We start from the raw sequence: 55,135 nt of genomic DNA on the forward strand, positions 1-55,135 counted from the left end.
CTCAAACCACCCGCTGCCCTCCCCCTCCCAGGAACGGGCCAAAAGAAACCAGCAACAAACACCCCCGGGTGCGGGTCGCTTCGCAAAAACCCCTCCCCCCCCCGGCGGTCCAGCTCACCCGGAATCCGAGGATCCCGTTCGAGAGGGTGCATCCGAATTGTCATGATGCATTCACGAAACCCCCTGCCGCGGGTTCCCGGGCGAAGGGGGCAGCCGGCGGCGGCGCGTTCGGCCTGGGCCTTGGTGCGGGCGAGGCGGTAGGACTCCGTGCCGGTCTGGATGATCGCGCCGTTGAAGGTGAGGCGAACCACGGTCGTTCGCTGTCCGTCACGCCGCCCCGCCCTGCGAGCTACAGGAACTCGCTTCGGTAGGTCGAGGCCAACTCGGCCGCGCGGCGGCGGCGCTCCGCGAGCTCGTCCTCCGACAGCTGCGGCGGCGGCGCGTCCTTGCCCGCGACGACATCGCCGATGCGCATGAAGTACTCGTCCTGGCCGGCAGGGGTGCACATGCACAGCATCCGGGCGGGCGCACCCGAAGTGTTGCGGAAGTTGTGCGGCGCGTTGGCCGGGATGTTGATGGTGGATCCGGCCCGTACGGTGTGCTTCTCGCCGCGGAAGGTGAACTCGATCTCGCCCTCGAGGATCGTGAACATCTCCTCGAAGTCGTGCCGGTGCGGCGGCGGGCCGCCGCCGTCGGGGACGCGCATGTCGAGCAGGCAGTACCGGCCGTTGGTCTGCTCGCCGGTGACCAGCATGGCGTACGTGTTGCCCACCAGCGAGATGTACGTCGTGCCGGGGTCGTCGGGGTCCGCCACGGTCAGCGAGCGGGACGGATCGTCGTCGGGGATCATCGTGGTCGTCTCCTCAGGGGTCACTCAGGTGGGAGTCAGGCGCCGGGGGCGACGACGACCTTGCCGCTGGGCAGTGCGCCCGCGGCGGCGTCGGCGTGCAGGGCAGGAAGCTCGGCCAGCGGCACCCGCCGGGCGATCTCGACGCGCAGCTCGCCGCGGTCGATCAGCTCCACCAGGTGCGACAGCTGCTCCGCGTCGCTACGGACGAACAGGTTGATGCCGCGTACGCCGCGCTCCTCGTCGGTAGGCGCGGGCATCCACACCGTGGTGTTCACCAGCACACCGCCGGGGCGGATCAGGCCCAGGAGCGCGGCCAGCTGTGCCGGTTCGACCGGCGCGAGGTTGAGCACGACGTCGACCGGCCGGGTCACCGCCGCGACGACGTCGGCGGCCGTGTGGTCGATGACCTCGTTCGCGCCCGCCGCCGAGACGCGTCGGCTGCTGCGCGGGCTGGCCGTGGCGATCACGTAAGCGTCGGCCTGCTTCGCCAACTGCACGGCGAAGTCTCCGACCGCTCCGCCCGCACCGTTGATCAGTACGCGCTGCCCGGCGGTCAGCTCGGCGTGCTCGAACAGCGCCTGCCAAGCGGTCAGGCCCACCAGCGGCAGCGCGGCCGCGTCGGACAGCGCGACGCTCTTGGGCGCCGGCGTCAGGGCCTCAGCCGGTGCCAGGACGTACTCCGCGGCGGCGCCGGCCTCAGTCATCGGCAGGAAGCCGATGACCTGGTCACCGATCTGGATGCCGGTCACCTCCTCGCCGAGCGCGTCGACCGTACCGGCGACGTCGATGCCGGGTGTGTGCGGCAGCGTCACAGGGATCGGCCCCTGCATGAAACCGGCGCGGATGTTGGCGTCGACCGGGTTGAACGACGTCGCCGCGACACGGACCCGCACCTGCCCGGCGCCGGGAACCGGCTGCTCCACGTCCTCGTAGCGCAGGACGTCGGGGTCGCCGTACTGGTGGAAACGCACTGCCTTCATGGTTCTTCTCGCTTTCGCCCGAGAGGTCGCGGTCGCGTCGCTTCGCATGCGAGGGACGGCATCGCGTGGGTGGCGCCGGGCACAGCCGGCAGGCGGTAGATCGTTGTGGGGTTGAAGCGCTGCCAAGCGTAGGAACGACCGCGCGGAGAAAGGGTGTACGTTCGCGACACTGGATGGGATTCCGGCGACATCTTCATCGGGGCGGAGGACACATGATGAGCAGGCCGCGTTTCCTTGGTCCCGGCGGCAAGGTGGGCACGTTCACCGTCGACGCCGACTCCACCGGCACCGGCCGGGGAACGTGGGAGCCGTTCATCGACACCTGGAACGACCGCATGGGAGACCGCTACCCTCTGCCGGAATTCAGTGCTTCCACGGTCGACGGCTTCCAGGGAACGATGCGCTCGGTGGCCCTGGAAGACACCGCTGTCAACGAACTCTGGGCGTCCTCACCCGTGAACACCCGGGCAGTCGGGACGTATGAGCACGATCAGATCAGGTTGTACGTCGGGCTGCGCGGCGCAGTGGCCCTGCAGGACCCGCACGATCAGGGCGGTGACGCGTTGGTCTCGGCCGGCACCTACTTCATGCACCACGTCGTGACGGAGAATCACTTCCACACCACGCCCGTGATCGGCACCCGCATCTTCATCTTTCCCGGCGACGCCCTGCGGCCCCTGGTCGCCGGGAAACCGCGCACAGGCCAGGCCACCTCGCCCGCGGCGCAGATCCTCATGGCACACACCAGCATGGTGCAGCGGACCCTGAGCGGCCTCAGCCCGGCGGGCGCGCACGCGTCCCGCAACGCCCTGCTCGAACTGGCCAAAGGGCTGATCCTCGACCACTTCGACGACCGCGAGACCGCCTTCACCCCCGCGCTGGCACAAGCGGCCAAGGACCTGGCCGATGCCCGGCTCACCGACGCCGAGCTGTCGCCGGCCACGATCGCCGCGCAACTGCACGTCTCAGTCCGCACCCTGCAACGGGCCTTCACGAGTCTGGACGAGCCGTTCAGCGCCTACATCCGCCGCCGACGCCTGGAGGAAGCGGCCGAGGCGCTCACCGACCCCGGAGCACGGCTCAGCGTCTCCGAGGTCGCCGCGCGCTGGCACTTCACCGACAGCAGCCACTTCATCCGCGCTTTCAAGAAGCAATACCATGCGACACCAGCGCAATTCGCACGCCGGCTGACGTGACGACGCAGCCGGCCGCCGTACGGAGCAGCGCCGGGAGAGTCGCGAGGCAGTCCACCACGTGCTTCGGCGTGACCACGGCGGCTGCCTCCGCCAACCCATCGTGCAGGGCATGAACGAGGGCCTGGACGCCGCAAATTCTTGAGCCGTGGCGGTCTTCGTCTGCTGACCAGAAGACCCGTGGGCCACGACCAAACCCCCGATCGCGGAGCCCCGACCATGGCCACGAAGTCGAAACAGCCTCGCGAGCTGCCTCGTGGTCGCCCCATCCACGACCCCGACCACGAGCTTGCGCAGGCGGGCAAGGGCAGTGCGCTGTGGGCACTCCCGTGGCCAGTCGGGGAACCGACGAAATGCGGTGCCCGGGGTGACGGAATGCGCGGGGCGCAAGGTCGGTCCGCTGGGCGGCTGCCGCGTGTCCGTCGGCGCTCGCGGGACTCACCGTAATGCGTCGGCGCCCCGTTAGCCGAGCTTCCGCAGCACCTCGGCGATGTTGGCCCGGTATGCACGCAGCGCCTGCAGCCCGGCGGCGTAACGGTCGCGGTGCCGTGCGATGTCCACGGCCTGCTTCTGCGCCCGTACGGAGTGCCAGAGCTCGGCCGTATGGTGGCGACGCTTGCAAGTGACGTCCGCGACGGCGGTGGCCCGCTCGCGCTGCGTATGCCGGGTGTTACCGTCGCCGCCCCGGTGCCAGGTGGTGTCCGTGTACGCCGTGACGGGGTCGGGATAGCGGGTGAATCCTTGCTCTGCCACGCAGCGGGACCACACATTCCAGGCCGCGCGGAGGCGCGGGTCGCGCTTGACCGCCTTGTCGACCTCGATCGCCCGTGTGCTTGCGTAGGGCCAGTCCCGCTCGAGGTTGATGCCGCGTATCAGCCGCCGGCTCGCCTCGGCGCTGCAGGCGGGGAAGTCCGCATACTCGGCATTGGTCATCCGGCGGCCCTTCGGCCGGAGGGCCAGGGACTTTGCCGGGTCCCAGCCGTAGCCCCAGCGGCGGACGGTGGCGAGATCCAGGACGCCGTAGTCGGTGCTGACGGCGGTGGCGACGACGGGGTCGCTGGGGTAGCGGGGGTCGAGCGGGAAGTCCCGGTGGCCGCGCTCCGCCATGCACTGCCGGGTCAGCAACGCCGATGCCCGCTGTGATCGCTGGTAGTCCTGTGGCGTGTAGTCGTAGCGGTCGGCCGGGAGGGGGCCGAGGTCCGATGCTGTGCGGATGACCTCCGGGCGTTCTGGACCGGAGGCGCAGATCGCCGCCAGCACCGCCACCCCCGCCACGGCACCCAGCCGCCACCCCCGCCTCGTCATGAGAAGGGATGCTACTGAACATGCGTTCGTGATGTCGGTCTGACCCGGAGATGCGATTGCAGGTGTCTGGCCCGGAGGGGAGTCGACCGGCGGGGCGTCTGCTCACCAGACGGGGCGGGTGATGACTCAATCAGCCTCTCCCGACGATCTCCGTGCCGTCCTGTTCGACTCAGGCGGCGTGCTGATGCATCCGATCGGTGGCCGCTGGAACCCGCGAGCGGACTTCGAGCAGTCCGTCCTCGCCCACGCCCCGTCGATCACACCGGACCAGTTCGCGGCGGCCATCAGCGCGGGCGACCACTTCCTCGCCACCTCGTCATCGACGCCCGACTACGACGGTTACCACCGGCTGATGCTCCACCACCTCGGCGTGGACCCGACCTCGTAACTCCTCGCCGACTTGCGCTGCGAAGTTCCTCCGGCCATGTTTCTGGAGACGTACCCGGACGTGGAGGAGACCCTGGAGGAGCTAAGCCGGCGTGGGGTGCGCATGGCCGTGGTGTCGGATGCCTGGCCCGGTTTGCCCGACCTCCACGCCGGACTCGGGATCAGCCGGTTCTTCGAGGCGTATGCCATCTCCGCCGTCCTCGGCTGCGACAAGCCGGACCCGCGCATGTACCACCACGCCAGCGCCGCCCTGAACCTCGCTCCTGCGCAGTGTCTGTTCGTTGATGACGATCCGGACCTGGTCGCCGGGGCTGTCCGACTCGGCTATGCAGGACGTGCGCTGTGCCGGGACTCGGCCGTCTCGGACGTGCCCTCCCTCACCTCCCTGACAGAACTCCTGGACTTCTTCTGACGCATTCGGCACGGTCTCCCTGGGTGTGGTCGCAGCGCGAAAACGAGGTTGCGGGCAGCCCCGGCCCGGGTCGGTCATAGAGATCCGGACCGGTGCTGGTGAGGCAGCCGTCGATGACGTGGGGACGGTAGTGCAGCATCTTGAGCTTGCGCTTGACGGCCTGGGTGATCTGGCCCAGGTCGGGGGCGGCAAGGTTACCGAGGTCGCGCTTGACCAGGGACCACACGCCGTCCTGCGGGTTCAGGTCCGGCGCGTAGGCGGGCAGCTGGAAGACGGTGAGCCGGTCGGCGTTCGCGGCGATGAACTCACGTAGCGGTGCGGTCAGGTGGATGCGAACGTTGTCGACGACCCTCACGTCGGCGAGGGGTGAGTGCGGTCCAGCCACCCGCTCGTCCGTCGGCATCAAGGGACGGAGTTGCCGACGACCTCCGCCAACTCGCCAGCCGACTCGGAGGTCAGACGGTAGAACCCCTGGAGGCTGACCGAACGCTCGAGACGGCCATCCACGACGTGCTTCAGACCGCGGGTCTGGCCTCGGCGGTTGCGCCAGGTAAGCCTGGCCAGAAGATCGCCGGGGACCGGCATGTCGAAGCTTACGGGCGTCGCGTCCACGTGCACCGCTGCTGCGCCGCAGCCGCCGGCACCAAGCATCGCCCAGTCGCCGTGCCCGGGAAACGCCGGGTCCTGCCAGGTCACCGGGGCGGTGCCGCAGCAGTCGCCCCGCTCCCTGCCGATCACCCGCATCCGGCTCACCACGTACACGACGCACCGGTTGACGTGCAGCGCGTACACCTCGTCCCCAACACGAGCGCCCGACCAGGCGGGCAGGGAGGAATGGACGCCGCTGAAGGCGACCGGCGGCCGCTGGCCCACGCGACCCGCCGTGCGCAGAGCACGGCACGTGTCATGGGTCCACAAGACGGTGAAGGCATCGGACATGCCGAGATCCTATGAACGAGGACTGACAATCCTCCGGGAGCGGCGCTCCTGGGCACGGTGACCCCGGTGACGAATCGCGTGAGGGCTGATCTCAGGGCGGCGTCACGGTGTTACGAGTCACCTCTCCGTCAACCTTGCTCGGCGGGAAGAGCAACCGGGAAGCCCGGGATTTGGCACACCGCCCCATCCCATCAACACAGGCCGGCGAGTTTCGTCGGTAGCCCGGAGGCGTGCGAACGCAGCAGCTGCCGCCCCGCCGCGAGTGATCCCTCGCGGTGAAGGTTGATCATTTTCACCGAGGGGTGGTGACCGGTAGGTCTTCTCACCGAAGGTTGGGCGATCGTTCAGGGCTGGCTGTCCGGGATCAAAGTGCGGTCCTGATCAACTCGACATCGCGCGGTCCGCGGACGAGTTGACGTCCGCTGGCGGGATCGTGAAGAAGGCCAGTGCTGAGAGGACCGCCGTACTCGCTGCGAGTGCCAAAGCGACTGGAAGGGACCGGGTCACGACCGGTCCGGCAACCGCTGCCCCCAGGGCGAATCCGGTGATTTTCAAGCTGGCGCCGGTGGTGAAGATCTGGGCGCGGAGGTGTTCTGGGGCCTCCCGGTGGCGGATGGCGAACAGGGCGGCCAGCTGGGGCCCTTCACCGATCCCCGCGATGAGTACGGCCACGATGAGCACGACTGGCTGACGCCACGTGGCCAAGGCCAGCGCGGCAGTGTGGACGAGAGCACTGGCCCAGATGATCGTGTCGGGGGCGACTGAACGCGGAAGCCGGGCGAGCACGGCGTTGGCCGCAAGGGCGGAGATCGCCGCGCAGGAGAGCAGCACCGCGCCGCGGCCGGCTCCGCCCAGTACGCGCTCGCCCAGGAGGGGGATGCACGCCATCAGCATGCCCCGGGCGACACAGGAGACGACCGAGGTGAGGGTCGCTCGGGCCAATGACGGCCGTCCGACGATGACCCGCATTCCGGCAGCGAGGTCGCTGATCAGGGAGGTTGTCCGAGCGCCCCGCGCCCGACCGGGGCGGGCGGGCAGCATCCACGCGGCGGGCACGGCCAAGGCGATGAGCACCACGGAGACCACCATGGCCGTCGGGGCTCCCAGCGCCCCTGTCACGCCGCCGGCGAGAGCCGGACCGGCCAGACTCGCCACGCTGAACGTCATGGCATCGAGCGCGTTCGCCCGGGGCAGGTGGTCGCCCAGCACCACACGCGGAAGTTGGGCCGTCCAACCGGCCGACAGGGCCGGCCCCAACAGCCCTGTCAACACTGCGATCAAGATGATGACAGCGAACGGCAACCGGCCCAGTCCCACGAGAACCATCCCCAGCCCCGCCGCATACAGGACGAGAGCCGCAGCCAGCAGGCATCCCGGCCGTCGGGTTCTGTCGAGGAGCGTCCCGAGCACCGGCCCCCCTGCCGCGGCAGAGATCGTGATACCAGCGAGCAGCGACGACGCTTCGGTAGTCGATCCGGCCAGGGCGAATCCCGCCAGCATCAGCGCCGGACCCGACATCTCGTCCCCGGCACGAGCTGCCACTGCCCCGGCCAGATAGAAGCGGAGTGAGTAACGCCTTTTCATCGCCAAGACGTTACGGAGGTAACTCAAAACTCAGCAAGATGCGTTACATTCCACGTGTGTCCTCCAACAGCGACGACTGGTCCACCCGGCACTCTGTGCTGACCACGGCTCGGCGGACCGCCGCCCTGCTCAACGCTCTCGCTGACGACTGCCCCGACCCGGCCGAAGTCGCTGATGTGCTCCGCGCATACGGTGAGACAGACCCCATCGACCTCACCACCCGCGATGTTGCCGGGATGCGCGCAGCCGCCGCCCGCCTGCGGCAAGTCTTCGCCGCCGAGCACGCCGATGACGCCGCAGCCACCCTCAACCGCCTCCTGCACGAGCACACCGGAACCCTCCGTCTGACCTCGCACGGCGGCAGCAGCCCCTGGCATCCCCACCTCGACCACGACGACAACGCCCCCTGGGACGAGTGGCTCCTCGCCTCGTCGTGCCTGGCCCTGACTGTCCTCGTCTGGGACCGTCAACGCCCGCCCGGCAGGATCTGCGCATCACCCACCTGCCAGAACGCCTTCATCACCCAGGGCAGCGGTCCCGAACGCCGCTACTGCTCCCGCCGATGCGCCACCCGCGAACGAGTCGCAGCCCATCGACGCTCCCACTCCGCCGAGCAGTCGAGCGAAATCAAGTAGGGCGCCCAGGATCCAACGCAACATCGCTCAACCTTCGTTGAGAATCGCTCACCACTCGCTCGACCCGTAACCGGGTGCCGCGTTCAGGGGGCAAGGCCGCACGAACCGTCCTACCTCTTCTGCCTACGTCTTTCGGCCTGCTCGAGGATCCGCTTGCGCGTCCACCGCCGACGCCCGCCCTTCTCCGTGAGGGCGTCAGGTGTTTGCATCAGGGGGAGATTGCCCTGGGCGAGGCTGCTGGAGCAGGAGCCGACGCTCTTGTAGCCGAGCAGCGCCGCAGCCTGGGTCGCTCCCAGGAGCTCGTCGGGATCACCGTCGACCGGAACGGCGGGAAGTGCCTTGGCCGGCCGTTCGCTGCTGAGGTGCAGGCCGCTCCCGGGCCGGGTGGCCTTCCAATCGAGCAGGGTCTGCACCCGCCACAGCAGCTTGCGGTAGGGGTGCCCCGGGGTGCCCATCTCCTCGACGACGTCCGGATCGGGGAAGTACCCGGGGTGGTCGCGGACGTAGTTGTTGACCTGGTTGATGTTCTTGTAGCCCAGGAACTTCGAGGCAGCAAGGTTTCGAGCACGTCGTTGCGCCGCCTGAGCGGGTTACGTCGTCATCGTCACCGCACCTTCGAGCGCTGCGTCGTTGCCACCGTCGACACCACCCACTTCCGTGTGCTCCCTGGAAAACTCCCTGGCGTACGGCAGGCCACTGTGACCGTCCGCGGAGGCTGGCGGGAGGGGGCGCCCGGAGCGGAGAATGGTGCTGTTGCCCTGCTCGTCGGTTGGGCGGTGGTCGGATGGACAGGCTCGGCCGGGTGGCTCTGCGCGCGCTGGAACCGACCGACGCACCGTGCTGGGTTTCGTTGCGGCGGGGCGACGTCGTAGCCTTCGTCCGCCAGCGCGCCCGCTGGGCCGAACCGCGCGAGTTCTGCGTGTGCCGCGGCTGGCTGATGTCTGAGAGACGGGCATCAATTCTCGGAGTGCCCCGGACAGGATGTCTCGTGAGGGTTCATCTCTCGGCTCAGGCTTTCGGCCGTGAGGACTCGTGTGCGCAGGTCCGGGGCCCGGCCTCCGGCGGCGTGCCGTTGCGGGAAGGCGGTGGCGCTCCATGCCGTACGTCGCAGTGAGTGCGCTGAGCCACCCCGGGCTGCTCCGCGAGCGGAACGAGGACAGCCTCGTCGTCGGACCGTGGACACTGTGCGCCACCGTGACCGAGAACTCGCAGACCCTGGTCTTCCCGCTGGGGACGCCCCTGGTCGTCGCCGTCGCCGACGGGCTCGGCGGACATCCCGGCGGCGACGTGGCGAGCGCCCTGGCTGCCCACCGGCTCGCGTCGATCGGTCCCACTCTGGGCACCGAGGACGCCGTCCGCGACGCCTTGAACGCCTGCAACCGCGCCCTGTACCGGGCCGCCGGCGGCACCGGAAGTGAGCTGGCCACCATGGGGACGACCGTCGCCGGCGTCGTCGTACAGCCCGGCTCGCTGCTGACGTTCAACGTGGGTGACAGCCGGGTGTTCGCGGCCTCCCGCGACGGGCTGCGCCAGGTGAGCGTCGACGACAGCCCGCCGCTCGAACCCGGGCAGCGCACCACGTCCCTCGTCACCCAGTGCCTGGGCGGTACGCTCGACTACCGCCCCATCAGTCCTCACGTGACGGCCGCGTCGCTGTCGCCCGGCGACCGCTACCTCATCTGCACAGACGGCCTGACCGACCCGGTGACACCGGACGAGATCGACGCGGTGACGCGGGAGCACGACGACGGCCGGGCGGCCTTCGAACTGTGGAAGGCCGCCATCGCGGCGGGCGGACCCGACAACATCACGCTGGCGGTCGTACGCATCGGAGACGAGTAGGGCAGACGCCTGTCGCCCTTTCGCCAAGCCGTCAGACAGGGAAGGCCCCTGACGCGCCAGGACGGCGATACGCGGTGGGGCGGAAATCGGGGTCACGGTGGCTACGCCATGTTTCCCCAGTCGTACGGTCCGCCACCACGCCACTCGATCAGCTCCGGGTCGTCGATGACCCGGTCCTCGGCGGGCAGGCCGGCACGGTGCACGAAGTCCAGCACGTCGAACAGGCTGTAGGCGGTGCCCGTGCACTTGCCCTGGATCATCACGCGACGACCCCCGTCCGACTCCGGCGAAAGCACGACCACTGGGGGGCGTACGTCCATGTCACCAGCATGCGCCCGGACTGGTCGGTCCGCAGTTTCCAGCCGTCGTCGCTGAAGCTCACCGAGTCGTTGTTGCCAGGGCTGTGCTCCATGCCCAGTAGGGTGTCGCGCTCATCAGGGTGAAGCCGCCCGGGGTCTCCAGCATGCCGCGCATGATCTTGTCGGTTTCGGGGTGTCCTGCCGGCCGAACACCCCACAGGTACCTGCCGGTGGTGACAGCATCGGACGGCGTGGTCGTAGCGATGCGTGTCGCGGACCGCGTTCACCGGAACGCTCGGCGCCATCCGCAGTTCGTGGAAGGCGTGCGCGAGGTCCGTACGGAGGCGGGTGGTCGAGCCCGTCTGGACGTCGAGGCCGGCGGCCGGGCCCGGGTTTTCGAGGCCGAGATCTCCGATCGCAGGGGGGAACGCGTGATGGAGTGGCACACCACCAGCGACCCCGAACTGGTGGGCTCCTTTTCGCTGCAGCCGATCAACGAGAACCGCACCTGGGTCCAGGCACGGCTCGAGTACGACCCCGACACGGTCGGGGAGACCTTCGGCGGGCTGGGGGGATTCGCCCAGGCGAACGCGATCGAACGGCTCGTCCGCAGCGATCTGGAGCATTTCGAGGAGTGCGTGGAACAAGGAGGGGGGTGAGCGGTAGAGAAGCCGGGCGCTGAGGGCTGTCGAGGAAGGCCGCCTCTGGCTCGGAGCCGCTGCTGGCGGGCCGGGGCGCCGTAGCCGCTGCGCGCCGTTCCGTCGGAGCCCGCGGTGGGGCAGGGGATCTGACGGATGTGGAATGGCCCCGTTTGGAGTCGCTGCTCCGCACGCCGGTCAGGTCTCGATCACGGCATCGCAGTCGGAGCAGACCACGGATGCGTACTGCACGGGGTACCAGGGAGCGCCAGGGTGTTCGGAGGGCTTCCAGTAAGCCGTCTGCATGGCGAAGGTGTCCATGCCGCAGAGGGTCCGCGGTCCCGTCGCGGAGGGCTCCCCCGGGGCGGAGGGCGCGGCGTGCACCTTGCGGACGGGCCGTTCCTCACCAGCAGGTACGCCCGGGGAGGAGCGCCTGGCCATTGGGTTGTCGAGCTCGTACACGACGACGATTTCGCCCATGCCTCCACAGTAGGCGGCCGGGCGGCCGACCTGTTCGCAGCCTCGAGTCGGGAGGCTGTCCAGTCCCATCCACCGGTTCGAGCCCGGCCACCTCGAACCCTGCCATGCTCTCGTCAGCCAGCCGTAACGCACCCGAGAACGCGGTATAGGGCTTGATTCCCCAGGCGGATTGAGTGACGGTCGCCCAGCAGCGCAACAGCCTGTCGCCATTCCCCTTCCCGTGCACCGTGATCGCCTTCAGGTACGCCGACCTGTTGATCCTCCCGATCCTCAATAGTTGCCGGAAGTACTACGGCGCCCGCACGGCAGCCTTTCTCCTGGTCACCTTCTTCGCCGCGATGGTGGTCGCCTGTTGCGTCGTCGCGTTCGCCTTCGGCGGCCCGGAACTGATCCCCGACCAGGCCGACGCCAAGATCCCCGGGGAAGGGATCACCTGGGACTACACGACCCGGCTCGACATCGCGTTCCTGCTGCCGGACCTGTGGGAGCAGGCGGAGCGCCTCGCGCCGCTGACCGGGCCGACGCTGTCCCGGAGAGCAAGCGGCCCCTGTACTGATTCGAGCGCGACAAGTTCGCCGCGGCCGGGCTCACGCCGACGGCTTCCGACGTCGTACGGCCGTCTCGGGCGGCCGAATGCGCCCTCCAGATGGAAGCCAGGGCGATTGCGCTCACGCCGGGCGGGGAGGGGCGGTTCTTCAGCGTCGAGACCGAGGTGATCCGTGTACACGCCGACGAGCGCATCGTCGTGCCCGGTACGCATCACGTGGATCCGGCCGTATGGAGCCCGCTGATCTACAACTTCCGCCATGGCGGCAGCGCCCGGCCGTACGTGCAAAGCCCTGAGGTGTTCCAGCAGGGGCGGCTCGAGCGCGGCCAAGTCACCTTCCCCGACCATTGGCCACTTCGCGAGGGCCCGACGTGCGCAGTGCCTCTCGCCCTCCCTCGCACCAGGACCGACGTCAGCCGTTTCCCCGATCGCACACTGACCCGGAGCCGTTTGGCTGTCACTGCGTTCTCTTCACCCCGCGTAAAGCCGTCGGCGGCGAGCAGGCGCACCCGCTCGCGCACGGCCTGACCTTGCGAGTGAGGCCACCACCCTGCGCCGCTTCCCGAGCGCACCGAGCTGGGTGCCGACCTCATGGGCCCGTCACCACACCGCCGATCCACCAGCGCGGACCACCCCTGTGAGTGAACGCCTCTGCTGAGCTGGGGCGATAGGGTCATAACGGAAGGTCTGGGCAGTCTCGAGGGCCGGGTCTGACGCAGTTGTCCTTGTCATCCAAGGGGCGCGGCTGCGCCCGACACGTCAGGGGGCCTTTTTGCCGCCAGAGACACCACGATGCGCTCTGACGCTCCCGGGCTCCGATCGCCGAGCGACACCCGGTGCGGCCACCAGCACCGACACGGCCAGGCTGACCTTCCTGTGCGACGCCGTGCGCGGTATCGGCCAAACCCTGGATCTCAAGCGCCAGGCCGGCCAACTTGCCGGCCTGGCAGTGCCGGGGTTCGCCGACTTCGCTTCGGTTCATCTGTGCGATCAAGCCGTTGCGTCGGAAGATGACCTTGTGCCCCAGGGCCTGGAGGGTGCGGTGGTGATGCACCGCGTGGCGGCAGTCCACCATGAGGACCTGGACTGCCGGGAGGAACTCCGCCCGGGGAGGACCTTCGTCTACACGACCGGCACGGCCATGGCCCGATTCCTTGCGGAGATCGAGCCAGTCCTCATTCCCCTTGTAGGAGATGAGGTCCTGCAGCAACTTCCGGCGGAACTCGACAGCCCGGCCGCCCGGTTGGTGCTGAAGGGCTCCTCCGTCCTGCTGGTGCCGCTGGTGGCGCACGGCAGGGCCCTCGGCTTCCTGGTGTTCGGGCGCAAACCCGACCGCCCCGCTTTCGTCGCCGCGGACCTGACAGCCTGTGAGGAGGTGGCCGAGCGGGCGGCCGTGGCCCTGCACCACGCGCGGATCCACAGCGACGAAGCGACGGCATCCGCGGTGCTGCAACGCAGCCTGCTTCCCACGCCGCCCCCTCGCCTGCCAGGGGTGGAGATCGCCTACCGGTATCACCCCAGCAGTCGCACGACGCAGGTCGGAGGAGACTGGTTCGACGTGATCCCCCTGCCGGGCCACCGAGTCGGCCTCTCCATCGGAGACGTGGCAGGTCACGGCCTGCACGCAGCGGTCGTCATGGGGCAGCTGCGCACGGCGGTCAGAACTCTCGCCACTTTGGACCTGCCCCCCGGGCGGCTGCTGGCCCAGCTCGACGCCTTCGCGCAGCACCTGGGCCACACCCAACTGGCCACCTGCCTGTACTGCGTCTACGACCCGACGACCGGCCGCTCCACCCTCGCCAGCGCAGGCCACCTTCCGCCAGTCCTCGTGGGGCCTGACGGCAGCAACGAACTGCTGAAGGTCCCCGTCGGCGCACCGATCGGGGTGGGCAGCGTCACCTTCGACACCCTGGAACTGCTCACGGACCCCGGCAGCCTCCTCCTGCTGTGCACCGACGGCCTGGTGGAGACCCGTGGGCAGGACATCGAGGAGGCACTCCGCGCGCTCGGCCGCAGACTCACCGCCCAGCACTCGTCGCTGGAGGACACCTGTGAGGCACTGATGCGGAGCCGGCATCCCGAGGGTCACCACGACGACATCACCGTCCTCATGGCCCGCCTGAACGGGATTCCATGAGGTTCTCTGCGGAAGCAGCTCTGGATGCCCGGGCGGGCCGCTCAATTTCGAGCTGTTCCCAGGCGCGTATGTGCACCGTGGCTGACAGCTTCGGACTCCCGATGGGCGGCCGTATCGGTCTGCGCCAGCGGGACCGACGCCGTGCGTTGATCGATCACCTGGGCCTGCGCGACAATGCCGTGCCAGCCATGCAGCACTCGCCCTGCGTGCCCGGCGCAGTACGGGAACGGGCCATTCCGGAGACGCTTTGCCGAACTGCCCAGACTGCGCCGGCGCGATGTGCGGAGCGACCGTATTGTCCGGCTGACGGACTGGAGCGTATGGGTGCCCTCGCTGGAGAAGCCGGACCTGGGCTGGAAGCCGTGTGAGCTCTCCCCTTGGCCGCTGACCGAGGTGGAACAGCGGGAGTTGCGTCGCCCTGACCTGAGCGGACTGCCCACCCGCACACGAGGGTCCTCCGGACGTCCCCCTCCCGCTATCGCGGTGCAACGGCTTGAGCCACTCCTCGGCTGCGACGACATCCGCCCATTGCGGGCATGCGGTGCAGTGTGAGTCAACGCCGGGATCACGCGCCTGATCAGCACCCAAGACGCGCGGGATGTACTACTCGGAGCGAAAGGCCGACCGGTCGCGACCATGGTTCGTCCGAACCGGGCGCCTGGCATAAATCCGGATACATGGACGAGGCGCCCAGGTGTATCGATCCCACGACGGACCGAGTGTCCACCGCGCTCATGCTGGGCTGCTCCCCCGAGTAGGTTGGCCCGTGCTCTCGCTGTCAGGGGCTGACCTGCCGATGCGGACGCGACGCCCAGCTCGTGTGCCTCATCTGCCGGGCGAGCGAGGAACGGGCCGCCGGGGACGCACCCGCTTCGGGTACTCGTGCGCCCCGGTCTCCGAGTCCTCGCCGCGAGAAGCCTGCACCTCATCCATTAGATGCTAAAAAATCTTCCACAATCCTATTGACTCGTGACATATTTCGTGCATGGTGATTACTAGGCCATAACACCGAAAGGGCGACAAAGTCGGTGAGGACGTCTAGTCGGCGGAGTGACTTGGACAGGATGTGGTTTAGGCCCCCGGCAAGCCGGCGCGATACCGAGGCGACAGTGACGACTGAGGCTTCAGGACACGCGCAGCACTACCGGGGACTGTTTTTGCCCTCGGAGCCTTCGCGCGGGCCCGACCGCGGTGCGAAGGCTCCGCCGCGCCTGCGCTCCGCAGAACCGAAGAGCACCGAGCCTGTTCCCTGAGGGCCGAACCGGTCAGTCTGCATCGATGTCGGGCTGGATCTCCACGGTGAAGGCCGCGTCCTCGGGGCCGTCACCTTCCTCGTCCTCCCAGACGATCACGCGCACGTGCCTCTGCCCGGTGCCGCGCACCTCCCACTCGGTCACTAGGTCGGTGACGACGAGGGCGGCGACGTACTCGGCGTTCTCCCGGGGACCGTCGGTGCTGACGGTCCCCCGCCACCGCTCGGGATGGCCGCCGTAGGGGAGCCAGCCCTGCGAGCCGTGCGGCTCGTCGACCCGGTACACCCAGCCCTTCTCGGTGCCCATGGCACCGATCCTTCCACTCAAGGAGTCTGATTCGAAAATCCCTCAAGGCCGCAGTTCAGACCGGTCCCGCGCGCCGCCGAGGGCCCGCCGGGGCAGTGTTGTCCGTGGGCGGGGAGCATGTCCACTGCCCACTGCCCACTGGACTGCGGCGTACCGTCGGCGCCCGGCGCGGACTGCCGATTGGACGGCCCGCGAAGCTCAAGGCGACCACCCGCGCCGGAGCCGCCCAGCGCATCAAAGACGGCGCGATCCCCCGAACAGGTCGCCGCAGAGCCCGGCGTCAGCCGCTCCATGCTGTACCGAGAGCTACGCAAGCACCGCGAGAGTACCGGCCACGACGGTTGATCAGTGATCCAAGCCGCATCCCTGCTGGTCGGCGGTATCCGTTGTTTCAGTGAGTGCTACCGGGAGTCCTGGAAGACGGAGGTGACCACGTACTTGTGGAACCAGTCGGTGACCGGACTAGCCCCGGACTGGGACCACTTGACCGGGAAGCAGCGGCGGGTGTTCTTGTCGATGTCCGCCGGCATGCTGGTGCCCCAGATGCAGTCGGGGTCGGAGTAGTTGGCAGTGAGGGTCGAGCCGGTCTCGGACTTGATGGTGCGCACGCGCCACTTGATGTAGCGCAGAGTGTCCGGGCCGCTGCCCTCGACGTGGTTGGACAGCTGGATGCCGCCGAAGACGACTGGCGGTGTGGCTGCCGCGGTGGTGTTGGCCTTGCCGGTGTTCTGGATGGACTTCAGCCACAGGCTCGCCGAGGCACGAGGACGGCGGCCCGCAGACAACTGCCGAGCTTGTTGGTCAGCCGTCCGTCCGCCTCCGCGGCCTTGAGGCGGCGAGATCTTTGACCCTGCGTGAGTCGCGTTCGGGCTGGAACGAGACGTCGTAGTCCTCAATTGTCTTGTGGTGCGGCAGCCGTGACGACCATGAACATGATGGCGGGCGCACCCAGCGCTGCGGGGCACTGGATTCGGACACGGAGGGCCTCCGAAAGATGCCGATGGTGAGCTCAGGCAACCCCGGAGCGAAGCCGTTGGAGCGAGCGGGCGATCACCGCTTCCTGGCGTTCCGGTGTCCAGTGGTCGGGATGTTCGACCGTGCTCAGGCACAGACCGTTCGTGACGGCCCGGAGGAAGTCCGTGGTGCTGTCGATCTCGGTCGGCGGTACCAGCGGTTCAAGGTGGGAACGGAGTAACTGGCGTACCTCCCCCTCCCATTTCTCGAAGAAGTGCGCGATGTCCGGCTCGCTGTCGCGTGCCGGCATGAGGTTGAGCCGCGCGTGCTCCTCCCGCAGGCTCTCCGGGTCGTCGGGGACCAGCCACAGCAGGAGGGTGTGCAGCCGAGCCAACGGATCGTCCACATCGTGCTCGCTGACCGACAGCTGAGCCTTGCCCTTTTCGATCGTGTAACTCGTCAGGTCCACGAGCATGTCACGGCGAGACCGGTAGTAGTGGGTGACGAGGGTGGAGGATCCGCCGAGCCGATGGGCGACGGCGCGAAAGGAGAGTCCCTGCAGACCGGACTCGGCAAGGACTGCCACGGCGGCTTCCAGGATCTCCCTGCGGCGGGCATCGGAGTCGACGACGCGTGGCATCAGTGCTCGTCGACCTCTCCGGTTCGCCCGTTCACATCCGGACCCATCGTGCCCGCCTCGGTTGTCGTCCCCGAGATCATAACCGGGCTGCTCCTGAATGTCCGGTGACGGTGAGGCCTCTGGCAGTCGCTCAGCCAACTGCCAGAGGGACCAGTAGGGGGAATCGGTCAGGTGGTGCCTCGGTCCGACGGAGCCAGGAAGCCCGTCGAACGGGACCGAGGCGCCTCCGCCTCGGCGGCACGGTCCCACGCCCCACCCGTACGGTGCCTGCCTTCGACCCTGAGCCGGTTCTTGGGAATGCGTTGGCTCGGCGTCCTCGGGAAGGGCTCCGTGCGCAGCCGGACGTAGCGCGGGACTTTGTACGTGGCCAGCCGGTCGGCGCAGAACTTCGCGAGTTCTGCGGCCCCGACCGAGGCCCCCTCCCGCACCTGTACGTAGGCGAGCACCTCCTCGCCACGGAGGTCGTCCTCGACCGGTACGACGGCGGCGTCCACGACGGCCGGATGCAGGCGCAGCACGGCTTCCACCTCCGCGGGAGCGATGTTCTGCCCGCCGCGGCGTATCAGTTCCTTGATGCGGCCGACGAAGTAGTACATGCCGCGTTCGTCACGGCGGATCAGGTCGCCGGTCCGAAGCCGGCCGTCTCGCAGTACTTCCTGGGTGGCGGCCGGGCTGCCGAGGTAGCCGGTGAAGACGATCCCGCCGGTCAGCTCGAGCTCGCCCTGGCCGGCTCCGTCGACGACAAGGCCGTCGGAGTCGACCAGCCGCGCCTCGATGTCGGGATACGGCACACCGATGGCTCCCGACCCGACGAACTCCTGTGCCACGTGGTCGGGCATGGACAACGCGGGACCGGACTCGGAGGATCCGTACACCTCGTACCAGGGAAACCCGAAGCGCTCGTTCAACTCGTGGTGCCTTTCGGCGGGAACGCCGACCGCTTGAGCGCACTTGATGCGGTGGTCCCGATCCGCCGGGGCGGGTGCCGCGGTCAGCAGCAGGCTGGGAATGGCCCCGATCGTGTAGACCTGGGTGACACCGAACTCCTTGGCGACCTTCCAGAAACGGGACACGCTGAACTTGCGCATCACCACGACGGCGACCCCCGCATGCCAGGACGCCAGCGTCAGATAGAAGCCGTCGCCGTAGTGGTACTGCACAGGTACCAAGATGCGATCGTGCGCTTCCAGAGGCCGGCTACGAAGGATCACGTCGACGTAGCGCAACGGCTCGGCGTGGTTACCGCCGAGCGCCTTGGGCATGCCGGTGGTTCCCGAGGTGTAGCCGATGTCGACCAGGTCGTCGATCTGGCACGCCGCCTCGGCCAGGGGCAGTGGTGTGGCGTCCTGGTAGTGGTGCGCCAGGCCGTCCGGCTCACCGTCACGCACGTCCAGTACCTCTTCGAGCAGGGACTCCCCGACCAGTGCGCCCAAAACCTCGGCGGCGTGTCCCTCGGCCACCGCCAGTCGGCAACCCGCGTCGTCGATCATGAGCGCGGCATCCGCCGGACCGATGTCGGACCCCATCGTGACGACCGTGCCTCGGACGAGGACGATGCCGAAGTACGCGATCAGGTATTCGGCCCGGTTGCCGACGGCGAGGGCGACCCGGTCGCCGGCGGACGACCGGGACCGGAGGAAGCCGGCGAAACGCTCGATGCGCTCACGCAGTTCGACGAAGCTGACCGTGACTCCGTCGTCGAAGATCAGTGCGGGCGCGTCGCCGCCCGCGTCGAAGCAACGGGCGGCGAAGTCGGTCAAGGTGGTGCGCGAAACGGCCGTCCAGGCGTCGGGCATGTCCGCCGGCCAGGTGATGAGGCCGGCGGGAATGCTCACATCTGTGGGCATGGGTCTCCTCAGAGCTGGGGCCGAAGCTGCGCCCACGGCGCGATGGACTCGAAAGCGGCGGCCGCTTGCAGCACGGCCATGTCGGCGCCGCGGGCTGCTGCGATCTGCAGACCGACCGGCAGACCCTCTCGGCTGAACCCGGCGGGCACGGTGATGGCCGGGCAGCCGGCATGTGCGATCGCTTCCGTGAAGCGCTGGTTCTCGATGACGGGCCAGCGGGTGGGAACGCCGTCGATCTCCGCCGGGCCGCCGAGCGGACCGGGGTGCGGGAACGCGGGCATCGGCGTGGTCGGCCAGACCAGGAGGTCGTACTGGGCGAAGACATCGGCGAACGCCCGGAAGATCCGCGTCCGCGTCACCATCTGGACATGCGCGAATTCCAGGGCGCTCATCCCGGACACGCGTTCGTAGAGGCGCTGTATCTCGGAAGGGAAGTCGGCCAGTGTCATGCCGTCCGCGGCCAGCGCGTCGACCTCCTGGCACATGTACGGCCCCCACCACTTCTCGAAGTAGTCGTAGGGATCCGGCAGGCTGATGTCGACCTGCTCCACGTCCGCGCCCGCGTCCGAGGCCAGCCGGCCGACCGCGTCGCGTACAACTCTCGCGGTCTCCGGATCGACCGGGCCGCACCCGAGATCCGGGCTGTACGCCACGCGTTTGCCCTTCAGCGAGGCCGTCGTGAGAGCCGCGAGGTAGCCGGCCCCCTCGTCCAGCAGACACACGGCGTCGAGGGCATACGGCCCGGCCACCACGTCGAGCATCAGGGCGGCATCCGCGACGGTCCGCGTCATCGGCCCGGTCACCGTGACCGTCTCGTAGGCTCCGGTGCCCTCCGAGCCGAAGGGGATCCGGCCGCTGGTGGCCTTGAGTCCTACGACGCCACACATGGACGCCGGCACGCGGATCGAGCCGCCGCCGTCGCTTCCCGTGGCCAGCGGGGCCAGGCCGGCGGCCACGGCCGCCGCCGCGCCGCCGCTGCTGCCACCGGTGGTCCGCGACGGGTCCCAGGGGTTGTTCGTCACCCCGGTCAACCCGCTCTCCGTGACCGCTCCCATCCCGAACTCCGGCGTGGTGGTCTTCCCCACGAGAATCGCCCCGGCGTCGTCGAGGCGCTGCCAGATGGGGGCGTTGCGGGTCGGTACGTACTCCGCGAAGTGGCGTGACCCGAAGGTCGTGCGCACCCCGGCGGTCTCCTCCAGGTCCTTCACCGTGGTCGGAACGCCGTGCAGCGGTGGCAACTCGTCGGCCGGCGTCGACACGACGAGTTTCTCGGCCGCCTTGGCGGCATTCACGGCCTGCTCGGGAAGCACGGTGACGAAGCAGTTCAGCTGTGGCTGCAAGCGGTCGATGCGGGCGAGGACCGCGTTGACGAGTTCGACCGGGGAGAGGTCGCGTCGACGGATCGCGGCCGCCAGCTCGGTCGCGGGGGTGAAGCAGAGGTCGTCGTCAGAGCTCATGGTGGATGTGCCTTTCGGCTTGGAGGGGACTTTCCTGGGGCTCCGCGACAGCGATGGCCGGGAGGACGAGCCGTGCACCCTCGATGCCCCCGACTTCGAGGCGTTGGGTGCTCCGGGTCTTCTTGGTGGCGAACCACGGGTTGTCGTCGGTGCCGGGGTGCACGACGTGGTGGGGGAAGTCGCTCGACTGCAACTGCAACTGGAGGCGATGGCCCCTCTGGAGCCGGTAGGCGTTGTCGTCCAGGTGAAGGGACAGGGCGTCGTCGGTTCGCTCGGACAGGACGGCGCGACCCCACGAGATCGGGCGGGTCGTGCCGTCGGGATACACGTCCTGGAGTTTCGCGAAGACATGCGTGGACGGGGCCGAGCACGAGATCCGCGCCGTGAGGACCGGCTGTCCCGCGAAGTCGACGTGCTCGGTCAGCGGCTCGGTCCGGAAGGTCAGCACGTCGGACCGGTCCGCGAGGTCGCGTTCATCGGGGTAGGCAGCGAGCAGGTACCAGATCGCCTCGATGCCGGTGCTCGACGGGACGGGGTCGTCCGGGTCGTGCGTCCACTTCAGCGACGTCGCCTCATCTTCCGGGTGGCGGTTCAGGGCGTGCGGGCCTGTCCCCCGGGCGGAGAGGTGGAACGTGAGCGGCTTGCTCGGCGGCGGATACTCCTGCGAGGACTGCCAGCCGACGTGTCCGACGTGCCACCGGGCGCGCGGGCGGGGCTCTGCCGGGCGCACCCCGTTGAGATGCTCGTCGAAGAAGTCCGCGACCTCGCCGCACTCGGTCTCGATCCTCTCGGCGAGGGCCGTCTCACTGAGGTACGGGTTGCGCGCGTCGCCGCTGCCGACGTCCGCCAGCAGGTAGCCCGAGTGGTCGGCGGACCCGGCGCGGAGGAAGTGCAGGTCGCGGGGGCCGGCCAGGGAGCGGAAGTGCCGCCAGTCGCGCAGTCCCAGTGGGGCGAGGCCGGGGTCGTACCAGTTCTGCCAGTGCAGGATCGGGACGGACGTGGTGTGGTACGGGTGCCGGTCGCCGTACGGGTTGTACCACCCCTGGTCCCCGGAGCGCTCCAGCATCTGCGTGGCTCCCCGGCATTCACCGACCCGCGTGCGGGCTGCCGCGACGATGTTCGCGACGGAGTCCGCACCCCAGTCGATCTCGGCGAGATAGCCCTTGTCGTCGGTCCAGATCTGCAGGAGGTCGTTGAGCGACGCGAGGTAGGGGACCTCCTGGCTCCACCGCGCTCCCACGTGCAGGGCGCCCATGTCGATCCCCGTCACCATCGGGACGGCCGCCCCGATGGCCGGGTGGCCGCTCGCCACCGCGGCCCAGGTGGTGAAGCCGTAGTACGAAGCTCCGGTCACCCCCACGCGGCCGTTCGACCAGGGCTGCCGCGTGATCCACTCGACCGTGTCGTATCCGTCGGCGACGTCGCAGGCGTAGGGGAGCGTCTCTCCCTGCGAACGGAACTTGCCTCGCACGTCCTGCGTCACGAGCGCGAAGCCGCGTGAGCGGTAGTACTCGGCCTCGAAGGTGAGGGCGGTGTAGCGGCTCGACTTGTCGTAGCAGGTCCGTACGAGAACGGCGGAGTGCGCCGTCCCGTCGTCGGGCAGATAGACGTCCGTCGCGAGTTCTACTCCGTCACGCATGGCGACCATGTGCTCACGGGCGTGCCGGGACGGTCTCTCCGAGGTCATGGTCTCGACGATTCTGAAGCTCATGCCTTGCCTCCGAGATGTATTTCGCTTGTTATATAACGGCTGTGTAAGGTGTGCCCGACAACGGTCGGGGTTGAGGGTCGGGGAGGTCTCGGTGCCGCGGTTCGTGGATCCGGAGGAGCGCGTTCGCGACATCGCGGTGGCCGCCCTGCAGGCTCTGAGCGAGGGGGGACTGCCCGAGCTGACGCTGCGGAAGATCGCGCGGCGGATGGGCGGATCCATCACCCTGATCACGCACTACTTCCCCAACCGTGAGGCGCTGCTGAGCGCCGTGCTGGAGTACGCGCTGGCCGACACGGACGCTTTCCTCGCCGAACTGGAGGAGATCACGGACCCACGTGAGCGGCTGCGGGCCGCCCTGGAGTGGTTCCTGCCGGTGACCGAGGAGTCGCTGATACAGGAGCGCGCGCGGGTGGCGTTGCTGACGCACCAGGGCGCGGAACCCGTCATCCGGCAGCACCTGCAGCGCATGGAGCCGGCGATGCGGACGGTCCTGGTGCGGGGCGTCGAGGAACTGGTTCCGGCCGACGAACTGGACGACACGGTCGACATGGTGCGGGTCTGGGTGTCCGGCATGGCCCTGTCCGTGGTCGAACATCCGGAGATCTGGACGCCCGAGCGTCAGTTGGCCGCTCTGGAGCGTTTCCTCGGGGTGCTGTCCTTCGCGGAACTCCCCGCGGGCTGAACGCGAGGATCGGGGGAACGGATCGGCCGGTGCCCGCCGGTCCGTCCGCTGCTGCGTTTCACGAGGCACGCAGGTCCACCACGCCATCACTGTGCGGTTCGGCGCGGAGTTCCGCCTTCGCGATCTTGCCGCTGGATGTGTGCGGCAGGCTGTCGCGGAACTCGACGTAGCGGGGCACCTTGAAGCGGGCGAGCCCCTGAAGGCACCACGCCTCGATCTCCTGTGCGCTGAGACTCGAACCCGGCTTGAGGACGACGACCGCCTTGACCTCTTCGTCGCGCTGCGGGTCGGGGACCGGTATGACACCGACCTCGTCCACCTCGGGCAGGGCCATGATCTGCAGTTCGACCTCCGCGGCGGCGATGTTCTCCCCGCTGCGGCGGATGACGTCGCGGACGCGGCCCTCGTAGTAGTGCTGTCCGTCGGCGTCCTTGCGGACGATGTCCCCGGTGCGGAACCAGCCGCCGGGCAGGAAGAGTTCGGCGTTGGCGTCCGGGCGGTTGTGGTAGCCGAGCATCATGCCGCTGCCCCGCAGGCACAGTTCGCCCGAGCGGCCGGGCTCGACCTCGTCGCCGCCCTGGTCGATGACCTTCGACTCACGGTGGGGGAAGCACCAGCCCATGGAGCCGCTGCCGACGGTGTCCGTGCGTTCGTACGGGACATAGGTGCCGTTGCCGACCTCGGTGCTGGCGTACATCTCGCGTGCCCGCAGGCCGAAGCGCCGCTCCAGGGGCTCGTGCAGGGAGGGTGGCAGAGCCGACACCGGTGCCTTCTTCAGGGCCAGTCGTCGGTCGGCCCCGCTCTCCGGCAGGTCGAGCATGCCCTCGTCGATCCACGCCATGTCGATGCGATGGTCGACGAGCCAGTTCATGAACTTGCGCCGGCTCAGCCCCGCGGTCACATACAGGCCGCCTCCGCAGGCCAGCGCCATCATCAGATAGCCCTGGTTCTGCATGTAGTAGAAGGGGTGGTCGGCCAGGATCCGCCGGGGCGGGTCGCCGATCGCCGTGCTGTGGACGCCGAGTTGGATCCAGTAGGTGTGGCTGAGCAGGCATCCCTTGGGCAGTCCGGTCGTACCCGACGTAAATTGGATGTTGACCACCTCGCCGGGGTTCGCGCGGTGAGTGCGTGGCGTCGTCGCCTGCGCGGTCAGCGCGCCGAAGTCGTGCACGCCCGGGACCGGTGCGCCGACGGCGACGATCCGTTCGCTCGGTACGGGACCGACGCGGTCATCGGTGAGCGTGCCGGTGACCACGTCGTCGGCGGCGACGAGCCACCGGGCACCCGCGTCACGCAGCACGAAGTCGATCTCCCGTGAGGTGTACTTCGGGTTCATCGGCACGGCGACCGCGCCCGCCTCGATGACCGCGAGCCAGGTCAGCGGGAACTCCACCTGATTGCGCAGCATGATGCCGACCTTCTGGCCGGGCGTGACGCCGAGGCGTTCGAGGCCGGTGCGCACCCGGCCGATCTGTTCACGGAGCTCTGCCCACGTCAGCGTGGGGCCTCCGCCCTCGATATGGGTGAGCGCGAGGTCGTCCGGCCACTGCTCGGCGGCGTAGTCCAGTGCCTCGGGAATGGTCTTGTCGATCAGATACTTCTGATGTGCGGTCATTTCCATGTTCTCGGCCTTTCTACGGCGGTTCAGGCGGTGGTCCACAGGGCGCGCTGCGTCGCGACGAATCCGGGCCGCTCCCGGCCCCTGACCTCGGCACGCAGGTCGGTGACGACGAGGTGGCCCTGTTCCCCGCGGTCGAGCACCTCGCGGACGTGGCCGTGGACGCGGAAGGGGTCGGTGGTGCGGACGACGGAGACGAAGCGGACGTTGTCGAGTCCGTAGTTCCAGGCGATCCACGGGCCTTGTGACCACACGGAGTGGTTGCACAGGACGTCGAGCAGGCTGAGCAGATGGAAACCCTCCACCAGGCCCTCGCCGTATCCGTCCTCGCCCTCGTAGGCGTGCGGGTACTCGTCGTGGTACGACGCCTTCTCGAAATCCTTCGTGCGGTCGTCGTCCACCACGAACCACGGGGTGACGAAGGTCTTGCCGAGCAGCGTCGGCGCCTGGGAGGGATGGCGGACGGTCAGCGTCGTGGCCCCCTCGGTGGAGAGGATGCCCATGGTCGGCTCCTTTGTGTAGCAGTTGCTTTATTACGAGGATGTGGGTCTGCCCGTGGCAGATTTGCGCGCCGTCAGATATGCCGCCGGCGGGGCTGCCACCCGGGCTTGGGCACCGCGTCCAGCAGCTCCTGGGTATACGCATCCCGGGGATGGTCAAGTACGTCGGCCGTACGTCCCTGTTCGACGACACGGCCGTGCCGCATGACCAGGCAGTGGTCGGTGACCTGGCGGACCACGGCAAGGTCGTGCGAGACGAAGAGGAACGCCACCGTGCTGCGTTCGCGAAGGTCGGAGAGCAGGTTGAGCACCTGCGCCTGCACACTGACATCGAGGGCGGCGACGGCCTCGTCGAGGATCAGGACCTCCGGCTCCAGGGCCAGCGCACGGGCGATGGCCACGCGCTGGCGCTGGCCGCCGGACAGGTCGCGCGGAAGCCGCGCCGCGTGCTGCTCGTCGAGCCCGACCTCGGTCAACAGGCTCACCGCCCGTTCCAGGGCCGCCGCCCGCCCGAGCCGGAAGCGTGCTCGCAGGAGTTCCGTCAGACCGGCGCCGATGCGCTGGCGCGGGTCCAGCGAGGCGAAGGGGTCCTGGAAGACCATCTGTACCGGAGGCGTGGTCCCCTTCCCGCTGCCCGCGACACCGACCGTCCCGCTGGTGGCCTGCTCCAGCCCGGCGACGATGCGCGCGATGGTCGTCTTGCCCGAGCCGGACTCGCCCACGACGGCCAGCGAGCCACCGCGTTCCAGGGTGAAGCTGACGCCGTCCACGGCGACGACCGCCCTGCCGCCCCGGGAGCGGGCGGGGAACTCCTTGCGTAGCTGCTCCACGACGAGCGCGGGGCCGGCGTCCCGGACGGTGATGGCCGGCGCGGTCATGAGCGCACCGCCTGGGGGAGCTCGGCGGCGATCTGTTCCACTCGATGGCAGGCGACCAACCGGTCCTCCACGGTGCGCAGTTGTGGCCGGTCCTCCCGGCACTCGCCGGTGGCGAAGCGACATCGTGCGGCGAACGCACAGCCGGGGCCCACCTCGTACGCTGCGACCGGCCGGCCCGGGATCGGCTGGAGCCGGGTCACCGCCGTCGCACTGGGACGGCAGGCGAGCAGTCCGGCCGTGTACGGGTGCAGGGGGCGGGCATGGACGTCCGCCGTGGGCCCCCGCTCGACGACCGTCCCGGCGTAGAGCACGGCGAGGGAGTCGGTCACGGCGGCGGCCAGGTCCAGATCGTGGGAGATGAACAGCAGACCGAGGTTCCGCTCGCGGATCTGCTCCTGAAGGATCGCCATCACCTCGGACTGCACGGTCACGTCCAGAGCCGTGGTCGGTTCGTCCGCGAAGACCAGCTTGGGCGAGTGCAGCAGCGCCGCCACGATCATCATGCGTTGCAGCAGTCCGCCGGAGAGTTGATGCGGGTACTGCGTCAGGCGGTGCTCGGGGTCGGTGATGCCGATGCTCGCCATGGCTTCGCAGGCGCGTTGGCGGGCTTCACGCGGGCTGAGCAGCTTTCCCGCCACGACACCCTCGACGAGGAAATCACCGACCGTGCGCAGCGGGTTGGTGTGGGCGCGCGGATCCTGGTGGATGAGGGCGACGTCCCTGGAACGGTAGGCGGCGAGTTCACGGCGCGAGAAGCCGAGCACCGAACGACCCTCGAAGTCGATGTGCCCGGTTGCCGAGGCACGCCGGGGAAGCAGCCGCATCGCGGACTTGACCAGCATCGACTTGCCCGAACCGGACTCGCCGACGAGTCCCACGGTCTCCCCGGCCGCCACGCTCAGGTCCACATCGCGGACCAGCGTCCGCCGGTTCCCGCGGTCTACGGCGCTGATCTGGACGTCCCGCATCTCCAACAGCGGTGTGCTGTTCATCAGTTACCTCCGAACCGCTGGGTGAGCCGCTCGCCCAGCACGTTGAACGCGACCACGGACACGACGATGCACAGGCCGGCCGCCAGGCTCTGCTGCACCGCGCCGTCCAGCACCTCGGACCGGCCGTCGGCCACCATCAGTCCCCACTCCGCCTCCGGCGGCTGGATGCCGAGCCCCAGGAACGACACCGCGCCGAAGTCCACCAGCGCGGACCCGAAGCCGATCGTCGCCTGGGCCAGCACGATGGGCGCCACGTTGGGCAGCAGATGCCGTCCGCAGATCCGCCACGTCGACAGACCGGCCAGCTGTAGCGCCTCGATGTAGGGCAACTGCCGCTGCCGTACCGCGACGCTGCGCACCACCCGGGCGACATACGGCGTGTACACGAGGGTGAGGGCGAGGACGGGCGCCCAGAAGCCGGCCCCGAAGACGGCCGAGGCGATGACCGCCACGAGCACGCCGGGGATGGCGAACAACATGGTCAGCATCCGGTTCAGCATCCGGTCGACCCACCCGCCGTACCAGGCCGCCACGAGCGCCAGCAGGGTGCCGAGGCCGGCGCTGCCCAGCACGATGACGCCCGGCCCGGCGAAGCTCAGCCGGGCGCCGGTGAGGGCCCGGGAGAAGATGTCACGGCCCAGTGAGTCGGTGCCGAACAGGTGCGAGCCGCTCGGTCCCTGACTCGCGGCGAGGACATCGGTGGCCGCCGGGTCGTAGGGCGCGAGCCAGGGCCCGGCCACAGCGAGGATCATCAGCACGGCGGCCAGGGCCGCGGAGGCGAGGAGCAGCGGGTCCGCGAAACGCCGGTGCCCGGTGTTCCTCGGACGGAGGGCGGTGGTGAGCGTGGCCATCGGTTACCGTCCCTTCCTCAGGCGGGGGTCGAGCAGGTCCTGACTGGCGTCCAGCACCGTGGTGACGACGACGAAGACCGTGATGATCAGCACGCTGATCGCGGTCACCACGGGATAGTCCTTGGCGGAGACGCTCTTGATCAGCAGCGAGCCGATGCCGTCGATGCCGAACGCGGGCTCCACCACCACCGAGCCGGCCACGAGTCCGGCCACGGTCAGTCCGGACGCGGTGAGGATCGGCAGCGCCGCGTTGCGCAGAATGTGCCGCCGGAAGATCCAGGAGCGCGGAAGCCCCCGGCCGCGGCCGGTCAGGACGTGCTCGGCGGCGGCCTCCTCCCCGATCGCGCTGGAGGTCAGCTGGGTCACGTAGGCGGCGTAGCCGATCGACAGGGCGGCCGCCGGGAGGGTGAGGTGCCAGAGCCGGTCCGTGAAGCCGCTGCCCGCGCCGCTGGTCGGGAACCAGCCGAGGTTCACCGCGAAGACACCGATCAGCATGGTGGTGGCGACGAAGGCCGGGACGGCGATACCCAGCCCGGCCAGGGCGTTGACCAGGGGACGCCACCGCGGACTCGTACCGCCGATGCCGCCGAGGACCAGGCCCGCGACGAGGATGAGCACCGCGGACATGCCGACCAGCAGGAGCGTGCTGAGCAGCCGGGGCGCGAGCAGGTCGGAGACCGGTTGCCGGTAGGTCAGTGACGTGCCGAGGTCGCCGTGCAAGGCACCGGTCAGCCAGTGCCAGTAGCGCTCCGGCAGTGGGTCGTCCAGGCCGAGCCTGGTGCGCATCGCGGCGCGTGCGGCGTCCGAGGCGTGCGGCCCCAGCAGCTGGGCCACCGGGTCACCAGGGGCCAGGGCGAGGACGGCGAACAGGAGGAAGGAGGCGCACAGGACGGTGGCGGCCGGGGCGACGACGTAGGTCGCCGCGAGGGAGAGGGCGGGGTGTCGCCAGGAGGCGCGGACCCGGGCCGGGGCACCGGCCGCGGACGAGGAAAGGGACACGTCGTCGCTCCTACTTGTGTGCGGCGCCGACATAGGCCATCTGTGGCATCGACCAGTAGGCGAACGAGGTGATGGCCCCGGTCAGCCGGTCGTTGAGGAAGGTCGCGGTGTTCGTGGAGACCAGCGGGATCGTCGTGTTCGCCTTCTCGTACAGGCTCTGCATCCCGACGATCGTCTTGGCGCGGCTCGCGTCGTCGAAGATGCTGCGCGCCTGGTTGAAGAGCTTGGTGACCTGCGGATCGTCGTAGTCGACGTAGTTGTAGGTCTGCTTGGGCAGGTAGAGGAAGCCGATCGTCTCCAGCGGGTCGGGGACGGAACTGAAGTTCGGCGACAGCATCAGGTCGATGCCCTTCCGCTTCGAGGCGTCGTAGCCCGCCTGGGCGTAGACCAGCGGCTGCATGCTCTGGATCCTGATCTTGAGGCCGGCCTCCCGGCCCTCCTGCTGGATCAGTTGCGCGGTGCGCGACTGGGCGTCGTCACCGGCGGAGATGGCCAGGACGATCTCCTGGCCCTTGTAGGAGGACTTCTCGACGAGCTTCTTCGCCGCGTCCATGTCGTAGGACCGTGCGGTCTCGAAGGACTTGTACGCCTTCTCGTACACCGCGCGCTGATCGCTGGGCCAGGACGCGGGGGCCGTCATGGTGTACATCGGGGTGGCGGCTCCGTGGAACACCACCTTCGCCAGGGCTTCGCGGTCGATCATCCGCTGCAGTGCGGCACGCAGGTCGCCGTCGGTCATCACGCCGTCCGGGCGGGCGACGTAGATGTTCATGGACTGGGGAGACGGTCCGAAGACCAGGCGTCCCGTCTTCGACTTCTGCAGAGCCGGAACCGAGGAGGCGGACAGTTCGTAGGCGCCGTCGATCTCGCCGGCGTTCAACGACTGCGCGAGGGAGGTGGCGTCGGTGAGGAACGTGAACTTGACCGTCCTGGCGAACGGGCGCCGGCCGGCGTTCCAGTAGGCGTCGTTCCGGCTCATGAGGATGCTGTCGCCGGTGGTCCACTTGTCGAGCTTGAACGGTCCGCTGCACATCAGACCGCCGGTCGGGGTGCCCAGCTTCGCACCGGCCTTCTCGGCGAACGACTGCTTCATGACCACGAGGTTGGCCAGCTCGCTGGTGAACATCTCGTCGGGTTGTTTGAACGCGACCGTGACCTTGTCGGCGGCCGTCGCCTTGATGGAGCCGACGTCGGCGAACAGATAGCTGCTGATCTTCGACGGGTCGGCCGCCCACCGCAGGCTGAAGGCGACGTCCTGTGCGGTGACGGCGGTGCCGTCCCAGAACTTGACGCCCCGGCGGATCGTGAGGACCAGCTTCGTCGGTGACTGCTGCTCGTAGCTCGCCAGATTGGGCTTGAGGTTGAACTTCGCGTCCAGGGCCAGCAGGGTGTCGCAGAGATTGCGGACCACCTGACCGCTCTGCGGAGTCGCCGCGTTGGCCGGATCCAGCGTTTCCGGCTCGCCGCCGGTGAGGTTCCAGGTGATCCGGTCGACGTCACCCTTCGCGGCGGGCAGCGACGAGACCAGGTCGTCGGCGGAGACCGTCGTCTGCTCGCCCGACGTGCCGCCGGAACACGCGGTGAGCGTGGAGGCGGCCAGTACGAGGCTGAGCACCGCGGCCCTTCGGATCTGTGGTGAAGCCATCGGAATGCCCCTTCGTCGCAGCCTGCGGCCGCTTGCGAGCCAAGTTGACGGCGAATGTATAGCGGGTGATGTACAACAGGCAATGCCTATCCCCGGGATTTTCCAGGCCGTAACATTCGCCCGAGATGCCTCTTGACACCGGAGGGGCCGCCCGCGACGACCGTCGTCGGCGAGGCCGAGCACGGCGCGGAGGCGGTGCGCCGGACGGCCGAGCTGCGCCCGGATGTCGTGCTGATGGACATCCGCATGCCCGGCATGGACGGAATCGAGGCCACCCGGCGCATCGTGGCGGAGGGCCGACGTTCCCGGGTACTGGTGCTGACCACCTTCGACCTCGACGAGTACGCGTACGGCGCGCTGCGCGCCGGTGCCAGCGGCTTTCTGCTCAAGGACGCCCGCCCCGATGAACTCCTCGCAGGCATCCGCGCCGTCGCGGGCGGCGACGCCGTGGTGGCGCCGTCGATGACCCGCCGCCTGCTGGCGGAATTCACCCCCCGGCTCCCCGTGGGCACACCCGGTCCGGACCCACGCCTCGCGGGGCTGACCCAGCGCGAGCACGAGGTCCTGACCGACATCGCCTCCGGACTGACGAACAGTGAGATCGCAGAGCATCTGCGGCTGTCCGAGTCGACGGTCAGGACACACGTCGGCCGGGTCCTGGCCAGGGTCGGCGCCCGCGACCGGGTGCACGCCGTCATCATCGCCTACGACACCGGTCTGGCCCGGCCGTCCTGAGCGGCTCCGGCAGACCTGGGACAACGCCCGCCCTGTCAGGCGTCGGCGGCGGGCCCGCCCATGGCTGTCGCCACGCCCGGCAGGGCCTTTGACGCGGAGGCGTCCGCCGGGCGGGGACGGGGGATGAGGGCCGCGACGGCGAAAGCCACCGCCGCCGCGAGGACTCCTATCGCCAGGACGACACGCAGTCCGTTGCGAGAGGGTAGTTCCGTGCCGTGGAAATCGGTGGTCATGGTGGCGATGACCGTGCCCCCCACGGCGCCCGCGAGGGTGTTGCCGATGGCCCGCATCAGTGCGTTGAGGCTGGTGGCGGCTGCCGTCTCGGACATCGGCACCTCGTCGATGATGAGCGTGGGCAATGCCGCGTAGGCGAGGCCCGTGCCGGCGCCGACGACGCACGAGGCCAGGATGAGCTGCCAGATCTCGGACATCATCACCATGGTGAGGAGATAGCCGGCCCCGATGACCGCGGAGCCGAGCATGAGGGTGAACTTCGGTCCACGGGCCCTGGTGAGCCGGGCGGAGAGCGGGGAGACGGCCATCAGCATCAGTCCTTGCGGGGCCAGCACCAGACCGGTGACGACCAGGGACGTGCCGAGTCCGTAGCCGGTGGCCTGCGGCAGCTGGAGCAGCTGCGGCAGGACCAGCTGGAGCGCGAGGAGAGTGAATCCGACGGCCACGGCGGCGAGGTCGGTGAACAGCACTCGGGGGCGCGCGGTGGTGCGCAGGTCCACCATGGGCTGACGGGCGCGCAGTTCGTACCAGCCCCACAGTGGCAGGATCACGACTGCCGCAGCGAACATGGTGAGGGTCGTGCCGCTGCTCCACCCCCAGTCCTCGCCCTTGGAGATCGCGAGGAGCAGGCAGACCAGGCCGGTCGCAATGCCGAGGGCGCCGATGACGTCGACGCGTCCCCCCGCACGCACCTCGGACTCGGGAACGAAGACGAGGACCAGGACGGCGGCGACCGCGGAGAGCACGGCACCGGTCCAGAACAGCAGATGCCAGTCGATCCTGTCGGCGATGAGCGCCGCGGTGGGCAGACCCACGGCGGCGCCCACTCCGAGTGAGCCGAGCATCACGGCGATCGACATATGAAGCCGCTCGGTGGGCATCTCGTCGCGCAGGATGCTCACGCCGAGCGGGATGATGCCGTTCGCCAGGCCCTGCAGCGCCCGGCCGACGATCATCGGGGCGAGCGAGTCGCTCAGCGCGCAGACCACCGAACCCGCCACCATCAGAGCGAGATTGACGAGGAGCAGGCGCCGCTTGCCGTACATGTCACCGAGCCGGCCCATCACGGGAGTGGCGATGGCGCCGCAGAGCAGGATGACGGTGACGGTCCAGGCGGTGTCCGACGCCGAGGCGTTCAGATACCGGGGGAGATGCGGGACGATGGGGAAGACCAGGGCCTGCGTCAGCGCGTCGGTGATCCCGGCGAAGGCGAGCACTGCCACCAGGACGTTGGCGCCTGGCAGGGCGGATTCGCAGGCGGCGGAGGCCTGCTGGGTGGGGGACATGAGGTCAGGCCTCCGTGTGGGGGAGCCGGCTGGGACGGCCTACGGCATGGCTGATTGTGTGGGGGATGTCGTGCTGCGGTGGATCGTCGGCGAGGGTGCCGCTCAGGTCACCAGGTGACCGGCAGTTCGTGGACGCCGAACGTCGCCATGTCGTGCCGGAACCTGACCTGTTCCAGTGGTACGGCCGGCCGAAGGCCGGGCAGCGCGCGCAGCAGCGCCGGCAGGGCCTCCTGCATCTCGACACGGGCCAGGGACTGGCCGAGGCACTGATGGATGCCGTAGCCGAAGGCGAGATGGCCGCGGGCGTTCCGGCCGATGTCGAAGGTGTCGGGATCCTCGAAGAGCGTGTCCCGGTTGGCGGCGGCCAGGTTGACGGACAGCAGGTCTCCCGCGCGCACCAGTTGACCGCCGAGTGACAGGTCTTCGGTCGCCACGCGCCACATCATGTCCTGCACGATCGTCAGATGGCGCATGAGTTCCTCGACGGCCCCCGCGACCACCCCGGGGTCCTCCGTGTTCCGTAACCGTGCGGCTTGCTCGGGGTTCTGCAACAGGGCCAGCGTCCCCAGACCGATCATGTTGGCCGTGGTCTCGTGGCCCGCGTGCAACAGGATCTGGGCGATCATGGCCACGTCCTGGTGGCTGAGTTCTCCGGAGGCGACCCGCTCCGTGAGCAGCCGGCTGATGAGGTCGTCGCCCGGTTCGCGTTCCTTCTGCTTCACCAGGCTCACGATGTACGCGAAGAGTTCGCGTCGCGCGGTCGTCCGCTCCTCCGGTGAGGTGTCGAGGCTGGTGAGTGTGGCGGAGTGCTCCTGGAAGAACGGGTGCCTGTCGTACGGCACACCGAGCAGCAGTGAGATCGCCAGGGAGGGGATGGGCAGCGCGTAGGCGCGCACGAGGTCGGTGGGCCGGCGTCCTTCGGCGATCATCTCCGCGAGGACGCGGTCGACCAGCTCCCGCAGACGTGGGCGCATGGCCTCCATGCGCTTGACGGTGAACTCGCCCGTGAGCATCCGGCGGATGCGGGCGTGTTCGGGGTCGTCCATGCGGGGGAACGCCGGCGGCAACTCGTCCTGGCCGCCGGCCGTCAGTACGGGGTAGCGGCGATTGTCCGCGCTGATCCGCGGATCGGCCAGGACCACCTTGGCGTCCTCGTGCCGGCTGACCAGCCAGGCGGTCCTGCCGTGCGTCGTCCGCACCCGCTGCAGGCCCTCACCGAGACGCCACCGCGTGTACTCGGCCGGGAGGTCGAAGGGACAGCGGGCGGAGCGGGCGACGGGGAAGGCGGGCAGGTCGGTGCCGTCGTGGGCTCCGGTCGCAGTGCTCATCGATACTCCCGTGGGGGTGGGGGGTATGTTACGAAGACCTAGGTCACGGTAACCGTCTTGAATGCGGATCCGCATCCTCCTTTTGGCGGATCCGGATGTGCGGGCCGAACGTGTCTCGATGAAGCGCCTCTCACGGCACGGTGGGGCGGGGGGCCGACGAGAAGTCCGCGACGTGCGGGCGGTCCTGGCGCCAGGGAGGTCTGACCAGGCCCGTCTCATAGGCGAACACCACGGCCTGGACGCGGGCGCGTGCGCCGATCTTGGTCAGGATGCTGCTGATGTGGCTCTTGACCGTGGTGGGCGCGATGGACAGGCGATCGGCGATCTCCGTGTTGCTCCAGCCGGAGGCGAGAGCGGTGAGGACCTCGCGTTCGCGCTCGGTGAGGAGGGACAGCTTCTGCGACCGGTCGGGGGTGCGAGAGGGTGTCCGATCGCGGACGGCGTCGACGAGCTGGCGCGTCAGGCGGGGCGAGATGACCGAGTTCCCGGCGGCCACGATGCGCAGGGCGGTCATCAACTCGTGGGGGAGCGCGTCCTTGAGGAGGTATCCGCCGGCCCCGGCCCGCAGGACGGCGTAGGCGTGCTCGTCGACGTCGAACGGAATCAGCGCCAGTACGGACGGCGGGCAGTTCTTCGCCCGGTCGGGGCCGGTGACGCCCGGTCGGCTGTCGGGCCGGGCGATGCCACGCAGGGTCCGGATGCCTTCGTCGTGGGACGCGTCCATGTCCACGAGGACGACTGCGGGATGGACTCGGGCCGCGGCTCGGACCGCCTCGGGACCATGGGCGGCCTCGCCGACGACCGTGAAGTCGGGCTGGGCTTCCAGGAGCATGCGCAGGCAGAGGCGCTGCAGCGCGTGGTCGTTGACGATGAATACGGTGGTCATGGGGCGTTCTCCAAGCGGGCGTGAGGCAGAGGCGATTGCCTCGCCGACAGCGCGCGTCGAGGTCGGTCGGGCGACGGCCCGGCCGCGGATCCCGGGTTGGTCCGGGGCGCGGCCGGGCCCTTCACCCGCGCCGGTGCCCCTCCCCACGGGCGGCGGCGCGGACCGGGCGCGCGTTCCGCTCAACGGGCGCCCGGGGCTGGGGGGTTGTGGCGTCCTCGGTCCTCAGCCTCTGATCGTTGGCCCTCAGTCCTTGAGGACGTTCACGACAGCGGTGGCCATGCCCCGCTCGCCGCGTTCGTTGGGGTGGACGACGGCTGCCGGACTGCTGGGTTTGAGCGGCTCGATCCATCGGGTCGCTGCCGGGGAGCAGGCGTCATGGCCGAGGGACGGGGTGAACGTGTCGATGTAGGTCGCACCGGCGGCCTTCGCCCGTTCGCGGAGCATGGTGTTGAGCTGCCGTTCCTTCTGGTGAAGGAAGGTCACGTCGCCGGGGGCCAGGGGTATCGCGTCATCGCAGCCGCCCTTGGTGGGCAGGATCGCGGGGTAGCCGACGACATAGACCCGGGCCTCCGGCGCCCGGCGTTTGATCTCGCTCAGTGTTCGGTTGAGTCGATCGCCCGTGTCGCTGATCTTCTGCGCCACCTTGTCGGTCTTGCCGGAGGTGTACTTCTCCTCGCAGGGTGCCTTGTTGGATATGTCCGCGATCTTGTCGGCCATCCTGAAGAGCACTCCCGTGGTGACGCACTTGGTGATCATCGAGCTGAATCCGATGTCGTTGCCGCCGATGCCGAGAGTGACCAGCTTGGTCGTGGCGGACAGCGCGGAGAGCTGTGCGGGGTTGGTGCCGTTGTCGGTGGACTGGGGAGCGGTGAGGTCGGTGAGGGTGGCGCCACTGCAGCTGACATCGCGGAACTCGGCAGCCTTGAGGCCCAGTTCCTTGGCGACCAGGGCCGGGTAGTTGCGGCCGGAGCGGTCGCAGCCGGCCGGATCGCCCGTCTGCGGAGGGATCTTGGGGCCCGAGGTGTACGAGTCGCCGAGGGCGACGTACGGCCCCTTGGGCGGGTCCTTCTCGTCGTTGCTGTTCTTGCTGTCGGAGCCCTGTCCGATGCTGACGGCGGCGATCAGTACCCCGCACGCCAGGGCCACGCCCATGCCGGTTCGCGCCAACGGTCCCATTACTGTGTCCTCTTCTTCGTCGTGGATGCTCGACTGCGGTGCGGGCATCACACGCGAGGCGGGTGCGGCGGTGCCCTGAGCGGTGCCGACGGCAGTCGGCTTCGGGGACGTGTCGGGGGAACACGGGTGGGGGAGCTGGGAGACGACCGGCCGTCGGACGGCTCGGGCGCGTGACCCGGAGCGGGTCAGGCCGGCCGTACGAGTCCGGTGTCGTAGGCGAAGATCACGGCCTGGACCCGGTCGCGGGCGTCGATCTTGGTGAGGATGCGGCCGATATGGGATTTGACGGTGGATTCGGCGAGATGGAGGCGTTCGGCGATCTCGGCGTTGGTCCAGCCGGTGCCCATGGCGGTGAGGACCTCGCGTTCGCGCTGGGTGAGTTCGGCGAGTCGGTGCTGCTGCTGCGGGGAGTGGCCGGGCAGGCGGTCGCCGAAGGTGTCGATGAGCTTGCGGGTGAGTCCGGGGGAGATGACCGCGTCACCGGCGGCCACTGCGCGGACCCCGGCGACGAGTTCCGCGGGCAGGGCGTCCTTGAGCAGGAAACCGCTGGCTCCGGCGCGCAGCGCTTCGTAGGCGTACTCGTCGAGGTCGAAGGTGGTCAGGACCAGGATGCGGGAGCGGCCACCCGACTCCACGATGCGGCGGGTTGCCTCGATGCCGTCCATGCCGGGCATACGTACGTCCATCAGCACGACGTCGGGCCGGAGCTCGGCGGTCGAACGGACCGCTTCGCTGCCGTTGGTGGCCTCGCCGACGACGGTCATGTCGGACTGGGCCTCGAGGAGCATGCTGAAGCCCATGCGCTGCAGGGCCTGGTCGTCAACGATGAGGACTGTGGTCATGCCGGGTGCTTCTCCGGGGAGGATGGGGGTCCCCCCTCCCGAGCGGAGTCGAGAGTGGGGGAGGGCGGGTTGGGGAGGAGGAATGCTTCCACGGTCCAGCCGCCGTGGTCGTTGGGGCCGGAAGTGACGTTGCCCTGGTAGAGGGCGGCGCGTTCGCGCATGCCGACCAGGCCACGGCCGCCGGCGCGAGGGCGACGGCCCGTCTTCGGGGAGCGGGGCGGGCCCGTGTCGTCGACGGTGACGCGCACGGTGCCGGAAGTGGCGACGAGGGACACGTGGATCGACGTGTCGGAGGCGGCGTACTTGACGGTGTTGGTCAGGGCCTCCTGGATGATGCGGTAGACGGAGAGCTGGAGACCCGAAGGCAGACCCGAGAGGGTGCCCTGGGCGTCCAGGGTGACGGCGGGCCCGGCGGCCCGGACGCGTTCCAGGAGCGCGTCGAGGTCGGCCAGGCCTGGCTGCGGGGCGAACGGGGCGTCGCCCGATCGGCGCCGGTCGTCCCGGGAGTCGCCGTCGTCGCCGATGACGGCGAGCAAGCGGCGCAGTTCGGCCAGGGCGTCACGGCCGCTGTCGCTGATGATGCTCAGCGTCTGGGCGCCGCGTTCCGGCTTGGTCTCGGCGAGCGCGGCGGCTCCGTCGGCGAGGCCGACGATCACGGCCAGGGTGTGGCCGAGGATGTCGTGCATCTCCCGTGAGACCCGGGCGCGTTCCTGCGCGGTGGCGAGGCGGGCCTGCTGGTCGCGTTCCTTGCGCAGGGCGTCGATGTAGGCGCTGGCGAGCCGGCTGAGCAGACCGAGTGCGGCGAACGCCGCCATGGCGGTCATCGCCAGCAGGGTCACGACCTCGGGGCGGGTGGCGTACTTCAGCTGGCCGCCGTTCCAGAAGACGGCGGCCCACGCGCCGAGCTGGACGGTGGTGATGCCGACGGCGAGGGCCAGCCGGCGTGGGGTGCAGTGGCGGCCGACGTTGAAGAGGGACACGACGCGGGCGGACTCGGCGCCGGTCAGCACCCCCAGGGGGAGGGCCAGCACGGCGGCGGCGGTGGTGAGCGCGAAGACCAGCATGGGTCGGCGCTCCCGCCACAGGAGAGGCACGGTCAGCGCGGCGATGAGTGCACACTGCGCCGCGAGGTCGCCGGTGTTGTGCGGATTGAGGTAGGAGGTGATGCCGAGTGAGGCGCAGAAGGCGGGAACCCCCCAGTGCCGGACCTTGGGGTGGGCCCGGTCGGCCTGCCGCAGCCAGGCCAGCCGGGAGATGACCGAGACCAGGGCACGCTGTTCGGAGTCGCTGGTCAGCGTGTCCAAGGTCCTGCGCTCGTTCGCGAGAGGGTCCTGAGCGCGTGCCCTCGGTGCGGTCACGGTGAGTCCTTCATGGTCGGGGGCCGCCCGCCGGCCTCGGGGGGATCGGGCCGGCGGGCGGGGCTGGGGTGTCGGCTCGGTGCGGGGTCGCTGGTGGGAGTCGGTCGCCTCGGCGGTGATCGAGCCGCGGCCCGGTCCCGTCACTTCTTCCGGGGCAGCCTCATCCTCAGTTTGCGCAGTCCGCTCGCATTCGGCTCCGTCGCATTCGGCGCCGGCGTGGCGGCGGGCGTGTCGGCGTTGCCGCCCCGGGTGAAACGCGGCTTCAGCGCTGACAGTCCGCGGGTCCGGCCGCGGTGGTGGCGGGGCAGCGGCGAGGCGGCCGGGGGCGTGTCCGTGCCCGGGTCCGTCTGACCGGAGACACCGGTGCGGGTGGGCGCGGCGGTGTGGCTGTCCAGGGCCGGGCCGTTCCAGGCGCCCACGCCGGCGAGTACGGGCTCAGGCACGCTGTTCTTCTGCTCGGCGTCCAGCACGTGGCGGAGCTTCTCGCCCTCGACGTCGACGTCGGGCATGACCCGGTCGAGCCACTTGGGCAGGGCCCAGGCCCGGCGGCCGAGCAGCGCCATCACCGCGGGGACGATCGTCATACGGACCACGAAGGCGTCGAAGAAGACGGCCGAGCCGAGGCCGAGACCGACCGACTTGATCAGTGCGGCGTCGTCGAGGAGGAATCCGGAGAACACGGAGATCATGATGATCGCCGCGGCCGTGACCACCCGACCGCTGTGCCGGAAGCCCCCGATGATGGCGTGGGTGGGTTCGGCTCCGTGGACGTACTCCTCCCGCATCCGGGTGACGAGGAAGACCTCGTAGTCCATGGCGAGTCCGAAGACGACGCCTATCAGCAGGATGGGCAGGACGCTCACGATCGGCGCGGTCTGGTCGACGCCGAAGACGCCGGAGAGCCAGCCCCACTGGAAGACGGCGACCAGGACGCCGAGGGTGGCGGCGATGGTGAGCAGGAAGCCGAGCGTCGCCTTGAGCGGGATCAGGATCGAGCGGAAGACCAGCAGGAGCAGGATCAGCGCCAGGCCGACCACGATGGCGAGGTAGGGGATGAGGGCCTGGGCGAGCTTGGTCGACACGTCGATGTTGACGGCGGTCGTGCCGGTGACCATGAGGTCGGCGGCGGTGTCCTTCTGCAGGCCGGCGCTGTGGTCGCGGATGTTGCCGACCAGGTCCTTGGTGGCCTGGCTGGTGGGAGAGCTCTTGGGGACGACACCGATGATGGCGACGTCACCGGCCTTGTTGAACGCCGCGTCGCGCACCGAGGCGACGTCGTCCAGCTTGGTGAGCATGGCGGTCGCGTCCGCGGCGGCGGCCTTGGGGTCGTCGCTCTGGCGGGCGTCGACGACGACGGTCAGCGGGCCGTTGAAGCCGGGGCCGAAGCCCTTGCTGAGGGTGTCGTAGGCGAGGCGCTGGGTGCTGTGCGGGGGCTTCATGGAGTCGTCGGGCAGGGTCAGGCGCAGCGACATGGCCGGGATGGCCAGCAGCCCCAGGCCCACCACGGAGGTGACCAGGACCTTGACCGGGTTGCGGGTGACGAACTTCGCCCAGCGCACGCCCATCGACTCGCCCTCGCCGCGCTCCAGCGACTTCATACGGCGGGTCTGCAGCTTGCCGTTCATGATCCGCATACCGACGAAGCCGAGCATGGCGGGCAGCAGGGTCAGCGCGATCACCACGGCGACGGCGACCGCGAAGGCGGATCCCAGGCCCATGGAGGTGAGCATCTGGATGCCGATGACGCTCAGGCCCGCCAGCGCGATGATCACGGTCAGTCCGGCGAAGACGACCGCCGAGCCGGCGGTGCCCAGGGCCCGTCCGCAGGCCTCTTCCGGATCGTGGCCGTCGCGGATCTCGTTGCGGTAGCGGGAGACGATGAACAGGGCGTAGTCGATGGCCACCGCCAGGCCCAGCATCAGCGCCAGGGTGGAGGCCTGCGAGGCGATGTCGAAGAACTGGGTGGCGATGGTGATCGACAGGATCGCCGCACCCACGCCGAGGATCGCGGTGAGCAGCGGCAGGCCGCCCGCGATCATCGAGCCGAAGGTGATCACCAGGACGACCGCGGCGACCGCGAGACCGATCAGCTCGGCCGCCTTGCTGGCCGCCTTGTCCGCGACGGCGTTGCCGCCCAGGCTCACGGTCAGACCGGCCTTCTCGCCCTGGGCGACGACATCGTCCTGTACGGCATGGGCGGCGTCGCTGACGTCGGCCTCGACGACCTTGTAGCTCACCCCGGCGTAGCCGATGCTGCCGTCCTTGCTGACCTGACCGCTGGTGAAGGGGTCGGAGACACTCGACACCTGCGGTGACTTCTTGAGCTTCGCGACCAGCGCCTCGACCTCGGTCTTGTTGGCGGCGGAGGTCAGCTTCTGGCCGCTGGGCGCCTCGAACACCACCCGCGCGGAGGCACCGCCCGCGGAGGCCTGCGGGAACTCCTTGCCCAGCAGGTCGATGGCTTTCTGGGACTGGGTGCCGGGCAGGGTGAAGCTGTCCGATGTCTTGCCGGTGGAGCTCATGGCCCCGATGCCCACGGCTGCGAGGACGGCGATCCACAGCATCAGGACGATGCGTCGTCGCCGGAAGGCGAGCCGTCCCAGTCGATAGAGGAAGGTGGCCACGGATTACTCCCACCAGGAGAAGAGATCGTATGGAGCAGGGGCCTGATCGACCCTTGATCTCAAGCTAGGGGCGGGTTCGCCCGCTCCCTGCCTCCTGTGGGACCGAATCCGGCGTGCGCGACTAGTACCGCAGTACTAATGCGTCGGCGCCGATGCGCCGGCGCGGATGCCTCAGCCGGGGATGGTGATCAGCACCCGGCCGCGCCCGCCCGCGTCGACCCGGTCGTGTGCCTTGGCGATGTCGGCGAGCGGGAAGCGCTCGCCGACGGCGACGGTCAGTGCGCCGACCGCTGCCGCCGCGGTGAGATCACGGGCGGCCTGCCGCTTGGCCGCGGCCGGGAAGTCGTCGCTGCCGAGCAGGCGGACGGTGACGTTGTTGAACAGCAGGGGCCAGAACGGCAGTTCGGTGCGGTCGGCGTGGGTGCCGTAGGCCGCGATCACGGCGTCGAGCGCGGTGACCGCGTTGTCGAGGTCCGCGTTGGCCGACAGGGACACCTCGACGACACGGTGCACGCCGCCCGGCGCCTGGGCGCGGATCGCCGCCGCGGCGTCGCCGGAGTCCAGGGCGACGGCGCTCAGGACGACAGCCGGGTCGACAAGGTCCAGGTCGGCGCGGCGCCGCACGGTGCCGATGACGGTGGCACCGCCCCAGCGGGCGAGCTGCGCGGCCAGTGAGCCGACGCCGCCGAGCACTCCGTGCACCAGCACGGTCTTCCCGTCCACCGGCCCGTCGGCGAACACGGCCCGGTGCGCGGTGATGCCGGGGATGCCCAGACTCGCGCCCAGTTCGTCGCCGAGGTGGTCGGGCAGGGGGACGGCCATGTGGTCGGGTACGACGGTGTACTGGGCGGCGGTGCCGAAGGCCCGGTAGGACTGCGCGCCGTACACCCACACCCGCTGCCCCACCCGGCGGGCGTCGACCCCGCTGCCGACGGCGTCGATCACACCGGCGGCGTCACTGTGCGGGATCACGCGCGGATACGGCATCGACGAGCCGAGCCAGCCACGCCGTTTCTTGGTGTCGCCGGGGTTGACGCCGGAGACGGTCACGCGGACGCGGACCTCACCGGCGCCGGGCCGCGGATCGGGCAACTCGCCGATGTGCAGGACGTCGGCCGCCGGGCCCTGTCCGTCGTACCAGGACGCAATCATGCGGGATCTCCCGTTGTCGTTCAGATACCGGCTTCGCCGGTGTCGCCGTGAGGTGCGGGAACGCTCTCGATCGGTTCCTCGCCGAGGACCTCGCGCAGCCAGGTCCGCTCGGCCCGGCTGATGGCGCGGGCCGTGAGCAGCACTCCGCGCCGGTAGGGGTCGTCGACCTCCTCGGCGCGCAGCGGCTGCTCGCCGTCGTAGAAGAAGCTCGCCGGCTCCTCCAGGAAGGCAAGGCGGCGGCGCAGCACGGCGTGTTGTTCCGAGATGTCGGGGAGCTTGGAGAGGAAGGCCAGGAGCGTGAAGAACCGGGTGAAGTCGGTGATCTCGTGGTCGGCCGGTTTGCGCAGGCGCTCCAGCATCTCGGCGTGTCCGGCCGCGGTCAGGCTGAGCACATAGCGGGCGGCGCCGGCCTGCGGGTCCGCCCGACGGTCCAGGAGTCCCGCTTTGGCGAGGCGGTTGATGGCCGGGTAGAGGCTGCCGTCGCTGACGGGGCGGGTGTAGCCGATCAGCTGGGAGACCTGGCGGCGCAGTTCATGACCTGGCAGAGGGCCTTCGGCCAGGAAGCCCAGTATCGCTAGTTCCAGCATGGGGACATTGTCGCATGGGTGTCACATCGAATCGATATTCACATCGAATCGATGTGCGCCTCGAATCGATGTTAGTGTCGCTGACGGCCGGCGCACAGGAGAGGCCCGCATGTTCCGCAGCTGCGCCGGGCTCGTTTCCACAGGTGTGCCCCGTTCCCAGGCGTCACCGATCTCCCCCGAGAGCCAGATCCATGGACCTTCGCCTCCCGCCCGCTGATTCCGAGACAGCGCCACGACTCGCGTCGTTCGCCATGGATCAGGCGCCGCCCGCCCTGCCGAGAACCTCCATGGCGGTGGCGGCGTTCTCCACGGTGGTCGAGTGGTACGACTTCACGCTCTACCTGTTCATGACCACGGTGCTGTCCCGGGTGTTCTTCGGCACGGGCGCCTCGTCCCTCCTCACGACACTCGCGGTCTTCGCCATCGCCTATGTGATGCGCCCGCTCGATGCGCTGCTCTTCGGCCACGTCGGTGACCGGCTGGGGCGACGCAAGGTCCTGCTCGTCTCCATGTCGGTGATGACCGTGGCCATGCTGGTCACGGCCCTGCTGCCCACCCGCGGGCAGATCGGCGCCGCGGCGGGCGCGCTGCTGTTGCTGCTGCGCTGCGTCATGGGCTTCTCGGTGGGCGGCGAGTACACCGGGGTCATGACCTACCTGGTCGAAGGGGCTCCGCCCCGGCGGCGCGGCCTGGTGGCGTCCCTGGCCTCGGCCGCGAGCGAGGTCGGCGCGCTGCTGGCAGTCGGCGTGGCCGCGCTGACCACCGCGATGCTGAGCCGTCCGCAGCTGGACTCCTGGGGCTGGCGCATCCCGTTCCTCTTCGGTGCCCTGCTCGCGGCCGGAACCCTGATGGCGCGCTCCACGATGCGGGAGTCCCCCGCGTTCGAGGCCGTTCGGCGGGCGCACGGCACGGACAGCGTCCCCCTGCGGCACACGCTGCGTACCCGACGCCCGGCGCTGTACCGCACGTTCACGATCTCCGCGCTGGGCTCCATCACCTACTACGTCGGCATCAGCTACGTCCCCACCTACCTCACCTCCGTGGGCGGCTTCGCCGAGGGCGACGCGCTGTGGCTGGCGACCATCGCCTCGGCCGTGGTCATCGCCGTCACGCCGTTCGCCGGACTGGCCGCCGACCGTATCGGGCGGCGGCCCACGCTGGTCCTGTTCGCCGTGCTCTCCCTCGTCCTGCCGGTGGCGATGTTCGCCTTGATGACGCGTGGACATACGACGCTCGCGCTGTCCGGGGCGGTGGTCCTCGCGCTGGTGGCGGGCGGGGTCAGCGCCGTGGGCGCGTCCTCGGCCCCGGAGCAGTTCCCGGTCGCGGGCCGCCTCAGCGGGCTGGCCGTGGCCACGGTGGCCACGACCGTCTTCGGCGGACTCACCCCGTATCTCTCCCAGGCCCTGATCGACAGCACCGGGTGGCGTCTCGTGCCCGGTTTCATGGTCGCCGGGGTCGCCCTCATGGCTCTGCCGGTTCTCTGGCACCTGCCGGAGACCGCGCCAGGACGGCTCACCACGGCCGCAGGCGCGGGTCATTGAACGCGCCGAAGCCTTTCCCCTCCCACAGGTGACCGGGCCAAGTGCCCTACCCGCACAGAAGGATGGTTTCCCCATGACCGAACGAGCGGCTGACATCGTCAGCCCCATCACCGACGGCCCCCTGCCCGACAAGGTGTCGCTCGCCGAGGCGCGCGCGGCCGGCCGGTTCGGGCACTCCAAGCCGACCATCGCGAACAGTGTCGTCCTGCTCATCGACCACCAGATCGGCCTGATGGCCAGCACCCGGGACACGACGAGCGCGGCCGAGCTCAAGAGCAACGCCGTCGGCCTCGCCCGCGTCGCCAAGGCGCTGAAACTGCCGGTCCTGATCACCTCGTCGAACGCGCAGTGGCAGAACGGCGACATCCTCCCGGAGATCAAGGAACTCTTCCCCGAGGTGGGGATCATCCGGCGCACCGGAATCATCAACGCCTACGAGGACCCGACCTTCCGTGCCGCACTCGAAAGGATCCTGGAGGAGACGGGCCGTACGCACATCATCGTCGCGGGTGTGACGATCGGAACCTGCACGCTGTTCCCGACCCTGTCGTTGCGCAACGACGGCTACCAGGTCTTCCCGGTGATCGACGCGGCGGGTGCGTGGAACAAGTACGAGGCGGATGCGGCCCTGGCCCGGATGGTGCAGGCCGGCGCCGAGCCGGTCTCGACGTTCGCGCTGGCCTGTGAGCTGCAGGAGGACTGGAAGAACGAGTACGCCGACGCGATGCTCGACCCGTTCAAGCAGAACCTGTCCGAGTACGGCTTCGTTCTGGAGAACTTCTGGAACAACGTCGGCGAGCACGTCGTGCCCGACCCGTTCAAGATCGTCACCTGACAGGCCGGGCAGCGGCGCCCAACGGGTCGCCCGCCGGGGGCGCCGCTGCCTGCCCCGTGCTCTGCCCCGCGCTCTCTCCTGGGACCGAACGACGAGGTGGGCATGAAGATTCAGCGGCCTCGCGTCGCCAAGGGGAACGAGGACGACGCCTCGGCCTGGGCGCCGCTGCGTCGTCCGGTGTTCCGCGCCCTGTGGATGGCCCAGCTGATCTCCAACGTCGGAACCTGGATGCAGTCGGTGGGCGCTCAGCGGACGGTGGCGCACCAGCCGGACGCGGCGACGCTCACTTCCACGGTGCAGGCCGCCAGTCTCATCCCGATCCTGTTCGTCTCGCTCCCGGCGGGCGTGCTGGCAGACGTGCTGGACCGCCGACGGCTGATCGCCGTGGTGACCGCGGCCATGACGGCCGTCACCGCGGCCCTGGTGGTACTGAGCGCGGCTGGCCTGGTCATCCCGGCCACGCTGATCACGATCACTTTCGGGCTCGGCTGCCTCCAGGCACTCTCCAGCCCTGGCTGGCAGGCGATCCAGCCCGAGCTGGTGCCCCGGAGGGAACTCCCCGCCGCAGCCGCGCTGAACAGCCTGAACGTGAACGTGGCTCGCGCGGTCGGCCCCGCACTGGCCGGTGTGGTGCTCGCGGTCAGCGGCCCGGCGGTGGTCTTCGGCATCAACGCCCTCACCAATGTGGCGGTGCTGGTCGCCGCGCTGACCTGGCGGCGGACGGCCCAGGCGTCGGCCGGGGGCGAGCCGATGATGCCCGCGCTGCGATCCGGTATCCGCTACGTCCGCCACGCGCCGGGCGTGCGCAGGATCCTCGCGCGAGCGGTGCTGTTCGTGGTTCCCGCCTCGGCGCTGTGGGGCCTGCTGCCGGTGGTCGCCAGCAGCCGGCTGGGACTGGGCTCCGGGGGCTACGGGCTCCTGCTGGGCGCGCTGGGCTTCGGCGCGGTCGCGGGCGCCATGCTGATGAAGAACCTGCGCGCACGCGGGCCGCAACACGCTGCTGGGCGCGGCCACTTGCGCTTACGCCGTCGGCGGCCTGGCCTGCGCCACCCTGCACAGCTCGACGGTGGTGGCGGTGCTGCTGGTCCCGGCGGGCATGGGGTGGCTGGTCGCCCTGTCCACCCTGAACACGACGCTGCAGCTGCCAGGACCATGAGGTTGACCGACTCCTGCGTCCGCTCCATGAGTTCCCGCATGTGGGGCAGAGCAGCTTGCCGCAGGAGTGCCACCGGCGCCTGGATGGCGGCTTTCGGACGGAGCACGTCGCCGGCCTCGTAACGCCGGTCGGGTCCCTGCTCGGCGAAGCCCCGGTAGACCAGCATCGCGAGCAGCCGGTGGGCCGTCTGCCCCTCCGGACGGCCGTCATCGCGGCGCTGTTCAGCACACTGATGACCTTTGCCGTCATGCCCGCGGTCAGTCGACTGCTGCGGCCCTGGCTGAGTCGTGTGCGTCACGGCACGAGCCCGTAAAGACACGCTGCCGCCGTGCGGTGGAACCCGCACGGCGGCAGCGGAGTGGTGAGGCGTCCTCCTGGTGAGACGTCCTACTTACGGAGCAGCAGGAAGGGCACGGAGAGCACCAGACCGACTGCGACGGCGACCGCGCCGTACGCCAGGCGATGGGTGCGCAGCACAGGGAGGAAGCGGTCGGCGGCGTACCGGCCCGGTCCGGTGAGGGCGATGCCGGCGCCGGCGGCGGCGAGCAGGAGCTCGAACTCCACGCCTGTGGGGGCGAAGAACCCGCCGCCCCACTTGACGGCGAGCGCGTTGACGAGGGTGCCCACCACAGCGGCACCGGCCAGCGGGGTGAGCAGGCCGACGACGAGCCCCAGGCCGCCGGCGAGCTCGCTCAGGCCGGCGACGACAGCCATGGTCTTTCCGGAGGGGTATCCGCTCATGGTGAAGAACTGGCCGGTGCCGCTGATGCCGCCGCCGCCGAACCAGCCGAACAGCTTCTGGGTGCCGTGCGCGGCCATGGTGAGGCCGAGGGCCAGACGCATCAGAAGCAGGCCGACGTCATAGGCGTGCACGGTCGCCGAGTGCCCGGCGCCGACGGAATCGGTGGTGGTGGCCGTGAGGCGTGAGGTCGTGGGGGCCGTGGTCATGGGGGTTCGGTTCCTTACGCGTGGGGGGGGAAGCGGACCGAGCGGATCGGCCTGGGATAGTTAGTCCAGTAATCAACTATAGACACGGCAATAATTGAAGTGTCAAGCGTCTCCGGCTGTGCGCGCTCGGAGACGGCGATCCGCAGGCTGCCCTCAAGGAGCGCGGCGGTGAGTTCCGCGGCGGCGTGCGCCTTCACCTCGGGGGCGAAGTCGTCGCTGCCCAGCAGACGGAGGTTGGTGTCGGCGAACCCGAGCGGCCAGTACGGGATGCGGGGCTGGGCGTCCGCGGAGTAGTAGGAACTGATCGTGGCGCCGACGGCGAGAGCAGGTGGGGGTCACCGGTGAGGAAGACCTCGTGGGCGCCGAGGCCGTGTACGAAGTCCCGTTGTGCGGGGGTGCGGACGATACCGATGACGCGGGCTCCGTCCCGGAGCGCCAGCTGTGTGGCGATGGAGCCGACTCCGCCGGCCGCCCCGTACACCAGGACGGTCAGTCCGTGCAGCGGGCCGTCGGCGAACAGGGCGCGGTGGCCGGTGACACCGGCGATGTCGAGGCAGGCGGCCTGGTCGAGGAGGTCGGTGTCGGAGTCGTCGGGCAACCGCACGGCGAGGGCGTCGGGGACGACGCAGTACTCGGCGGCGGTGCCGAACGGCCGGTAGGACTGGGCGCCGTAGCACCACACCTGCTGCCCGATCCGCCCCGCGTCGACGCCCGCGCCGGGCGGGCCCCATCGCTCGCCCACGTCGCCGAGGTTGATTCCGGAGGCGCTGACCCGGATGCGGGCCTCGCCGGGCCCGGATTCGGCAGATCGCCGACGGTCAGGACTTCGCGGGCTCTTCCTTTGCGGTCGTACCAGGCCGCGCGCAGCAGAACTCCTTGGAGTCGGCGTCTTCGAGACCGGACGGCGTCAGGATCACGACCTTGCCGCTGACGGTGTTCGTCTCCACGGCGTGGTGGGCGTCACGGATCTCGTCCATGCGGTACGTGCGTACGGGCCCGAGACCGAAGGCGCCGTCGCTCATCTGGTCCAGGCAGCCCTGGAGCACTGGTGCGGGGAGGTCGGCGGAGCCTCCGCTGTAGGAGGTGAGCCGGACGCCGCGGGGGATGTACGCGATGGGGTAGAAGTCGCGCACGGTCCACTGGGCGGACAGCATCCCGGCGAAGCAGACCGTTCCGTGGACCCGGGTGGCGGCCAGGGTGTCGGGCAGGGTCGGGGTGCCGACCAGTTCCAGTGCGGCATCGACCCCGCCGGGTGCGATCCGGCGGACCTGCTGTGCGATGGAGCCGTCGTCGAGGATCGGGTGGTCGACTCCGTGCGCCGTGAGGCTGTCGAGGCGGTCGGTCCGGCGGGTGGTGGCCAGGACGGTGGCGCCCATGTCGTGGGCCAGGGCCGCGGTGGCGAAGCCCAGCGCGGAGGTGCCGCCGCGGATCAGCAGGGTCTGACCGGGTTGCAGGTCGAGGCCTGTCATGAGGGAGCCGTAGGCGGTCTGCAGGGTTTCCGGTACGGCGCCGAGCGCGCTCCATGGCAGCGCCGACCGGAAAGGCGCGACCGAGGTGCGCGGCACGACGGTGTATTCGGCGTAGCCGCCGTTGTAGGCGCGGCCCATTCCGCCCATGAGCGCGGCGACCTGCTGACCGGGACGCAGATCACCGCCGGGCGCCGCGTCCACGACGCCGACGGCCTCCAGGCCCGGCACGATCGGATAGCGCACGCCCTCGGCGAGGCCCATGCGCATGTGGTGGTCGGAGCGGTTGAGCCCGAATGCCTTCACCGCGATCCGCACCCAGCCCGGTTGCGCTTCCGGGACCGGTAGCTCCGTGATCTGCAGATTCTCAACCGGGCCGGGCGCTGTGAGCACGATCGCGCGCATCGTTCTGGCGATGGTGGGTCCCTCCTTGGACGAAGTGCTTTCTGACGCTCTGGCGCGCCGCCCCCGTCGCGGATTCGGTGAGATGTGATGGAGGTAGTTCGCGTTACAACTATACGCATGGCAATATTCCCCTTAACAAGTTCCATGGGGGTGAGTCGCGCCGACCACCTCTGCGGTGCGCACGGACGAAAGGAGCAGGTCATGACCACGGCTGTCATCGGAGCAGGAAACGTAGGTGCTCGGCTCGCCCGCGGGCTGGTGTCCGGCGGTGAGCGCATCGTGATCGCGACCAGAAACGCGGCCCAGGGCCGGGCGCTTGCGGAAGAGCTCGGGTCGCTCGCCGAATCCGCCTCGGTGGCGGACGCCATCGCGCAGGCCGACACGGTGATCTTCGCGGTGTGGCTCGACACCATTCAGGAGATGGTGCGGCAGTACGCCGACGTCCTGCCCGGCAAGATCGTCGTCGACGCCTCGAATCCGCTCGCGGCCGATGGCGAGGGCGGCTTCCGGCGCACCCTGCCCGAGGGAGCGTCCTCGGGCGAGCTCGTCGCCGGGCTGCTTCCTGAGGGTGCGCACTTCGTCAAGGCATTCGGCACCCTGGGTGCCGAGTCACTGAGCGCCGATGCCGACCGCGAGCCCGAGCGTGCGGTGCTGTTCTACGCCACCGACGACGCGGCCGCCGAACCCGTGATCGAACGCCTCATCACGGCGGCCGGGTTCGCACCGCTGAAGGCGGGCGGCGTCGAGGTGTCGGCGCGGATCGAGGTCGGTGGCGACCTGCACCAGTTCGGCGGCCTGGGCGGTCAGGCCGTCGGCCTTGCCCGGGCGAGGGCGGCCCTCGCCTCAGCGAGCTGACTTCAGGAGGCGTCCTGTCCGGCGGGGTGGAAGTGGCGAAGTTCCTTGTGGTCGGGGGCCAGTTCGGCGATGACGGTGCCGAACACGGTGGCGAGGGTCCGGGCCTGCTCAGGGCTCGTGTGCGCGGCGAAGTGATTCCGCACTCCGGCGGCGTGCACGGGCCAGGCGTCCTCCAGGGTTGCCAGCCCCTCGTCGGTGAGAACGGTGTACCAGGATCGGCGGTCCGAGCTGTTGCGTTCCCGGGCGACCAGGCCACGGCGCTCCAGCGAGTCGACCAGGCGGGTCAGGCCGCTTCGGCTGTAGACCATGGCTCGTGCCAGCTCCGCCATCGGGAGCCGGCGTTCCGGGGCCTCGGACAGCTGGACCAGGGCGTCGTAGTCGATCAGTGAGATGTCGGCGTTTTCGCGCAGGTCGGCGTCCAGGCGGGCCACCAGCAAGGCGTGCCCCTTGAGTACCGCTCGCCAGGCGTGCTCCTGGTCGGGGTCCAGGAAATTCTTTTCTGCCACGCGGGAATTGTACGGGCGGAGATGGTTGTTACTGCAATCATCGGCGCGCGAACGATATGCTCCGTGGGGCTCCGACTCCTCATCCCGCACACCGACACGAACAAGGACCGTCATGACTTTCGCTCTTGACCCCACCGCCCTGGACCTGCTGTTCCGGGACGCCCACACCGTGCACGCCTTCACCGACGAGCCGGTCGGCGACGAGCAGGTGCAGGCCGTCTACGACCTGATCAAGCTGGCGCCGACCGCCTTCAACCAGTCCCCGTTGCGGGTCACGGTGGTCCGCACGCCCGAGGCGCGGCAGCGGCTGGTGCAGTACATGGCGGAGGGCAACCAGGCGAAGACGGCGGCTGCTCCGCTGACGGTGATCCTGTCCGCGGACGCCGAGTTCCACGAGGAGCTGCCGCGTCTGTTCCCGGCCTTCCCGGCGGCCAAGGACGCGTTCTTCGCCGAGCGTTCGGTGCGAGAGCAGTCGGCCGTGCTGAACGCGGCCATGCAGGCCGCGTACTTCATCATCGGCGTCCGCGCCCTGGGCCTGGCCGCCGGTCCGATGAACGGCATCGACCACGCCGGCATCCAGAAGGAATTCCTGGACGAGGACCACATCCCGCTGATGGTCGTCAACATCGGCAGCCCCGCCGAGGACGGCCACTACCCGCGCTCCCCGCGCCTGGACTACACCGAGGTCGGCTCCACCGTCTGACCACCGGGCGACCGATGACCGATGACCGATGGCCAGGGCGCCTGCCGCGTCGTGGCCAGGTGAAAGGAACGAGGCACGATCGATGACCGCCGAAACCGACTCCCCCCAGACGTACGCGACCTCCGCCGACGGCACCCGCATCGCCGTCACCGTCACCGGTGAGGGGCGCCCCTTGGTGCTGGTGCACGGCTCCATCAGCACCTCCGCGGACTGGCGCCTCGTGGCGAACGCCCTGGCGCCCCACGTCACCACCTATGCCATGGACCGCCGCGGTTACGGAGGAAGTGAAAACTCCACCGGCTACTCCGCCGAGCGGGAGAGGGAGGACATCACCGCCGTCCTGGAGCTGGCGGGGCCCGACGCGATCCTGTTCGGGCACTCCTTCGGCGGCTTCCTCTCGGCCGGCCTCGCCATGGAGCACGTCCCCTCGGCCGCGATCTTCTACGAACCGCCCGTCTTCGCGCCCGGCCCCGTCGCGGGCGAGGAGGCGCTCACCGTCTACGACCGCCTCCTGGGGGACGGCGACCTGGACGAAGCCCTCGCTCTGGGGATGCGCTCCTTCGTGAAGATTCCCGACGAGAACATAGCGGCGTTCCGGACCACTTCCGAATGGAAGGTACGCGCCGCCCTGGCGCCGAACTGGCCCCGCGAGATGCGTGTCCTGGACGCCTTCGACAGCGAACGCGCCCCGCTCGCCGACATCACCTGCCCGACACTGGTGCTGCGCGGCGAGCACAGCCCCGCCTGGCTGAGGGAGAGCGCGCGGCGCCTGCAGAGCACGCTCCCGGACGCACGGCTCGTGGAACTCCCGGGCCAGGCGCATGACGCCCAGCAGTCCGCTCCCGATCTGCTGGCGCGGGAAGTCGTGGACTTCGTACGCACGACGACAGCCTGAGAACCGGGAAGAGGTCCTCTCCTATGAACGGATACCGTCCCCCGGGCGGCCCGCTGGGCTTCGGCGGCGCCTCCCTGGGCAACATGTACGCGCCGGTGGACGACGAGACGGCGGAGGCGACCCTGGCCGCCGCCTGGGAGACGGGCGTGCGGTGCTTCGACACCGCCCCGGGCTACGGTCTCGGCCTGGGCGAGCACCGGTTCGGGCACTTCCTGCGTCATCGGCCCCGCCAGGACTTCGTGCTCGCCACCAAGGTGGGGCGGCTCGTCCGTACCCATGTCGACCCCGGCCGGAAGACCGTGCACGGGAAAGGCCCCGGCGCCGGCGAGAGCCTGATCTTCAAGGACAGCCTGCCGTTCCAGGTCGACGTGGACTACGGCTACGACGCCGCCATGCGCTCGGTGGAGGACAGCTACCAGCGCCTGGGCATGTCGCGGATCGACATCGTCTTCGTGCACGACCTCGGTTCCGACCATCTCGGCGACGCCTGGGAGGAGCAGTTCGACCTGGCCGTGAACGGTTCCTTCAAGGCACTCACCGAACTGCGTGACCAGGGGGTGATCAAGGCCTGGGGCCTGGGCAACAACGTGCTGGAACCCGGAATCAGGGCGCTGAAGGAAGCGGACCCCGATGTCGTGCAGATCGCCGGACGGTACAGCCTCCTGGACCAGACGGCGCTCGACGAACTCTTCCCGCTGTGTGCCGAGCGCGATGTCTCCGTCATGGTCGGAGGTGTCTACAACTCCGACATCCTTGCCGGGGGAACCCACTACGACTACACCGAGGCCGCGCCCGGCATGCTCGCCAAGCGGGACCGCATCCAGCGGATCTGCGCCGCACACGGCGTCGACATCCGGGCGGCGGCACTCCGGTTCAGCGCGGCGCACCCGGTCGTCTCGACCGTCCTGGCGGGCGCCAAGCAGCCCCAGAAGGCCCGGGAGAACGCCGAGTTCATGGCGGCGCCCGTGCCTGCGGAGTTGTGGCGGGAACTGAAGACAGAGGGAATCCTGCCCGAGGACGCCCCCGTCCCCGTATGACAGGCGCCTACCGGTGGTTGTGGAGCACGGTGCGCCGTACAGGGCCTGTCCCCGTACGGCACCGGGCTCGCTCCTAGGTGGTGCCCGCGGCCGGACGTGTGCCGGCCGGCTCCACGGGGGCGCCCCGCGGTGCGTCCTCGACATCGGGACGGGGCTGCCGCGGGATGAAGGACGCGACGACCAGGGCGAGGGCGGCGGCGCCGACGCCGATCGCCAGCACGGCGCGCAGGCCGTTCTGGGACGGCACCTCCACACCGTGGAAGTCGATCGTCATCTGGGCGAGGAGCACTCCGGCCACGGCACTGGCCGAGGTGGTTCCGATGGACCGCATCAGGGAGTTGAGACTGGTGGCGGCCGCGGTCTCGGAGACGGGTACGGAACCCATGATCAGCGTCGGCAGCGAGGAGATGCCGAAACTGACGCCGACGGCGACGACGCAGGAGGCCAGGATCAGTGTCCAGGTGGCGGACATCAGCACCATGATGAGCAGATAGCCCGCGCTCACGATCACAGCACCGAGCATCAGGGTGGTCTTCGGCCCCTTGGTCCTGGTGACGCGGGCGGCGAAGGGGGACACCGCCATCATCATCAGCCCCTGCGGAGCCATCACCAGGCCGGTCGCCACCAGGGACTCGCCCAGCCCGTAGCCGGTCGCCTCGGGAAGCTGGAGCACCTGGGGCAGGACCAGGTTGAGGGCGAACATGGCGAACCCGAAGGCGACCCCGGCCAGATGGGTGAACAGTACCTGCGGACGTGCGCTGGTGCGCAGGTCCACCATGGGCTGCGTGGCGCGGAGTTCGAACCAGCCCCACAACGGCAGCACGACCAGGGCCGCCGCGAACAGGCCGAGGACGGTGCCACTGCCCCAGCCCCAGTCCCCGCCCTTGGAGACCGCGAGGAGGAGACAGACCAGGCACGCGGCCATTCCCACGGCGCCGGTGAGATCGAAGCGTCCGCCCGTACGGGTCTTCGACGCGGGCACGCACAACAGAACGAGCACGACGGCCACGACGGCGAGAACCGCCGAGATCCAGAACAGCACATGCCAGTCGAATCTGTCGGCGATCAACGCGGAGGCCGGCAGACCGAGAGCGCCGCCGACCCCGAGGGATCCGAGCATCACGGCGGTCGACACGGGGAGTTTCTCCGTCGGCACCTCGTCGCGCAGGATGCTGACACCGAGCGGGATCACGCCGTTCGACAGACCCTGGAGCGCACGGCCCACGACCATCGGCGCCAGCGAGTCGCTGAGCGCGCAGATCACCGAACCCGCCATCAGGATCACGAGGCCGAGCAGGAGCATGCGGCGCTTGCCGTACATGTCGCCGAGCCGTCCCATCACCGGAGTGGCGACGGCACCGCACAGCAGCGTGGCGGTCACGGCCCAGGCGGCGTCGGACGCGGAGGCGTTCAGGTACTGGGGCAGGTGGGGGATGATCGGAATGACGAACGTCTGAACCAGCGCGGCGGCGATGCCGGTGAGGGTGAGTACGGTCACGAGGACGTCGGTCCGACGTCCGGTGGAAGATCCGGTCTCACCGGTCGAGGACGGTAACAGGGACATGAGCCAGGCCTCCGGGAGTGGGGGACGGGGGCGGAGCTGACAGTGCTGGTGCTGCGTAAGGGAACGGGGTGGAACGGGGCGGGCGGTCACGCGGGTGGGGCGGGGCGGGAGAGCGCCGCGTCATCTCAGCGCGGCGGCCCGGCGGTGGTGCCCTCGGGGGAGTTGACCTGGTCCGCCACGACCGTGTGCCACGCGGTGGCCGTGGCCAGCGCCTGCCGCCGGCCGCGGAGCGCCTTCGGGGGAACACCCACGGCGAGTACGCCGGTCAGCCGTTCCCCGGTACGGTAGGCGGCCACGAAACGCCGCTCCGCCAAGTCGCCCTCGACGACGGCGACTTCGTCGTGGCCGCGCAGGTAGCCGTACGCCTGGATGCGCAGGTCGTACTGGTCCGACCAGAAGTAGGGCACCGGTGCGAACGGCTTGCGGGCCTGCGGCGCGGAGAGCAGGTTGCGGGC

The 55,135-nt window shown here is 69.6% G+C and carries 53 protein-coding genes and 3 pseudogenes (1 of these 56 cut by a window edge); 17 read left to right on the plus strand and 39 right to left on the minus strand.

Features of this window, described 5'->3' with window-relative positions; translation table 11 throughout:
- Window positions 1-215: 215 nt before the first annotated feature.
- From ACZ69M_RS42925 to ACZ69M_RS42935, 3 genes and pseudogenes are all read right to left on the minus strand, one after another.
- Window positions 216-311 (minus strand): annotated as a pseudogene (locus ACZ69M_RS42925) (IS21-like element helper ATPase IstB); the annotation flags it as partial.
- A gap of 38 nt (window positions 312-349) precedes the next feature.
- Window positions 350-850 (minus strand): cupin domain-containing protein, encoded by a 501-nt coding sequence (locus tag ACZ69M_RS42930; RefSeq protein ID WP_470058728.1) that lies wholly within the window; start codon window positions 848-850, stop codon window positions 350-352.
- A 35-nt stretch (window positions 851-885) separates the two neighbouring features.
- Complete coding sequence (locus ACZ69M_RS42935) at window positions 886-1,830, minus strand: NADP-dependent oxidoreductase (RefSeq protein WP_470058730.1); 945 nt, start codon at window positions 1,828-1,830, stop codon at window positions 886-888.
- A 215-nt stretch (window positions 1,831-2,045) separates the two neighbouring features.
- On the opposite strand from ACZ69M_RS42935, the gene ACZ69M_RS42940 reads away from it, so the two are divergent.
- Entirely contained in the window at window positions 2,046-3,026 is a 981-nt protein-coding gene (locus ACZ69M_RS42940; RefSeq protein WP_470058732.1) for a helix-turn-helix domain-containing protein, read from the plus strand.
- 459 nt (window positions 3,027-3,485) lie between these two features.
- Here the strand turns inward: ACZ69M_RS42940 and ACZ69M_RS42945 are convergent, their stop codons facing one another.
- Window positions 3,486-4,328 (minus strand): hypothetical protein, encoded by an 843-nt coding sequence (locus ACZ69M_RS42945; protein ID WP_470058734.1) that lies wholly within the window; start codon window positions 4,326-4,328, stop codon window positions 3,486-3,488.
- A 121-nt stretch (window positions 4,329-4,449) separates the two neighbouring features.
- Here ACZ69M_RS42945 and ACZ69M_RS42950 point away from each other — a divergent pair, with 121 nt between their 5' ends.
- Entirely contained in the window at window positions 4,450-4,716 is a 267-nt protein-coding gene (locus ACZ69M_RS42950) for a hypothetical protein (RefSeq protein ID WP_470058736.1), read from the plus strand.
- Between the two features lie 36 nt (window positions 4,717-4,752).
- A complete protein-coding gene (locus ACZ69M_RS42955) occupies window positions 4,753-5,127 on the plus strand; it encodes an HAD family hydrolase (protein ID WP_470058737.1) in 375 nt (124 codons plus the stop codon).
- 79 nt (window positions 5,128-5,206) lie between these two features.
- On the opposite strand, the pseudogene ACZ69M_RS42960 reads toward ACZ69M_RS42955, so the two are convergent.
- The 3 genes and pseudogenes from ACZ69M_RS42960 to ACZ69M_RS42970 all read right to left on the minus strand — a co-directional run.
- Window positions 5,207-5,482: pseudogene (locus ACZ69M_RS42960) on the minus strand (transposase); the annotation flags it as partial.
- Between the two features lie 47 nt (window positions 5,483-5,529).
- The gene (locus ACZ69M_RS42965) at window positions 5,530-6,066 is read right to left on the minus strand and encodes a hypothetical protein (protein ID WP_470058739.1); all 537 of its coding nucleotides are present in this window, start codon (window positions 6,064-6,066) and stop codon (window positions 5,530-5,532) included.
- Between the two features lie 381 nt (window positions 6,067-6,447).
- Window positions 6,448-7,584 (minus strand): MFS transporter, encoded by a 1,137-nt coding sequence (locus tag ACZ69M_RS42970; RefSeq protein ID WP_470058741.1) that lies wholly within the window; start codon window positions 7,582-7,584, stop codon window positions 6,448-6,450.
- A 104-nt stretch (window positions 7,585-7,688) separates the two neighbouring features.
- Between ACZ69M_RS42970 and ACZ69M_RS42975 the strand changes: the two genes are divergently transcribed.
- On the plus strand, window positions 7,689-8,285 hold the full coding sequence (locus tag ACZ69M_RS42975; RefSeq protein WP_470058743.1) for a CGNR zinc finger domain-containing protein: 597 nt from the start codon (window positions 7,689-7,691) through the stop codon (window positions 8,283-8,285).
- Window positions 8,286-8,395: 110 nt separating this feature from the next.
- Here ACZ69M_RS42975 and ACZ69M_RS42980 read toward each other — a convergent pair whose 3' ends face one another.
- Window positions 8,396-8,740: a hypothetical protein gene (locus ACZ69M_RS42980; protein ID WP_470058745.1), complete on the minus strand. Its 345-nt coding sequence runs from the start codon at window positions 8,738-8,740 to the stop codon at window positions 8,396-8,398.
- A 640-nt stretch (window positions 8,741-9,380) separates the two neighbouring features.
- On the opposite strand from ACZ69M_RS42980, the gene ACZ69M_RS42985 reads away from it, so the two are divergent.
- The gene (locus tag ACZ69M_RS42985; RefSeq protein ID WP_470058747.1) at window positions 9,381-10,127 is read left to right on the plus strand and encodes a PP2C family protein-serine/threonine phosphatase; all 747 of its coding nucleotides are present in this window, start codon (window positions 9,381-9,383) and stop codon (window positions 10,125-10,127) included.
- Window positions 10,128-10,228: 101 nt separating this feature from the next.
- On the opposite strand, the gene ACZ69M_RS42990 is transcribed toward ACZ69M_RS42985, so the two are convergent.
- Window positions 10,229-10,387, minus strand: a complete 159-nt coding sequence (locus ACZ69M_RS42990; protein ID WP_470058749.1) for a hypothetical protein — start codon at window positions 10,385-10,387, stop codon at window positions 10,229-10,231.
- Window positions 10,387-10,539 (minus strand): hypothetical protein, encoded by a 153-nt coding sequence (locus ACZ69M_RS42995; RefSeq protein ID WP_470058750.1) that lies wholly within the window; start codon window positions 10,537-10,539, stop codon window positions 10,387-10,389. The genes ACZ69M_RS42990 and ACZ69M_RS42995 overlap by 1 nt, the downstream gene beginning before the upstream one ends.
- A 117-nt stretch (window positions 10,540-10,656) precedes the next feature.
- Here ACZ69M_RS42995 and ACZ69M_RS43000 point away from each other — a divergent pair, with 117 nt between their 5' ends.
- Window positions 10,657-11,085, plus strand: a complete 429-nt coding sequence (locus tag ACZ69M_RS43000; RefSeq protein ID WP_470058752.1) for an SRPBCC family protein — start codon at window positions 10,657-10,659, stop codon at window positions 11,083-11,085.
- A 177-nt stretch (window positions 11,086-11,262) separates the two neighbouring features.
- Here the strand turns inward: ACZ69M_RS43000 and ACZ69M_RS43005 are convergent, their stop codons facing one another.
- Entirely contained in the window at window positions 11,263-11,544 is a 282-nt protein-coding gene (locus tag ACZ69M_RS43005; RefSeq protein WP_470058753.1) for a hypothetical protein, read from the minus strand.
- A 173-nt stretch (window positions 11,545-11,717) separates the two neighbouring features.
- On the opposite strand from ACZ69M_RS43005, the gene ACZ69M_RS43010 reads away from it, so the two are divergent.
- Window positions 11,718-12,260 carry a hypothetical protein gene (locus ACZ69M_RS43010; RefSeq protein WP_470058755.1) on the plus strand — a complete coding sequence of 181 codons (543 nt, stop codon included), beginning with the start codon at window positions 11,718-11,720 and terminating at the stop codon, window positions 12,258-12,260.
- Window positions 12,261-13,109: 849 nt separating this feature from the next.
- Window positions 13,110-14,228 (plus strand): PP2C family protein-serine/threonine phosphatase, encoded by a 1,119-nt coding sequence (locus ACZ69M_RS43015; protein WP_470058757.1) that lies wholly within the window; start codon window positions 13,110-13,112, stop codon window positions 14,226-14,228.
- A gap of 1,265 nt (window positions 14,229-15,493) precedes the next feature.
- On the opposite strand, the gene ACZ69M_RS43020 is transcribed toward ACZ69M_RS43015, so the two are convergent.
- The 6 genes and pseudogenes from ACZ69M_RS43020 to ACZ69M_RS43045 all read right to left on the minus strand — a co-directional run bounded on the left by ACZ69M_RS43020 (window position 15,494) and on the right by ACZ69M_RS43045 (window position 22,396).
- Entirely contained in the window at window positions 15,494-15,787 is a 294-nt protein-coding gene (locus ACZ69M_RS43020) for a hypothetical protein (protein WP_470058758.1), read from the minus strand.
- Between the two features lie 410 nt (window positions 15,788-16,197).
- Window positions 16,198-16,548 (minus strand): annotated as a pseudogene (locus ACZ69M_RS43025) (hypothetical protein); the annotation flags it as partial.
- Window positions 16,549-16,796: 248 nt separating this feature from the next.
- On the minus strand, window positions 16,797-17,381 hold the full coding sequence (locus ACZ69M_RS43030) for a TetR/AcrR family transcriptional regulator (RefSeq protein WP_470058760.1): 585 nt from the start codon (window positions 17,379-17,381) through the stop codon (window positions 16,797-16,799).
- Between the two features lie 167 nt (window positions 17,382-17,548).
- Window positions 17,549-19,228, minus strand: coding sequence for a class I adenylate-forming enzyme family protein (locus ACZ69M_RS43035; protein WP_470058762.1), 1,680 nt, complete (start codon window positions 19,226-19,228; stop codon window positions 17,549-17,551).
- An 8-nt stretch (window positions 19,229-19,236) separates the two neighbouring features.
- Window positions 19,237-20,685, minus strand: a complete 1,449-nt coding sequence (locus tag ACZ69M_RS43040; protein ID WP_470058764.1) for an amidase — start codon at window positions 20,683-20,685, stop codon at window positions 19,237-19,239.
- Window positions 20,675-22,396: a CocE/NonD family hydrolase gene (locus tag ACZ69M_RS43045; RefSeq protein WP_470058766.1), complete on the minus strand. Its 1,722-nt coding sequence runs from the start codon at window positions 22,394-22,396 to the stop codon at window positions 20,675-20,677. The genes ACZ69M_RS43040 and ACZ69M_RS43045 overlap by 11 nt, the downstream gene beginning before the upstream one ends.
- 91 nt (window positions 22,397-22,487) lie before the next feature.
- On the opposite strand from ACZ69M_RS43045, the gene ACZ69M_RS43050 reads away from it, so the two are divergent.
- Window positions 22,488-23,078 (plus strand): TetR/AcrR family transcriptional regulator, encoded by a 591-nt coding sequence (locus ACZ69M_RS43050; RefSeq protein WP_470058768.1) that lies wholly within the window; start codon window positions 22,488-22,490, stop codon window positions 23,076-23,078.
- Between the two features lie 58 nt (window positions 23,079-23,136).
- Here the strand turns inward: ACZ69M_RS43050 and ACZ69M_RS43055 are convergent, their stop codons facing one another.
- The 7 genes from ACZ69M_RS43055 to ACZ69M_RS43085 all read right to left on the minus strand — a co-directional run bounded on the left by ACZ69M_RS43055 (window position 23,137) and on the right by ACZ69M_RS43085 (window position 30,561).
- On the minus strand, window positions 23,137-24,693 hold the full coding sequence (locus ACZ69M_RS43055) for a class I adenylate-forming enzyme family protein (RefSeq protein WP_470058769.1): 1,557 nt from the start codon (window positions 24,691-24,693) through the stop codon (window positions 23,137-23,139).
- A 29-nt stretch (window positions 24,694-24,722) separates the two neighbouring features.
- Window positions 24,723-25,199 carry a hotdog family protein gene (locus ACZ69M_RS43060; protein ID WP_470058771.1) on the minus strand — a complete coding sequence of 159 codons (477 nt, stop codon included), beginning with the start codon at window positions 25,197-25,199 and terminating at the stop codon, window positions 24,723-24,725.
- 71 nt (window positions 25,200-25,270) lie between these two features.
- On the minus strand, window positions 25,271-26,074 hold the full coding sequence (locus ACZ69M_RS43065) for an ABC transporter ATP-binding protein (protein ID WP_470058772.1): 804 nt from the start codon (window positions 26,072-26,074) through the stop codon (window positions 25,271-25,273).
- Window positions 26,071-27,066, minus strand: a complete 996-nt coding sequence (locus ACZ69M_RS43070) for an ABC transporter ATP-binding protein (protein WP_470058774.1) — start codon at window positions 27,064-27,066, stop codon at window positions 26,071-26,073. The genes ACZ69M_RS43065 and ACZ69M_RS43070 overlap by 4 nt, the downstream gene beginning before the upstream one ends.
- Window positions 27,066-27,917 carry an ABC transporter permease gene (locus tag ACZ69M_RS43075; protein ID WP_470058776.1) on the minus strand — a complete coding sequence of 284 codons (852 nt, stop codon included), beginning with the start codon at window positions 27,915-27,917 and terminating at the stop codon, window positions 27,066-27,068. Before ACZ69M_RS43075 ends, ACZ69M_RS43070 begins: the two co-directional genes overlap by 1 nt.
- A gap of 3 nt (window positions 27,918-27,920) precedes the next feature.
- The gene (locus ACZ69M_RS43080; protein ID WP_470058778.1) at window positions 27,921-28,916 is read right to left on the minus strand and encodes an ABC transporter permease; all 996 of its coding nucleotides are present in this window, start codon (window positions 28,914-28,916) and stop codon (window positions 27,921-27,923) included.
- A gap of 10 nt (window positions 28,917-28,926) precedes the next feature.
- Entirely contained in the window at window positions 28,927-30,561 is a 1,635-nt protein-coding gene (locus ACZ69M_RS43085) for an ABC transporter substrate-binding protein (protein WP_470058780.1), read from the minus strand.
- Between the two features lie 132 nt (window positions 30,562-30,693).
- On the opposite strand from ACZ69M_RS43085, the gene ACZ69M_RS43090 reads away from it, so the two are divergent.
- Complete coding sequence (locus tag ACZ69M_RS43090; RefSeq protein ID WP_470058782.1) at window positions 30,694-31,296, plus strand: response regulator; 603 nt, start codon at window positions 30,694-30,696, stop codon at window positions 31,294-31,296.
- A gap of 35 nt (window positions 31,297-31,331) precedes the next feature.
- Here the strand turns inward: ACZ69M_RS43090 and ACZ69M_RS43095 are convergent, their stop codons facing one another.
- The 9 genes from ACZ69M_RS43095 to ACZ69M_RS43135 form a co-directional block, all read right to left on the minus strand.
- Entirely contained in the window at window positions 31,332-32,816 is a 1,485-nt protein-coding gene (locus ACZ69M_RS43095; RefSeq protein WP_470058784.1) for an MFS transporter, read from the minus strand.
- Between the two features lie 107 nt (window positions 32,817-32,923).
- Window positions 32,924-34,144, minus strand: a complete 1,221-nt coding sequence (locus ACZ69M_RS43100) for a cytochrome P450 (RefSeq protein WP_470058786.1) — start codon at window positions 34,142-34,144, stop codon at window positions 32,924-32,926.
- Window positions 34,145-34,274: 130 nt separating this feature from the next.
- Window positions 34,275-35,030, minus strand: coding sequence for a LuxR C-terminal-related transcriptional regulator (locus tag ACZ69M_RS43105; protein ID WP_470058787.1), 756 nt, complete (start codon window positions 35,028-35,030; stop codon window positions 34,275-34,277).
- 243 nt (window positions 35,031-35,273) lie between these two features.
- The gene (locus ACZ69M_RS43110) at window positions 35,274-36,206 is read right to left on the minus strand and encodes an SGNH/GDSL hydrolase family protein (RefSeq protein WP_470058789.1); all 933 of its coding nucleotides are present in this window, start codon (window positions 36,204-36,206) and stop codon (window positions 35,274-35,276) included.
- A gap of 185 nt (window positions 36,207-36,391) precedes the next feature.
- Window positions 36,392-37,048: a response regulator gene (locus ACZ69M_RS43115; RefSeq protein ID WP_470058791.1), complete on the minus strand. Its 657-nt coding sequence runs from the start codon at window positions 37,046-37,048 to the stop codon at window positions 36,392-36,394.
- Window positions 37,045-38,406, minus strand: coding sequence for a sensor histidine kinase (locus tag ACZ69M_RS43120; RefSeq protein WP_470058793.1), 1,362 nt, complete (start codon window positions 38,404-38,406; stop codon window positions 37,045-37,047). The genes ACZ69M_RS43115 and ACZ69M_RS43120 overlap by 4 nt, the downstream gene beginning before the upstream one ends.
- Before the next feature lie 140 nt (window positions 38,407-38,546).
- Entirely contained in the window at window positions 38,547-41,030 is a 2,484-nt protein-coding gene (locus tag ACZ69M_RS43125) for an MMPL family transporter (RefSeq protein ID WP_470058795.1), read from the minus strand.
- 171 nt (window positions 41,031-41,201) lie between these two features.
- Window positions 41,202-42,182: an NADPH:quinone reductase gene (locus ACZ69M_RS43130; protein WP_470058796.1), complete on the minus strand. Its 981-nt coding sequence runs from the start codon at window positions 42,180-42,182 to the stop codon at window positions 41,202-41,204.
- Between the two features lie 20 nt (window positions 42,183-42,202).
- Complete coding sequence (locus ACZ69M_RS43135) at window positions 42,203-42,769, minus strand: PadR family transcriptional regulator (protein WP_470058798.1); 567 nt, start codon at window positions 42,767-42,769, stop codon at window positions 42,203-42,205.
- A gap of 251 nt (window positions 42,770-43,020) precedes the next feature.
- On the opposite strand from ACZ69M_RS43135, the gene ACZ69M_RS43140 reads away from it, so the two are divergent.
- The 3 genes from ACZ69M_RS43140 (at window position 43,021) to ACZ69M_RS43150 (ending at window position 46,423) form a co-directional block, all read left to right on the plus strand.
- Window positions 43,021-44,310, plus strand: a complete 1,290-nt coding sequence (locus ACZ69M_RS43140; protein ID WP_470058800.1) for an MFS transporter — start codon at window positions 43,021-43,023, stop codon at window positions 44,308-44,310.
- A gap of 73 nt (window positions 44,311-44,383) precedes the next feature.
- Complete coding sequence (locus tag ACZ69M_RS43145; protein ID WP_470058802.1) at window positions 44,384-45,145, plus strand: isochorismatase family protein; 762 nt, start codon at window positions 44,384-44,386, stop codon at window positions 45,143-45,145.
- Window positions 45,146-45,247: 102 nt separating this feature from the next.
- Window positions 45,248-46,423, plus strand: a complete 1,176-nt coding sequence (locus tag ACZ69M_RS43150) for an MFS transporter (protein WP_470058804.1) — start codon at window positions 45,248-45,250, stop codon at window positions 46,421-46,423.
- A 265-nt stretch (window positions 46,424-46,688) separates the two neighbouring features.
- On the opposite strand, the gene ACZ69M_RS43155 is transcribed toward ACZ69M_RS43150, so the two are convergent.
- From ACZ69M_RS43155 to ACZ69M_RS43165, 3 genes are all read right to left on the minus strand, one after another.
- Entirely contained in the window at window positions 46,689-47,249 is a 561-nt protein-coding gene (locus ACZ69M_RS43155; protein ID WP_470058806.1) for a DoxX family protein, read from the minus strand.
- 193 nt (window positions 47,250-47,442) lie between these two features.
- Window positions 47,443-47,991 (minus strand): MDR/zinc-dependent alcohol dehydrogenase-like family protein, encoded by a 549-nt coding sequence (locus ACZ69M_RS43160; RefSeq protein WP_470058808.1) that lies wholly within the window; start codon window positions 47,989-47,991, stop codon window positions 47,443-47,445.
- Window positions 47,992-48,067: 76 nt separating this feature from the next.
- Window positions 48,068-49,120 carry an alcohol dehydrogenase catalytic domain-containing protein gene (locus ACZ69M_RS43165; RefSeq protein WP_470058810.1) on the minus strand — a complete coding sequence of 351 codons (1,053 nt, stop codon included), beginning with the start codon at window positions 49,118-49,120 and terminating at the stop codon, window positions 48,068-48,070.
- A 201-nt stretch (window positions 49,121-49,321) separates the two neighbouring features.
- Here ACZ69M_RS43165 and ACZ69M_RS43170 point away from each other — a divergent pair, with 201 nt between their 5' ends.
- Window positions 49,322-49,975: an NADPH-dependent F420 reductase gene (locus ACZ69M_RS43170; protein ID WP_470058812.1), complete on the plus strand. Its 654-nt coding sequence runs from the start codon at window positions 49,322-49,324 to the stop codon at window positions 49,973-49,975.
- A gap of 2 nt (window positions 49,976-49,977) precedes the next feature.
- On the opposite strand, the gene ACZ69M_RS43175 is transcribed toward ACZ69M_RS43170, so the two are convergent.
- A complete protein-coding gene (locus tag ACZ69M_RS43175; protein WP_470058813.1) occupies window positions 49,978-50,481 on the minus strand; it encodes a MarR family winged helix-turn-helix transcriptional regulator in 504 nt (167 codons plus the stop codon).
- Between the two features lie 112 nt (window positions 50,482-50,593).
- On the opposite strand from ACZ69M_RS43175, the gene ACZ69M_RS43180 reads away from it, so the two are divergent.
- The 3 genes from ACZ69M_RS43180 to ACZ69M_RS43190 all read left to right on the plus strand — a co-directional run bounded on the left by ACZ69M_RS43180 (window position 50,594) and on the right by ACZ69M_RS43190 (window position 53,116).
- Window positions 50,594-51,184 (plus strand): malonic semialdehyde reductase, encoded by a 591-nt coding sequence (locus tag ACZ69M_RS43180; RefSeq protein ID WP_470058815.1) that lies wholly within the window; start codon window positions 50,594-50,596, stop codon window positions 51,182-51,184.
- An 82-nt stretch (window positions 51,185-51,266) separates the two neighbouring features.
- A complete protein-coding gene (locus ACZ69M_RS43185) occupies window positions 51,267-52,079 on the plus strand; it encodes an alpha/beta fold hydrolase (RefSeq protein ID WP_470058816.1) in 813 nt (270 codons plus the stop codon).
- A gap of 23 nt (window positions 52,080-52,102) precedes the next feature.
- Complete coding sequence (locus tag ACZ69M_RS43190; RefSeq protein ID WP_470058818.1) at window positions 52,103-53,116, plus strand: aldo/keto reductase; 1,014 nt, start codon at window positions 52,103-52,105, stop codon at window positions 53,114-53,116.
- 73 nt (window positions 53,117-53,189) lie between these two features.
- Here ACZ69M_RS43190 and ACZ69M_RS43195 read toward each other — a convergent pair whose 3' ends face one another.
- Window positions 53,190-54,680 carry an MFS transporter gene (locus ACZ69M_RS43195; protein ID WP_470058820.1) on the minus strand — a complete coding sequence of 497 codons (1,491 nt, stop codon included), beginning with the start codon at window positions 54,678-54,680 and terminating at the stop codon, window positions 53,190-53,192.
- A gap of 125 nt (window positions 54,681-54,805) precedes the next feature.
- Window positions 54,806-55,135 carry the 3' end of an NAD(P)/FAD-dependent oxidoreductase gene (locus ACZ69M_RS43200; RefSeq protein ID WP_470058822.1) on the minus strand. The gene runs 879 nt beyond the window's last position, so only the last 330 of its 1,209 coding nucleotides appear in the window; the start codon falls outside the window, past its right edge; its stop codon occupies window positions 54,806-54,808.

Source organism: Streptomyces sp. NPDC107454, assembly GCF_055582885.1.

Excerpts from the sequence above, each read along its gene's own strand:
- ACZ69M_RS42930 (WP_470058728.1), bottom strand. The coding sequence starts at position 850 with ATGATCCCCGACGACGATCCGTCCCGCTCGCTGACCGTGGCGGACCCC.
- ACZ69M_RS42935 (WP_470058730.1), bottom strand. The coding sequence starts at position 1,830 with ATGAAGGCAGTGCGTTTCCACCAGTACGGCGACCCCGACGTCCTGCGC.
- ACZ69M_RS42940 (WP_470058732.1), top strand. The coding sequence starts at position 2,046 with ATGAGCAGGCCGCGTTTCCTTGGTCCCGGCGGCAAGGTGGGCACGTTC.
- ACZ69M_RS42945 (WP_470058734.1), bottom strand. The coding sequence starts at position 4,328 with ATGACGAGGCGGGGGTGGCGGCTGGGTGCCGTGGCGGGGGTGGCGGTG.
- ACZ69M_RS42950 (WP_470058736.1), top strand. The coding sequence starts at position 4,450 with ATGACTCAATCAGCCTCTCCCGACGATCTCCGTGCCGTCCTGTTCGAC.
- ACZ69M_RS42955 (WP_470058737.1), top strand. The coding sequence starts at position 4,753 with ATGTTTCTGGAGACGTACCCGGACGTGGAGGAGACCCTGGAGGAGCTA.
- ACZ69M_RS42965 (WP_470058739.1), bottom strand. The coding sequence starts at position 6,066 with ATGTCCGATGCCTTCACCGTCTTGTGGACCCATGACACGTGCCGTGCT.
- ACZ69M_RS42970 (WP_470058741.1), bottom strand. The coding sequence starts at position 7,584 with ATGTCGGGTCCGGCGCTGATGCTGGCGGGATTCGCCCTGGCCGGATCG.
- ACZ69M_RS42975 (WP_470058743.1), top strand. The coding sequence starts at position 7,689 with ATGCGTTACATTCCACGTGTGTCCTCCAACAGCGACGACTGGTCCACC.
- ACZ69M_RS42980 (WP_470058745.1), bottom strand. The coding sequence starts at position 8,740 with ATGGGCACCCCGGGGCACCCCTACCGCAAGCTGCTGTGGCGGGTGCAG.
- ACZ69M_RS42985 (WP_470058747.1), top strand. The coding sequence starts at position 9,381 with ATGCCGTACGTCGCAGTGAGTGCGCTGAGCCACCCCGGGCTGCTCCGC.
- ACZ69M_RS42990 (WP_470058749.1), bottom strand. The coding sequence starts at position 10,387 with ATGATCCAGGGCAAGTGCACGGGCACCGCCTACAGCCTGTTCGACGTG.
- ACZ69M_RS42995 (WP_470058750.1), bottom strand. The coding sequence starts at position 10,539 with ATGGAGCACAGCCCTGGCAACAACGACTCGGTGAGCTTCAGCGACGAC.
- ACZ69M_RS43005 (WP_470058753.1), bottom strand. The coding sequence starts at position 11,544 with ATGGGCGAAATCGTCGTCGTGTACGAGCTCGACAACCCAATGGCCAGG.
- ACZ69M_RS43020 (WP_470058758.1), bottom strand. The coding sequence starts at position 15,787 with ATGGGCACCGAGAAGGGCTGGGTGTACCGGGTCGACGAGCCGCACGGC.
- ACZ69M_RS43030 (WP_470058760.1), bottom strand. The coding sequence starts at position 17,381 with ATGCCACGCGTCGTCGACTCCGATGCCCGCCGCAGGGAGATCCTGGAA.
- ACZ69M_RS43035 (WP_470058762.1), bottom strand. The coding sequence starts at position 19,228 with ATGCCCACAGATGTGAGCATTCCCGCCGGCCTCATCACCTGGCCGGCG.
- ACZ69M_RS43040 (WP_470058764.1), bottom strand. The coding sequence starts at position 20,685 with ATGAGCTCTGACGACGACCTCTGCTTCACCCCCGCGACCGAGCTGGCG.
- ACZ69M_RS43045 (WP_470058766.1), bottom strand. The coding sequence starts at position 22,396 with ATGAGCTTCAGAATCGTCGAGACCATGACCTCGGAGAGACCGTCCCGG.
- ACZ69M_RS43055 (WP_470058769.1), bottom strand. The coding sequence starts at position 24,693 with ATGACCGCACATCAGAAGTATCTGATCGACAAGACCATTCCCGAGGCA.
- ACZ69M_RS43060 (WP_470058771.1), bottom strand. The coding sequence starts at position 25,199 with ATGGGCATCCTCTCCACCGAGGGGGCCACGACGCTGACCGTCCGCCAT.
- ACZ69M_RS43065 (WP_470058772.1), bottom strand. The coding sequence starts at position 26,074 with ATGACCGCGCCGGCCATCACCGTCCGGGACGCCGGCCCCGCGCTCGTC.
- ACZ69M_RS43070 (WP_470058774.1), bottom strand. The coding sequence starts at position 27,066 with ATGAACAGCACACCGCTGTTGGAGATGCGGGACGTCCAGATCAGCGCC.
- ACZ69M_RS43075 (WP_470058776.1), bottom strand. The coding sequence starts at position 27,917 with ATGGCCACGCTCACCACCGCCCTCCGTCCGAGGAACACCGGGCACCGG.
- ACZ69M_RS43085 (WP_470058780.1), bottom strand. The coding sequence starts at position 30,561 with ATGGCTTCACCACAGATCCGAAGGGCCGCGGTGCTCAGCCTCGTACTG.
- ACZ69M_RS43095 (WP_470058784.1), bottom strand. The coding sequence starts at position 32,816 with ATGTCCCCCACCCAGCAGGCCTCCGCCGCCTGCGAATCCGCCCTGCCA.
- ACZ69M_RS43100 (WP_470058786.1), bottom strand. The coding sequence starts at position 34,144 with ATGAGCACTGCGACCGGAGCCCACGACGGCACCGACCTGCCCGCCTTC.
- ACZ69M_RS43105 (WP_470058787.1), bottom strand. The coding sequence starts at position 35,030 with ATGACCACCGTATTCATCGTCAACGACCACGCGCTGCAGCGCCTCTGC.
- ACZ69M_RS43110 (WP_470058789.1), bottom strand. The coding sequence starts at position 36,206 with ATGGGACCGTTGGCGCGAACCGGCATGGGCGTGGCCCTGGCGTGCGGG.
- ACZ69M_RS43115 (WP_470058791.1), bottom strand. The coding sequence starts at position 37,048 with ATGACCACAGTCCTCATCGTTGACGACCAGGCCCTGCAGCGCATGGGC.
- ACZ69M_RS43130 (WP_470058796.1), bottom strand. The coding sequence starts at position 42,182 with ATGATTGCGTCCTGGTACGACGGACAGGGCCCGGCGGCCGACGTCCTG.
- ACZ69M_RS43135 (WP_470058798.1), bottom strand. The coding sequence starts at position 42,769 with ATGCTGGAACTAGCGATACTGGGCTTCCTGGCCGAAGGCCCTCTGCCA.
- ACZ69M_RS43140 (WP_470058800.1), top strand. The coding sequence starts at position 43,021 with ATGGATCAGGCGCCGCCCGCCCTGCCGAGAACCTCCATGGCGGTGGCG.
- ACZ69M_RS43145 (WP_470058802.1), top strand. The coding sequence starts at position 44,384 with ATGACCGAACGAGCGGCTGACATCGTCAGCCCCATCACCGACGGCCCC.
- ACZ69M_RS43150 (WP_470058804.1), top strand. The coding sequence starts at position 45,248 with ATGAAGATTCAGCGGCCTCGCGTCGCCAAGGGGAACGAGGACGACGCC.
- ACZ69M_RS43155 (WP_470058806.1), bottom strand. The coding sequence starts at position 47,249 with ATGACCACGGCCCCCACGACCTCACGCCTCACGGCCACCACCACCGAT.
- ACZ69M_RS43165 (WP_470058810.1), bottom strand. The coding sequence starts at position 49,120 with ATGCGCGCGATCGTGCTCACAGCGCCCGGCCCGGTTGAGAATCTGCAG.
- ACZ69M_RS43170 (WP_470058812.1), top strand. The coding sequence starts at position 49,322 with ATGACCACGGCTGTCATCGGAGCAGGAAACGTAGGTGCTCGGCTCGCC.
- ACZ69M_RS43180 (WP_470058815.1), top strand. The coding sequence starts at position 50,594 with ATGACTTTCGCTCTTGACCCCACCGCCCTGGACCTGCTGTTCCGGGAC.
- ACZ69M_RS43185 (WP_470058816.1), top strand. The coding sequence starts at position 51,267 with ATGACCGCCGAAACCGACTCCCCCCAGACGTACGCGACCTCCGCCGAC.
- ACZ69M_RS43190 (WP_470058818.1), top strand. The coding sequence starts at position 52,103 with ATGAACGGATACCGTCCCCCGGGCGGCCCGCTGGGCTTCGGCGGCGCC.
- ACZ69M_RS43195 (WP_470058820.1), bottom strand. The coding sequence starts at position 54,680 with ATGTCCCTGTTACCGTCCTCGACCGGTGAGACCGGATCTTCCACCGGA.